This is a genomic window from Rhizorhabdus wittichii (assembly GCF_017607425.1).
Taxonomy (GTDB): domain Bacteria; phylum Pseudomonadota; class Alphaproteobacteria; order Sphingomonadales; family Sphingomonadaceae; genus Rhizorhabdus; species Rhizorhabdus wittichii.
In genome coordinates this window covers 2758104-2814534 of sequence record NZ_CP059319.1, presented here as the reverse complement: position 1 = coordinate 2814534, position 56431 = coordinate 2758104, and the positions used below count along the sequence as shown (strand labels likewise).

56 protein-coding genes (2 of these 56 only partly in view) are annotated in these 56431 nt (G+C 65.6%); 22 read left to right on the top strand and 34 right to left on the bottom strand.

Annotation, left to right across the window (positions count from 1 at the left end; translation table 11 throughout):
* From HRJ34_RS13215 to HRJ34_RS13180, 8 genes are all read right to left on the bottom strand, one after another.
* Window positions 1–720, bottom strand: partial view of a TolC family protein gene (locus HRJ34_RS13215; RefSeq protein ID WP_016747683.1) — the 5' portion only. 516 nt of this gene lie to the left of the window's left edge; only the first 720 of its 1236 coding nucleotides appear in the window; the start codon lies at window positions 718–720; its stop codon lies beyond the left edge, outside the window.
* Complete coding sequence (locus tag HRJ34_RS13210) at window positions 720–1019, bottom strand: DUF3240 family protein (protein WP_016747684.1); 300 nt, start codon at window positions 1017–1019, stop codon at window positions 720–722. The genes HRJ34_RS13215 and HRJ34_RS13210 overlap by 1 nt, the downstream gene beginning before the upstream one ends.
* Complete coding sequence (locus HRJ34_RS13205) at window positions 1012–4083, bottom strand: efflux RND transporter permease subunit (RefSeq protein WP_016747685.1); 3072 nt, start codon at window positions 4081–4083, stop codon at window positions 1012–1014. Before HRJ34_RS13205 ends, HRJ34_RS13210 begins: the two co-directional genes overlap by 8 nt.
* 7 nt (window positions 4084–4090) lie before the next feature.
* Entirely contained in the window at window positions 4091–5203 is a 1113-nt protein-coding gene (locus tag HRJ34_RS13200) for an efflux RND transporter periplasmic adaptor subunit (protein ID WP_016747686.1), read from the bottom strand.
* A gap of 57 nt (window positions 5204–5260) precedes the next feature.
* A complete protein-coding gene (locus HRJ34_RS13195; RefSeq protein ID WP_012049899.1) occupies window positions 5261–6277 on the bottom strand; it encodes a sensor histidine kinase in 1017 nt (338 codons plus the stop codon).
* Window positions 6274–6951 (bottom strand): winged helix-turn-helix domain-containing protein, encoded by a 678-nt coding sequence (locus tag HRJ34_RS13190; RefSeq protein ID WP_029549116.1) that lies wholly within the window; start codon window positions 6949–6951, stop codon window positions 6274–6276. The genes HRJ34_RS13195 and HRJ34_RS13190 overlap by 4 nt, the downstream gene beginning before the upstream one ends.
* Window positions 6952–7026: 75 nt before the next feature.
* The gene (locus HRJ34_RS13185) at window positions 7027–7716 is read right to left on the bottom strand and encodes a cytochrome b/b6 domain-containing protein (RefSeq protein WP_012049901.1); all 690 of its coding nucleotides are present in this window, start codon (window positions 7714–7716) and stop codon (window positions 7027–7029) included.
* A gap of 71 nt (window positions 7717–7787) precedes the next feature.
* Window positions 7788–8489 carry a VIT1/CCC1 transporter family protein gene (locus HRJ34_RS13180; protein ID WP_012049902.1) on the bottom strand — a complete coding sequence of 234 codons (702 nt, stop codon included), beginning with the start codon at window positions 8487–8489 and terminating at the stop codon, window positions 7788–7790.
* A gap of 167 nt (window positions 8490–8656) precedes the next feature.
* Here HRJ34_RS13180 and HRJ34_RS13175 point away from each other — a divergent pair, with 167 nt between their 5' ends.
* The gene (locus tag HRJ34_RS13175) at window positions 8657–9046 is read left to right on the top strand and encodes a hypothetical protein (RefSeq protein ID WP_146001582.1); all 390 of its coding nucleotides are present in this window, start codon (window positions 8657–8659) and stop codon (window positions 9044–9046) included.
* Between the two features lie 306 nt (window positions 9047–9352).
* Here the strand turns inward: HRJ34_RS13175 and HRJ34_RS13165 are convergent, their stop codons facing one another.
* Genes HRJ34_RS13165 through HRJ34_RS13155 form a run of 3 tightly spaced genes read right to left on the bottom strand, consistent with a single transcriptional unit; the run spans window position 9353 to window position 12122 of the window.
* On the bottom strand, window positions 9353–10618 hold the full coding sequence (locus HRJ34_RS13165; protein WP_012049904.1) for a TolC family outer membrane protein: 1266 nt from the start codon (window positions 10616–10618) through the stop codon (window positions 9353–9355).
* Window positions 10615–10818 (bottom strand): YgaP family membrane protein, encoded by a 204-nt coding sequence (locus HRJ34_RS13160; protein WP_012049905.1) that lies wholly within the window; start codon window positions 10816–10818, stop codon window positions 10615–10617. The genes HRJ34_RS13165 and HRJ34_RS13160 overlap by 4 nt, the downstream gene beginning before the upstream one ends.
* A gap of 26 nt (window positions 10819–10844) precedes the next feature.
* Window positions 10845–12122 (bottom strand): NAD(P)/FAD-dependent oxidoreductase, encoded by a 1278-nt coding sequence (locus HRJ34_RS13155; RefSeq protein WP_029549117.1) that lies wholly within the window; start codon window positions 12120–12122, stop codon window positions 10845–10847.
* Between the two features lie 82 nt (window positions 12123–12204).
* Here HRJ34_RS13155 and HRJ34_RS13150 point away from each other — a divergent pair, with 82 nt between their 5' ends.
* From HRJ34_RS13150 to HRJ34_RS13125, 6 genes are all read left to right on the top strand, one after another.
* The gene (locus HRJ34_RS13150) at window positions 12205–12543 is read left to right on the top strand and encodes a rhodanese-like domain-containing protein (RefSeq protein WP_012049907.1); all 339 of its coding nucleotides are present in this window, start codon (window positions 12205–12207) and stop codon (window positions 12541–12543) included.
* A gap of 24 nt (window positions 12544–12567) precedes the next feature.
* Window positions 12568–13644, top strand: a complete 1077-nt coding sequence (locus tag HRJ34_RS13145) for an efflux RND transporter periplasmic adaptor subunit (RefSeq protein WP_029549118.1) — start codon at window positions 12568–12570, stop codon at window positions 13642–13644.
* Window positions 13641–16859 carry an efflux RND transporter permease subunit gene (locus tag HRJ34_RS13140; protein WP_208634289.1) on the top strand — a complete coding sequence of 1073 codons (3219 nt, stop codon included), beginning with the start codon at window positions 13641–13643 and terminating at the stop codon, window positions 16857–16859. Before HRJ34_RS13145 ends, HRJ34_RS13140 begins: the two co-directional genes overlap by 4 nt.
* Window positions 16856–17179: an ArsR/SmtB family transcription factor gene (locus HRJ34_RS13135; protein WP_012049910.1), complete on the top strand. Its 324-nt coding sequence runs from the start codon at window positions 16856–16858 to the stop codon at window positions 17177–17179. The genes HRJ34_RS13140 and HRJ34_RS13135 overlap by 4 nt, the downstream gene beginning before the upstream one ends.
* Window positions 17180–17272: 93 nt before the next feature.
* Window positions 17273–17800 (top strand): Tll0287-like domain-containing protein, encoded by a 528-nt coding sequence (locus HRJ34_RS13130; RefSeq protein ID WP_226948755.1) that lies wholly within the window; start codon window positions 17273–17275, stop codon window positions 17798–17800.
* Window positions 17801–17850: 50 nt separating this feature from the next.
* Complete coding sequence (locus HRJ34_RS13125; protein WP_226948756.1) at window positions 17851–18561, top strand: hypothetical protein; 711 nt, start codon at window positions 17851–17853, stop codon at window positions 18559–18561.
* Window positions 18562–18597: 36 nt separating this feature from the next.
* On the opposite strand, the gene HRJ34_RS13120 is transcribed toward HRJ34_RS13125, so the two are convergent.
* Together HRJ34_RS13120 and HRJ34_RS13115 are read right to left on the bottom strand one after the other, a co-directional pair.
* On the bottom strand, window positions 18598–18918 hold the full coding sequence (locus HRJ34_RS13120) for a hypothetical protein (protein WP_016747690.1): 321 nt from the start codon (window positions 18916–18918) through the stop codon (window positions 18598–18600).
* A 51-nt stretch (window positions 18919–18969) separates the two neighbouring features.
* Window positions 18970–19389: a ferritin-like domain-containing protein gene (locus HRJ34_RS13115; protein WP_012049913.1), complete on the bottom strand. Its 420-nt coding sequence runs from the start codon at window positions 19387–19389 to the stop codon at window positions 18970–18972.
* A 155-nt stretch (window positions 19390–19544) separates the two neighbouring features.
* Here HRJ34_RS13115 and HRJ34_RS13110 point away from each other — a divergent pair, with 155 nt between their 5' ends.
* Complete coding sequence (locus tag HRJ34_RS13110; RefSeq protein WP_012049914.1) at window positions 19545–21065, top strand: catalase; 1521 nt, start codon at window positions 19545–19547, stop codon at window positions 21063–21065.
* A gap of 71 nt (window positions 21066–21136) precedes the next feature.
* Here HRJ34_RS13110 and HRJ34_RS13105 read toward each other — a convergent pair whose 3' ends face one another.
* The 6 genes from HRJ34_RS13105 to HRJ34_RS13080 form a co-directional block, all read right to left on the bottom strand.
* Window positions 21137–21325 (bottom strand): YgaP family membrane protein, encoded by a 189-nt coding sequence (locus HRJ34_RS13105; RefSeq protein WP_012049915.1) that lies wholly within the window; start codon window positions 21323–21325, stop codon window positions 21137–21139.
* A gap of 80 nt (window positions 21326–21405) precedes the next feature.
* Entirely contained in the window at window positions 21406–21885 is a 480-nt protein-coding gene (locus tag HRJ34_RS13100) for a Dps family protein (protein WP_012049916.1), read from the bottom strand.
* Window positions 21886–21905: 20 nt separating this feature from the next.
* On the bottom strand, window positions 21906–22694 hold the full coding sequence (locus HRJ34_RS13095; protein ID WP_012049917.1) for a TlpA disulfide reductase family protein: 789 nt from the start codon (window positions 22692–22694) through the stop codon (window positions 21906–21908).
* An 11-nt stretch (window positions 22695–22705) separates the two neighbouring features.
* Complete coding sequence (cydX, locus tag HRJ34_RS13090; protein WP_012049918.1) at window positions 22706–22816, bottom strand: cytochrome bd-I oxidase subunit CydX; 111 nt, start codon at window positions 22814–22816, stop codon at window positions 22706–22708.
* A gap of 14 nt (window positions 22817–22830) precedes the next feature.
* Window positions 22831–23979: a cytochrome d ubiquinol oxidase subunit II gene (gene cydB / locus HRJ34_RS13085; RefSeq protein WP_012049919.1), complete on the bottom strand. Its 1149-nt coding sequence runs from the start codon at window positions 23977–23979 to the stop codon at window positions 22831–22833.
* Between the two features lie 12 nt (window positions 23980–23991).
* A complete protein-coding gene (locus HRJ34_RS13080; RefSeq protein WP_012049920.1) occupies window positions 23992–25578 on the bottom strand; it encodes a cytochrome ubiquinol oxidase subunit I in 1587 nt (528 codons plus the stop codon).
* 90 nt (window positions 25579–25668) lie between these two features.
* Between HRJ34_RS13080 and cydD the strand changes: the two genes are divergently transcribed.
* Both cydD and HRJ34_RS13070 read left to right on the top strand, forming a co-directional pair.
* Complete coding sequence (gene cydD, locus HRJ34_RS13075) at window positions 25669–27249, top strand: thiol reductant ABC exporter subunit CydD (protein WP_012049921.1); 1581 nt, start codon at window positions 25669–25671, stop codon at window positions 27247–27249.
* On the top strand, window positions 27246–28880 hold the full coding sequence (locus HRJ34_RS13070; protein ID WP_012049922.1) for an amino acid ABC transporter ATP-binding/permease protein: 1635 nt from the start codon (window positions 27246–27248) through the stop codon (window positions 28878–28880). The genes cydD and HRJ34_RS13070 overlap by 4 nt, the downstream gene beginning before the upstream one ends.
* Here HRJ34_RS13070 and HRJ34_RS13065 read toward each other — a convergent pair.
* The 4 genes from HRJ34_RS13065 to HRJ34_RS13050 all read right to left on the bottom strand — a co-directional run bounded on the left by HRJ34_RS13065 (window position 28865) and on the right by HRJ34_RS13050 (window position 31925).
* On the bottom strand, window positions 28865–30613 hold the full coding sequence (locus HRJ34_RS13065) for a chloride channel protein (protein ID WP_012049923.1): 1749 nt from the start codon (window positions 30611–30613) through the stop codon (window positions 28865–28867). The genes HRJ34_RS13070 and HRJ34_RS13065 overlap by 16 nt on opposite strands.
* Window positions 30614–30616: 3 nt before the next feature.
* On the bottom strand, window positions 30617–30811 hold the full coding sequence (locus tag HRJ34_RS13060; protein ID WP_053555252.1) for a hypothetical protein: 195 nt from the start codon (window positions 30809–30811) through the stop codon (window positions 30617–30619).
* A gap of 77 nt (window positions 30812–30888) precedes the next feature.
* Window positions 30889–31263 carry an ArsR/SmtB family transcription factor gene (locus tag HRJ34_RS13055; protein ID WP_012049924.1) on the bottom strand — a complete coding sequence of 125 codons (375 nt, stop codon included), beginning with the start codon at window positions 31261–31263 and terminating at the stop codon, window positions 30889–30891.
* The gene (locus HRJ34_RS13050) at window positions 31260–31925 is read right to left on the bottom strand and encodes a peroxiredoxin (protein ID WP_012049925.1); all 666 of its coding nucleotides are present in this window, start codon (window positions 31923–31925) and stop codon (window positions 31260–31262) included. The genes HRJ34_RS13055 and HRJ34_RS13050 overlap by 4 nt, the downstream gene beginning before the upstream one ends.
* A 106-nt stretch (window positions 31926–32031) precedes the next feature.
* Here HRJ34_RS13050 and trxC point away from each other — a divergent pair, with 106 nt between their 5' ends.
* The 6 genes from trxC to HRJ34_RS13020 all read left to right on the top strand — a co-directional run bounded on the left by trxC (window position 32032) and on the right by HRJ34_RS13020 (window position 36289).
* The gene (trxC, locus tag HRJ34_RS13045; protein WP_012049926.1) at window positions 32032–32475 is read left to right on the top strand and encodes a thioredoxin TrxC; all 444 of its coding nucleotides are present in this window, start codon (window positions 32032–32034) and stop codon (window positions 32473–32475) included.
* 209 nt (window positions 32476–32684) lie between these two features.
* Window positions 32685–33329, top strand: coding sequence for a peroxiredoxin (locus HRJ34_RS13040; RefSeq protein ID WP_012049927.1), 645 nt, complete (start codon window positions 32685–32687; stop codon window positions 33327–33329).
* A gap of 80 nt (window positions 33330–33409) precedes the next feature.
* Window positions 33410–34330 (top strand): MBL fold metallo-hydrolase, encoded by a 921-nt coding sequence (locus HRJ34_RS13035; protein WP_012049928.1) that lies wholly within the window; start codon window positions 33410–33412, stop codon window positions 34328–34330.
* A 4-nt stretch (window positions 34331–34334) separates the two neighbouring features.
* Window positions 34335–35123, top strand: coding sequence for a sulfite exporter TauE/SafE family protein (locus tag HRJ34_RS13030; protein ID WP_012049929.1), 789 nt, complete (start codon window positions 34335–34337; stop codon window positions 35121–35123).
* A 29-nt stretch (window positions 35124–35152) separates the two neighbouring features.
* A complete protein-coding gene (locus tag HRJ34_RS13025; protein ID WP_012049930.1) occupies window positions 35153–36013 on the top strand; it encodes a class I SAM-dependent methyltransferase in 861 nt (286 codons plus the stop codon).
* Window positions 36014–36040: 27 nt separating this feature from the next.
* A complete protein-coding gene (locus HRJ34_RS13020; RefSeq protein ID WP_012049931.1) occupies window positions 36041–36289 on the top strand; it encodes a hypothetical protein in 249 nt (82 codons plus the stop codon).
* On the opposite strand, the gene HRJ34_RS13015 is transcribed toward HRJ34_RS13020, so the two are convergent.
* From HRJ34_RS13015 to HRJ34_RS12990, 6 genes are all read right to left on the bottom strand, one after another.
* Complete coding sequence (locus HRJ34_RS13015; RefSeq protein WP_161628993.1) at window positions 36283–36627, bottom strand: energy transducer TonB family protein; 345 nt, start codon at window positions 36625–36627, stop codon at window positions 36283–36285. The genes HRJ34_RS13020 and HRJ34_RS13015 overlap by 7 nt on opposite strands.
* A 377-nt stretch (window positions 36628–37004) precedes the next feature.
* Window positions 37005–39230: a TonB-dependent receptor gene (locus tag HRJ34_RS13010; RefSeq protein WP_208634288.1), complete on the bottom strand. Its 2226-nt coding sequence runs from the start codon at window positions 39228–39230 to the stop codon at window positions 37005–37007.
* Between the two features lie 65 nt (window positions 39231–39295).
* Entirely contained in the window at window positions 39296–39694 is a 399-nt protein-coding gene (locus tag HRJ34_RS13005) for a hypothetical protein (protein ID WP_226948734.1), read from the bottom strand.
* A 145-nt stretch (window positions 39695–39839) separates the two neighbouring features.
* A complete protein-coding gene (locus HRJ34_RS13000) occupies window positions 39840–41108 on the bottom strand; it encodes a tyrosine-type recombinase/integrase (protein ID WP_012049936.1) in 1269 nt (422 codons plus the stop codon).
* A 508-nt stretch (window positions 41109–41616) separates the two neighbouring features.
* On the bottom strand, window positions 41617–43125 hold the full coding sequence (locus tag HRJ34_RS12995) for an aldehyde dehydrogenase family protein (protein WP_208634287.1): 1509 nt from the start codon (window positions 43123–43125) through the stop codon (window positions 41617–41619).
* A gap of 27 nt (window positions 43126–43152) precedes the next feature.
* Window positions 43153–44610: an APC family permease gene (locus HRJ34_RS12990; protein ID WP_208634286.1), complete on the bottom strand. Its 1458-nt coding sequence runs from the start codon at window positions 44608–44610 to the stop codon at window positions 43153–43155.
* A 203-nt stretch (window positions 44611–44813) separates the two neighbouring features.
* On the opposite strand from HRJ34_RS12990, the gene HRJ34_RS12985 reads away from it, so the two are divergent.
* From HRJ34_RS12985 to HRJ34_RS12960, 6 genes are all read left to right on the top strand, one after another.
* The gene (locus tag HRJ34_RS12985) at window positions 44814–45227 is read left to right on the top strand and encodes a nuclear transport factor 2 family protein (protein WP_012049939.1); all 414 of its coding nucleotides are present in this window, start codon (window positions 44814–44816) and stop codon (window positions 45225–45227) included.
* Window positions 45228–45230: 3 nt separating this feature from the next.
* Entirely contained in the window at window positions 45231–45710 is a 480-nt protein-coding gene (locus HRJ34_RS12980) for a Cif family virulence factor (protein WP_029994081.1), read from the top strand.
* Between the two features lie 8 nt (window positions 45711–45718).
* Window positions 45719–46684 carry a LysR family transcriptional regulator gene (locus HRJ34_RS12975; RefSeq protein ID WP_016747329.1) on the top strand — a complete coding sequence of 322 codons (966 nt, stop codon included), beginning with the start codon at window positions 45719–45721 and terminating at the stop codon, window positions 46682–46684.
* Window positions 46685–46843: 159 nt separating this feature from the next.
* Window positions 46844–49147 carry a TonB-dependent receptor gene (locus tag HRJ34_RS12970; protein WP_016747330.1) on the top strand — a complete coding sequence of 768 codons (2304 nt, stop codon included), beginning with the start codon at window positions 46844–46846 and terminating at the stop codon, window positions 49145–49147.
* A gap of 24 nt (window positions 49148–49171) precedes the next feature.
* Window positions 49172–50761: an amidohydrolase gene (locus HRJ34_RS12965; protein WP_208634285.1), complete on the top strand. Its 1590-nt coding sequence runs from the start codon at window positions 49172–49174 to the stop codon at window positions 50759–50761.
* Window positions 50751–51731 carry a CobW family GTP-binding protein gene (locus HRJ34_RS12960; protein ID WP_208634284.1) on the top strand — a complete coding sequence of 327 codons (981 nt, stop codon included), beginning with the start codon at window positions 50751–50753 and terminating at the stop codon, window positions 51729–51731. Before HRJ34_RS12965 ends, HRJ34_RS12960 begins: the two co-directional genes overlap by 11 nt.
* Here HRJ34_RS12960 and HRJ34_RS12955 read toward each other — a convergent pair.
* The 5 genes from HRJ34_RS12955 to HRJ34_RS12935 all read right to left on the bottom strand — a co-directional run.
* Complete coding sequence (locus HRJ34_RS12955) at window positions 51724–53016, bottom strand: NAD(P)/FAD-dependent oxidoreductase (protein ID WP_208634283.1); 1293 nt, start codon at window positions 53014–53016, stop codon at window positions 51724–51726. The two genes, HRJ34_RS12960 and HRJ34_RS12955, sit on opposite strands and share 8 nt — an antisense overlap.
* 33 nt (window positions 53017–53049) lie before the next feature.
* Window positions 53050–53472 carry a Rid family hydrolase gene (locus tag HRJ34_RS12950; RefSeq protein ID WP_208634282.1) on the bottom strand — a complete coding sequence of 141 codons (423 nt, stop codon included), beginning with the start codon at window positions 53470–53472 and terminating at the stop codon, window positions 53050–53052.
* Between the two features lie 40 nt (window positions 53473–53512).
* On the bottom strand, window positions 53513–54664 hold the full coding sequence (locus tag HRJ34_RS12945) for a tyramine oxidase subunit B (protein ID WP_208634281.1): 1152 nt from the start codon (window positions 54662–54664) through the stop codon (window positions 53513–53515).
* A gap of 104 nt (window positions 54665–54768) precedes the next feature.
* The gene (locus HRJ34_RS12940; protein WP_208634280.1) at window positions 54769–55848 is read right to left on the bottom strand and encodes a nuclear transport factor 2 family protein; all 1080 of its coding nucleotides are present in this window, start codon (window positions 55846–55848) and stop codon (window positions 54769–54771) included.
* A gap of 49 nt (window positions 55849–55897) precedes the next feature.
* Window positions 55898–56431 carry the 3' end of an FAD-binding oxidoreductase gene (locus HRJ34_RS12935; RefSeq protein WP_226949182.1) on the bottom strand. The gene runs 954 nt beyond the window's last position, so 534 of the gene's 1488 nt are visible here — the last part of the coding sequence; its start codon lies beyond the right edge, outside the window — the gene reads right to left on this strand; its stop codon occupies window positions 55898–55900.

The window sequence follows — 56431 nt, the reverse complement described above, 5'->3', positions numbered from 1 at the left end:
GATTTCGTGGCTGCGTTCGATCACCAGATCGCGCATGGCTTCCAGCCCATCGGCAGGCAGCACGGGTATCGCCAGCTCCGGCGGCTCGGGCGGAAGTGGAATGTCCGGAAAGGTCGCCACAAGCGTAACGCGCGCCTGTTCGCGTGAGGCGAGCGACGAGGCCGCCTGCGCGCGTGCCTGTGCCAGCGCGGCGGCAGCCTGATCGAGGTCAAGCTGCGCGGCATCCCGCAGCGCCACGCGCCGCGCTACGGCCGCCATCGATGCCTCCAGCCCCCGGACGGTGTCGAGATCGTTGCGATAATGGCTCCCGGCGGCCAGCCAGTCATGCCACAGGCCGGAGAAGACGAGCGCCGTCTGGTGCCGGACATCTTCCATCTGGTTCCGGGCAACCTCAACGCCCAGCGCCCCCGCCTCGCGATCAAGCGCTGCCTTGCCGGGCAGGCGGAAGGGACGGCTGATCGTCGTGTCGAACTCATTGAATCCGCCTTCGCGATCGACGGTGCGGCGTATATAGCTGCCGCTGACGGTCACCTCATGCGGACCTTTTCGCAGCATATCGCCCCGTGCCCGCGCCGCCTCGACGCGGGCAGCGGCTGCGGCAACGCTGGGATGATTGTCCAACGCCTCATTCACCCTGTCGGCGGGCGGCAAATCGGTGCGCTGTGCCAGGGCTGGCGATGCGGCCAGCAGCAGGCCGCAGGCGAGGAGCATGGCCCGCATCAGGCGATCCTTCCATGATCGAGCAGGCAGGTGGTTCGCCAGCGGACCGGCAGGTCGCGCCGAGCCTCCTCCACGGCATGAAGCAGGTCGGGCATCCTGTCCGCGCCGACGATCAGTTCGAGCGTGGCCCGCTTGAGCTCGCCGGACACTTTCTCCGCCGTTCCGGCATCGTCATAATCCTGGCCGCGGACGGATTCCGCGCAGATGTGGATAGGTGCCGGGGACACGGTGCGGATTGCGACCAGCAACGCTTCGGTGTCGCGGACGGCGCAATGGAGGGTGAACAGAAGGTCAGACATTTGCGATTTCCTCAGCGCTTTCGCCGAAGCGCTCGAACAGGATCGGCAGCAGGATCAGCGTCAACAAAGTGGAGGTGATGAGGCCGCCGATCACCACGATCGCCAGCGGCCGCTGAATTTCGGACCCGGGCCCGCTGGCGAACAGCAAGGGCACGAGGCCGAAAGCCGTGATGCTCGCGGTCATCAGCACGGGACGCAGCCGCCGCTGCGCGCCCAGCCGTACCGTCTCGGCCATGCTCAGCCCCTCGGCGCGGAGCTGGCGAAAATGGGCGACTAGAACCAGTCCGTTGAGCACGGCGATGCCGAGCAGCGCGATGAACCCCACCGATGCGGGAACGGAGAGATATTCACCCGACAGCCAGAGCGAGAGCAGCCCGCCGACCATCGCGAACGGGATATTCGCGAGGATGAGCAACGATGCCCTGAGTGAGCGGAGCGTTGCCAGCTGGACGAGAAAGATCAGCGCCAATGCGATCGGGATCACCAGCATCAGCCGCGCCGACGCGCGCTGCTGGTTTTCGAACTGGCCGCCCCAGACGATGCTGTAACCCGCAGGCAGCCTGACCCTGGCAGCGACGGCCGCCTTGGCCTCATCGACATAGCCGACCAGGTCGCGTCCCGAGACGAACGCCTGCACAAGTGCGAAGCGCGAGCCGTTCTCATGGTCGAGTTTCACCGGACCCTGCGTCCGCTCCACCCGCGCCATGTCGCTGACGCGCGCCAGCGTGCCATCGGGTGTGCGCAGTTGCAGATCGGCGAAGCGGGCCGGATCATTGCGGATGCTGTCATCGCCGCGGATCACGATAGGCACGCGCTTCTGCCCATCGGCGACGATCCCTGCGTGGACGCCCTCGACCTGCGCGCGCAGGGCATCCTGCATCTGGTCGATCGGCATTCCGAACCGTCCCGCCGCCGCGCGATCGATATCGAGCTGGAGATAATCCACGCTGTCATTGGCGACCGTCAGCACTTCCGAGGCGCCGTCAATGCCGGACAGCATGTGCTGGACCTGGCCCGCCAGATCGGCGAGCATCTGCGAATCGGGACCGAATATCTTCACCGCGAGATCGCCGCGCGCGCCGGTCAGCATTTCCGAGACACGCATTTCGATCGGTTGGGTGAAGCTGGCTTCGATGCCGGGCAATCCCTCTAGCGCCTTGCGGATTTCCTCGACCACGAAGTCCTTGTCACCCCGCCACTCAGATCGCGGCTTCAACTGGACGAAGCTGTCGGTTTCATTGAGGCCCATGGGGTCGAGGCCGATCTCGTCGGAACCAACGCGGGCGATCACATCCTCGACCTCCGGCACGGTGAGGAGTGCGCGCTGCACGGCCATGTCGCCGGCGACCGACTGGCTGAGGTTGATCGACGGCATCTTGGTGAGCTGGACGATCACCGAGCCCTCGTCCATCGTCGGCATGAAGGTCTTGCCGACGGCGCCATAAGCCAGACCCGCCAGCACCAGCCCGGCGGCGGACAGGCCATAGACCAGACGCTTGCGCGCGAACGCGCCGTCCAGCAGCGCGCGATAGCGCGGGCCAAGCTGGCGCATGATCCACGGATCGCCATGATGGCCGCTCTTGAGACCGAAGGAGGCGAGTACCGGCACAAGCGTCAGTGCGAGCAGCAAGGAGCCGAGCAGTGCAAAGACGATAGTGAGCGCGACCGGCGCGAACAGCTTGCCCTCCAGCCCCTGCAACGACAGCAGCGGAAGGAACACCAGCGCGATGATGACGATCCCCGCCGACACCGGCACGATCACCTCGCTGGTCGCGCGGAACACAAGGTTCAGCCGGGGCGTATCCTCGCCATGCGCGTGCCCCAGCCGCTCGACGACATTTTCGACCACGACCACCGCGCCATCGACCAGCAGCCCGATCGCGATGGCGAGGCCGCCCAGGCTCATCAGATTGGCGGACAGCCCCATGCCGCGCATGAACAGGAAGGTGATGAGCGCCGCCATCGGCAGGGTCACCGCGACGATCGCGGCGGCGCGCCAGTCGCCGAGAAACAGAATCAGCAGCACGACGACCAGCACGGTCGCCTCCAGCAACGCCTTCTCGACCGTGCCGACCGCGCGCTCGATCAGATCGGAGCGGTCGTAGAAGACATGGATTTGCGTGCCTTCGGGCAGGCCACTCTGCATCTCGGCGAGCCGTGTCCGCACGCCATCGACCACCTGGCGGGCGTCCGCGCCGCGCAGCGCGATGACGAGACCCTGCACGGCTTCGGCTTTGCCGCCGCGCGCGACCGCGCCATAACGAGTGAGACTGCCAATGCCGACGGTGGCGACATCGCCGAGCCGGACGATCCGTCCGTCGCGGCTGGCGATGACGAGCGACCCCAGATCCTCGACGGTGCGGATCGCGCCCACCGCGCGGACGATCAGTGCTTCCTCGCCGCTCGCGAGGCGGCCCGCGCCGTCATTGCGGTTGCCGCTTTCGATTGCGGTGCGCAGGTCGGCCACGGAGAGTTTCGCGCTCGCCAGCGCGACGGGATCGGGCCTGACCTCGAACGTGCGGACATAACCGCCCAGCGCGTTGACATCGGCGACGCCGGGCACCGTGCGCAGCGCGGGCCGGATCGTCCAGTCGAGCAGTTCGCGCTTCTGCTGGAGCGACAGCGGCCCTTCGATGGTGAACATGTAGACGTCGGAGAGCGGAGTCGAGATCGGGGCGAGGCCGCCGCTCACCGATGCCGGCAGATCGCCCATGACGCCCGAGAGGCGTTCGGTGACCTGCTGGCGCGCCCAATAGATGTCGGTGCCGTCGGTGAAGTCGATCGTGATGTCGGCAATGGCATATTTGGCGGTCGAGCGCAGGATTGCCTGATGGGGGATGCCGAGCATCTCCGTCTCGATCGGTGTGATGACGCGGCTTTCGACCTCCTCCGGCGTCATGCCGGGGGCCTTGAGGATCAGCTTCACCTGCGTCTGCGCGATGTTCGGGTAAGCATCGACGGGCAAGGTGGTGAAGGCCCAGACGCCAAGCCCCGCTGTGATTGTGGCGAGCACAAGAACAAGCAGGCGGTAAGAAAGCGCCGTGGCGACGAGCGAACGCAGCATGGTGGACCTACTGCGCCGAGGCGAGCGCCTTCAGCGCGCTCGTACCAGAGATCACCACCGGCTCACCTGGGCTGACTCCGGAGAGCAGCACGGTGCGGCCGTTACTGCTCCCCCCGCTTGTGACGGACCGGGCCACGAAGCCGCCGCGCACGGCGACGAACACCGCCGCTTTGCCGCCAATCATGGTGACGGCGGCATCGGGCACGCTCGCCGCGTCCGCTGGCGCGGGGCCAGCGATCACGATGCTGGTGGCCCGGCCCGCGACCATGCCGGGGCCACCGGGGATCTCCGCCTTGAGGCTCGCCGAGCGGGTGGTCGGATCGATCGTCGATCCCACCGCAATGATCCGGCCCACAAGATCGGGAAGCAGCCGCACGCTCATGCCGGGGCGGACTTGTCCAATCAGCCGCTCCGGCAATTGCCCGACCACCTCATAGCGATCCGCCGCGTCGATCACATAGGGCGCGGTGGTGCCGTCGACCGGATTGCCCGCCTGGATCGCGGCACTGGTAACGCGCCCCGCGATGGGGGCGGTGAGCGTATAAGAACCGTTGCCGCCATGGCCATTCACCAGCGCCAGGATGCGCGATTTCTCCGAAACGTCGGCGCGTGCCTCGGCAGCGACGGCATTGGCTTCATCCGCGCGAGCGCCGGCGATGATGCCTTCGCGGCTGAGCTGCGACAATCGCGCCGCATTGGCCTGTGCCACGCCGCTGCGCGCATGGGCCCGGCTGAGATCAGCGCCGATCGTCAGCACGTCGCGGCTCGCGATGATGGCGAGCGGCTGCCCGCGTTTCACGCTGTCACCTTCGACCACGAGGGTTCGCACCACCGTACCAGGAAAGGTTGCCGCCACCGCCACACGGGCATTGGCGGGGGGCTGAATCATCGCGGGTATGGTAGCGAGCGGCGCTTCCTCGGCCGCTGTCGCTGGAGCAATGCGGATTCCCATTTGCGTCGCGCGACGGGCATCCACGGCCAGAACCCCGCTTTCAGACCGGGCAGCGCTCTCCGTCGCCGGGAGGTTCGATCCGTTGGGTCGTGCGGCAAGCCACCACAAGCCAGTCAGGATCAAGGCAAGCGTGGCGCCGCCGGAAAGCAGGATCGTTCGTCTGGACATGACGCCCGGCTAAGGAACGTCCCTGACCGAATCCTGACACGATGCTGACGGGAATGGTCAGGGTTCGGGAAAGCGCAGAGCCAATTCGTGCAAGGTAGGATCGGTCGTGAGCGTACCGCCGTGGGCAGCCATGATCCGCTCGACAATGGCAAGGCCGAGGCCTGCGCCGGTCTTGCTCGCATGATCGGCGCGGCGGTGGCGTTGCACGAGGTCGCTGAGCCGATCCGGCGTCAGTCCCGGCCCCTCATCGCGTACCGCCAATATGGCGCCAGGGCCAACCCGGACCTGGATCGTCCCGCCGACAGGGGTAACGCGCGCGGCATTTTCGATCAGGTTGCGTAGGGCCGCGGCGACCGCCTCGCGGCGGATATTCACGATCGGCGGATGATCGCCGGTATCCAGCTCAATTGTCTTGGCGTCGGCGATGATGCCAGGGGCAACGGCTCCAACGACCTGAGTCGCGATCTCGGTGAGAGGCACCGGCTCCAGCGGCGTCTGGGCCGCCGCAGCAGCATCGATCTGCGCCAGCAGCATGAGCTGGTCGATCAGCCGGCGCATCGAGGCGACATCGTTCTTGAGGCGTGCGGCGTCCTCATGATCGAGCCGGTCGAGTTCGAGCGACAAGAGCGCCAGCGGTGTGCGCAGTTCGTGTGCGACATCGGCCGCGAACGCCTCCTGCCGCATTACGGCGTCATCGAGGCGCACGAGCAGATCATTGACGGCATCGGTGAAGGGCAAGGCCTCGGCAGGCATATGCGAGGCGTCAATCCGAAAACCCCGTTCATGCCCGCGCGCCGCTTCGATCTCGGCGGCGGCTTCCTCCAGAGGCAGGAATGCCTGGCGGATCACTCGTTGCACCATGATGGTGACCGGCACCAGCAGCACGACCAGCGGCAGCGCGACATGCTCCAGCATCTCCTTGATCGCGCGTAGTATCGCTGCTTGCGGATCGAGATGGGTGAAGGTGAAGCTGTAAAAGAACGCGACCGCTGCCAGCAGCAGCACGGTGCCGATTAGACCGATCAGACCCAGTCCGCGCCGCAAACGCCGGGAAACCGATCGGCGCCGCGTCATGCCGGGCCGTCCTTCAGCATATAGCCAACACCCCGAACGGTATGGAGCGTGCCCGGCATCGCCGCCTCGTCCAGCTTGCGGCGCAGACGCGAGACAGCGGCTTCCACTGCATTGGGAGTTACCGGATCGTTGAAGCTGTAGAGGGCGTTTTCAATGACATCGCGATGCACCACTGTTCCCGCCCGGCGCATCAGCAGTTCCAGCAAATCGGCCTCGCGGCGGGAGAGATCGACATTGCGATCCGCGATGCTTGCTGAGCGGCTTGCAGTGTCGAAGCAAAGCGTGCCGACTTCAATGACGGGTTGCGTCCTAACGCCAGGGCGGCGCAGGAGGGCGCGGATGCGCGCGGCGAGTTCATCGACCTCGACCGGCTTGACGACATAGTCGTCCGCACCTGCATCGAGGCCGGTGACGCGATCCTCGAGCGCGCCGCGAGCGGTCTGGATGATCGCGGGCGGCATCTGCTGATATTTGCGACGACCGGCGAGCCAGTCGATGCCGTCGCCATCGGGGAGGCCAAGATCGAGCACGATCGCGTCATATTGCGCGCCGGCCATTGCGTCGTCGGCTTGGGCAAGATCCAGCGCGATGTCGCACACGAAGCCTCGGCGTCGGAGGCCGTCGGCGATCAGTGCCGCCATCCGGTCATTATCTTCGACGACGAGCAGGCGCATGTCTTTTGAGGGCTTTCCCATGTGGGTGATGAAGGTGGGCCATAGCGTCTTCTATCAGGTCATCCCCGCAAGTCGTTAGTCGCGTTCGCCAGGGACGCCATGATGCGCCTCGCGGTGCTGAGGCGAGAAGGCCATCGGCTCCATCTTGAGAATCGCGATACTTGTCAGGACGATCGCCACGACTCCCAGCAGCATCGCAAAGATGCCCGGTGCCCGCGCGTCCTGCGCTCCGGGATGGAGGGCGCGTTTCTTGCGGCCGCCGATCATGGCGCGAACCAGATTCTCGCGGGTAACCGCCGACATCAGCAACACAGCACCGACATGGATGCCGATGAGGGCGAGCAGGCCATAGGCAAGGGCTTCGTGGAGATCCTCGTCCATACCACCTGCCGCGACGGCAATCCCGCTCCATAGAACGACCCCTGTGAGGCCGATAAGAGCGATCACTGCGATCGCGCCCAAGGGATTGTGCCCGATGGCGCGCTCGGGTCGGCCCGCCAGTAGTTCGCGGATGTGCCCGGCGATCGCTGAGGGTCTGATGAAATCCACAAAGCGGGCGTGCTCGCCGCCGACCAAGCCCCAGATCAGTCGGAAAGCGATCAACACCGCCGCGCTCCATCCTGCCACCATGTGCCAGGCCGCGATCGGGCTATCGCTTTCGGACGACAGGAAGGCGATCGTGATTGCCGCAACCAGCAGCCAGTGGAACAGCCGCAGCGGGGCATCCCAAACCTTGAATGTCTCTGCGCGATCAGAATGTGCCATGATGATCACCTTTCCAGGCGATGAGCTAGGAGCATAGGCTGACCGAATCCTGACGACATTTGGCGGGATATCTACACGACCGTTCCGAACAGCCGTCCGATACCGGCGGTCGCCGCCAGCGCCAGCGCCCCCCAGAAGGTGACCCGCAGCACCGATCGCGTGGGCGGCGCGCCTCCGGTCCAGGCCCCAAGCGCACCGAGAATGGCCAGAAACAACAGAGTTGCGACCACCTCGATCGGCACAAGGTTGGCTTGCGGCGCGATGGAGACGAGAAGCAGCGGCATGAGCGCGCCAGCGCTGAAGGTCAGCGCCGAAGTCAAAGCGGCCTGGAGCGGGCGCGCGCTCACCACCTCGGAAATCCCCAGCTCATCGCGCGCGTGGGCGCTTAGCGCATCGTGGGCCATAAGCTGATCAGCGACCTGCAGGGCCAGATTCTCGTCTAACCCGCGCGCGACATAGATGTCTGTCAACTCCTGGCGTTCGAAATCAGGCTGATCGACAAGTTCACCCGTCTCGCGTGCGAGATCGGCCTTCTCCGTATCAGCCTGAGAGCTGACAGAAACATATTCGCCGGCGGCCATCGACATGGCGCCCGCCACCAGCGCGGCGGTGCCCGCCACATAAATGCTGGTCTTGTCGGCTCCAGAAGCCGCGACGCCGACGATCAGGCTCGCGGTAGAGACGATGCCGTCATTGGCGCCCAGCACTGCCGCGCGCAGCCAGCCGATGCGGGACACCGCATGGCGCTCAGGATGGGCTCTCAATCGGCTCATATGCCCCTCATGGAAAGCAGCAACCTCGTCAACCTTTGCTGACAAAACCCTGACGACGAGTATATTGCATCTCTCTCACCCATCTTGGCTTATCGCTCATCTATTTGTTATTTCAGGATGATTATGACGTCCTGCCTCACCCTTTTTCTGGCTGTCTTGGGGGGTGGTTGCCGCAGAAACAGAAGCGCAATCTTGCCGCTGCGGGTGAGGCTCCGGTGGCGCGGCAGAGCAACATAATTCTTGGTCTGGGGCTGTTTGCTCTTTCGTCGCTGCCTTTCGCGCAATTGTTTGCCGCGGCGGGGCTGGCGCGTGTGCGCCTGCTGAATTTTACCGCAGCGTTCTTTGCGGGAGGTCTCGTTTCCTATTCCCTCTACGCAGCAAGCGCCAAGGAGGGGTTGCGCGGAACGAGCCTCGGCGACGCTTTTGCGAGCACGTTGAAAAGCTCATGTGGTATCGCTCTGCAAATCGGGATGATTCTCCTTCTGATACGGTTCATGCAAATTGATTGGAGCCGGTTCCTGCCCAGGACTGCTGATCAGGCTACGTCGAAAACATAGAATTGAACAATGCTCGCCGTTCGTTGCACGAGGACGTAGGTTCTGCCCACGAAACTCAGATTCGATCTTTCTCAAATTGATCGAAGGCTTCGGCGGCCTGTGCGGCATACATGAGGCTGGGACCGGCGCCCATGTAGAGTGCCATCCCCATCGTCTCCATTACCTCGTCGCGAGTGGCGCCCTATTTGACTGCCGTCTTGGCATGGAAAAGCTACACAGCCATTGCAGCGTATTGCCACGGAGATTGCGAGGGCGATGAGCTCCTTTTGGACCAATCCTTGTGCAAAGTGTCTCCCGTGCGAAAATTCAGCGCCCGAGGAGGGCGAGCAGCCGGTAGGCTGCAACGATGCGATCGCCTTGCGCCCGGGCCTCGCTCACGGCGGCCGCGATGGCTTCGCGTTCGGCATCAAGCAGATCGAGCTGCGGCTTCATGCCGACGCGGACCTCATGGCGAACGCTGTCCCGTGCCTGCGCAGCGGCAAGGGCTTGTTGACCAGCGGCGGTTTCGACCAGCACGGCGGATCGAACGCCCTGAAAGGCGCTGATCGTCTGTTCATCGACGGCGGACCGCGCCGCACGCTCGCGCGCATCGGCAGCTCTAACCGCGCTGTCGGTTTCGGTGATCTTCGCCGAGACGCGCCCACCGGAGAATAATTGCCAGCGCGCCCGCACGCCGACCGTGGCGCCGTCGGCACGATAGTCGGGGAAGAACTGGTCGCGGATCGTGGAGCCTTCCGCGAATGCCCCGACCGTGGGCAAGCGTTCCGCTCGCGCGCCTCTCGCGCCAGCGCGCGCGGCCTCCAATGCGGCTTCGGCCTGGGCGAGAGCAGGGTTGTTCGCCCGCGCAATGTCGAGCGCTTCATCGAGCGATCCCGGCATGGCCGGGTTTGCCGGAAGGGGCTGCAAATCCTGCGGCGCCAGGCCGGTCAGATTGGTGAACCGCGCATCGGCCGAGACGGCAACGCCGCGCGCAGCTTCAAGCGCGGCCTGGGCTTCGGCAAGACGGGCCGCGGCCTGGGCGACATCGGTGCTGGGGCTTTCCCCGGCCTTGAAGCGAAGTCGAGCCTGGCGCTGGATCTCCTCCATCTGGCCGACCATCTGTTCGTAGAGCACGACCATGCGGTGCGTGGTCAGCACGTCCCCATAGGCCTGGACCGTCGCGACGACGATTTGGCTTCGCGTCATGCTTTCGCCCGCGTGCGCGGCCTCGCTCCCGGCTTTCGCCTGCGCGATCCCGGCGCTGACCCTGCCGCCCATGAACAACGGTTGCTCGATGGTGAGCTGCGCAGCGCGGGGGGTGACGTTCGCAGCCGGAAGCCCGAAATAGCCCTGCGGATCGAGGCGGCCATAGCCGATCGTCCCGCTCAGCGTCGCGCTGGGAAGGCCCTGGCCTCTGGCTTCCTTGATCCGGGCATCGGCGGCATCCGCGTCAGCACGGGCCGCTTCTATTTCGGGCGCATGGTTCATGGCGGCCGCGATCGCCTCTTCCAGCGTCGTCGCCTGGGCCGGCATGGCGACGCTCGCGAGCAGGCAGGCCAAGAGGGGGCGGGGGAGCGCCCTCTTGCGGATCATTTGAAGGCGGTCCCCGGACGGACGCCCAGCGCCTTGAATACCATCGCGGCGGGGCAGAAGCCGGTGAAGCTGGCCTGTATCATGTTGAGGCCGGCGAAAGCGGTGAGCGCGATCCACCACGGATGCACGGTCAGCGACAGGACGACACCCAGCAACACGACACATCCGGCGAACGCCATCACGGCACGATCGAGAGTCATCTTTGCACTCCTTCGCTAAATGACGATCAGAAACGCAGCTTGCGGATGCCCATGACGTGCATCGCCAGCTTTTCGTAGAAAGGCTCGCTCTCGCCCTTGCGGACTTTGCGCAGGAAATATTTCTCGAAGCCGATCTTGGCCAAATGGACCCACTTGCCGCTGGATGCCCAATTGACGTTGCGCGGCGGAATCTGGGGCTGGGCGACGAAAGCCACGCCGCCATCGCCGAAGTCGGCAAGGCAGACGGCGTTCCATGTCGCTTCGGCGGTCGGCTCCCTGCCCTCGAGGATCAAAGCGAGGTTGGCGGCGATCGCCGTCACCATGGATTCGATCATGAAGCCGGTCTTGGGCACGCCCACCGGCACCGGGGTCGGTCCGGTCGGCGGAATGGCGACGCAAACACCGAGCGCGAATATTTCCGGAAACGCCGGATTGCGCTGGTGCTTGTCGATGATGATGAAGCCGCGGGGATTAGTCAGCCCCTCGATATTGCTGACCGCGGGAACGCCGCGGAAGGCCGGGAGCATCATCGAATAGCCGAAGGGCAGATCATGCGCCTTCTTGACCGAGCCATCATCGTTCACTTCCTCGACGTGCATGAGGCCGGCGTCGACCTTGGCGACGCGCGCATTGGTGATCCATTTGATATGACGGTCGCGCAGCTCGCTTTCGAGCAGGCTCTTGGTGTCGCCGACGCCATCGAGGCCGAGATGTCCGATATAGGGTTCGGCGGTGACGAAGGTCATCGGCACCTTGTCACGGATCTTGCGCCGGCGCAGCTCGGTGTCGAGGATCAGCGCAAATTCATAGGCCGGGCCGTAGCAGGACGCGCCCTGGACCGCGCCGACGACGATCGGGCCGGGATTTTCCACGAAGGCGTCGAAGGCATCGGCCGCGTCGGCGGCATGTGCGGTCTGACAGACGGAGACGGTATGGCCTTGCGGCCCCAGCCCTTCGATCTCGTTAAAGGCCAGATCGGGGCCGGTCGCGATTACAAGATAATCGTAAGTGATTGATGTTCCGTCATTGAGTTCGAGTCGCTTTTCGCTCGCATGGAGTCGCTTGGCGCCGACCGAGGTAAAGCCGATCTTCTTTTTCGCGAACACCGGGGGGAGATGGACCTGAATCGCCTCCGGCTCGCGCCAGCGCACGGCGACCCACGGATTGGAGGGGATGAAGCTATAGGTATCCGTGTCGGATACGGTCATCACGTCGGCGCGGCCTTTGACGGCGGCCTTGATCTCATAGGAGGCGATCGTGCCTCCCAGACCTGCGCCCAATACCACGATCAACGGCTTGCCCATCTGCGATCCTTCCTCATTCAATGACATTGACTAATATAATCATTACACGTTATATGCAATCCACAAATTGAAAGAGGCAACCATGTTCGGATTCAAGAAACGTGATGCTCACCGCGAGATCGGCCCCGCCGAGCTGGACGCCATGCTGAAGGACGGCAAAGCGCTGCTGATCGACGTGCGCGAGGCCGGCGAGTTTGCGACCGGCCACATCGCAGGCGCAGTAAACATGCCGCTGTCGGGCTTTTCACCTCGTAACATCCCTGATCCCGAAGGACGGACGGTCGTGCTGCAATGCGCGGGCGGGCGGCGTTCCGGGCAGGCGCTCGACCAGTGCGCGCAGGCCCAGAGCGCGATCGACACGCATCTCGCCGGCGGCATCGGCGCATGGAAAGACGCCGGTTTGCCGGTGCTCGGCGGCTAAGGGCGAAAGAGGGGAATGAGCGGCATGATGAGCGGCAGGGGCAAGTGGCTCTGGTTGGCAAGCGCCGCGTTGGCGTTATCGGCGTGCGGCAGTCAGCCGGAGCAGGACGAGGCGTCGGCGACATTGCCCGCAGGCGACATGGTGCGACTCGTCCCCAAGGAGATCGCGGATATGAAGGCAGTTGGTGCGGAGATCGCCACCCGCGACCAGGCCGAAGTCCTCGCCCGCATCCCCGGCATATTGACCTCCCTTTCGGTGCGCGCCGGGGATACGGTGCAGAAGGGCCAGCGCATCGGCATGATCGTCGACTCGCGGCTTGGCTACGAGACGAGCGCCTACGGTGCGCAGGCGGCCGCCGCTCAGGCGGAAGCGGCGCGTGCCAATGCGGACCTCGCGCGCATCCGCGACCTCTACAACAACGGCGTCTATGCGAAGGCGCGTCTGGATCAGGCCGTCGCCGCCGCCCGCGCGGCCGACGCGCAGGTTGCCGCAGCGCGGGCGCAGCAGGGCGCCAGTGCCAGCGTCGCGGGGCAGGGGGCGGTGATCGCCCCGGCAAGCGGGCGTGTGCTGCGCGCCGATATTCCCGCAGGCGCGCCGGTCGCGCCGGGCATGTCGATCGCGACCGTCACCGCAGGCCCGCCCGTCCTACGCTTGATGCTGCCAGAATCCGTTGCCGGACAGATCCGACCCGGCGCGCGCGTGATCGTTGACGATCCAGCATTGAATGATGGCGGACAAAATAATGCAGGGGTGCCTTCTGGGTCGCGCCAGGGCAGCGTGACGCAGGTCTATCCTGCGATCACCGGAGGCCAGGTTCGTGTCGATGCGACGCTGCCTGGCCTCTCAACGCAATTCGTCGGCCGCCGCGTGAGCGCATCGGTCGAGATCGGCACGCGCAAGGCACTGGTGGTGCCGCGCACATTCGTCACCACGCGCTACGGGATAGATCAGGTTCAGGTTGTGAGCGAAGGCAAGCGGCTTAGCATGGTGCCGGTCCAGATCGCGCCGACGGCCGACCCCGCCATGGTCGAGATCTTGAGCGGTGTGTCTGCCGGCGACACGTTGTTCTCCCCCGGCAAGCCCAAGGCTACGCGCCCATGAATCTCGGCATTTCCGGTCGCCTCACCAGGGCCACCATTGCCTCGCCCTTGACGCCGCTGTTTCTCCTCGCGGCGATCGCCGTTGGTCTGCTGGCTCTTCTTTCCATCCCCCGGGAGGAGGAGCCGCAGATCAGCGTGCCGATGGTGGACATTCAGGTGATGGCCCCAGGCCTCTCCGCCGCCGACGCGACCGAACTGGTCGGCATCCCATTGGAGACGATCGTCAAGAGCGTAGATGGCGTGGAGCATGTCTATACGCAGGCGCAAGACGACGGGGTGATGGTGACGGCCCGCTTCCTCGTCGGATCGAACCCCGAGGACGCGGCGATCCGGATCGAGGAAAAGCTGCGCGCCAATTGGGACAGGAAGCCCGTCGGCATCCCCGATCCCAAGGTGACGGTGCGCGGCATCAATGATGTGCCGGCTGTCGTCCTGACCCTTACACCCAAGCCCGGAGCCGCAGGCCAGTGGAACGACGCGAGCCTCTACGAGCTGGCCTTCAAGCTGCGCACCGAGATCGCCAAGGTCGATAATGTCGGCATCAGCTTCCTTGTCGGCGGACGCCCCGAGGAAATCCGCATCGCGCCCGATCCGACGAAGCTGCGCCAATATGGCGTGCCGCTGGGCAGCGTGATCGAGGCCGCGAGCCAGGCCAATCGCAGCTTCCCGCTGGGCAATATCCGCGAGGATGGCAAGGCGGTCGGCGTGACCGCGGGCCGCACGCTGTCGTCGGCGCAGGAAGTGGGATTGCTTACCGTGCGGTCCGGCGCTGGCGCCCCTGTCTATCTGCGCGACGTTGCCAGCGTCACGCAGGGGCCGCGCGAGGATCAGGCCCGCGCGTGGCGCTGGTCGAAGTCGGACAATGGGGCCGAGAACGGCAAATGGCATTCCGCGCCTGCCGTCAGCATCGCTTTCGCCAAGCGGGCCGGGGCCAATGCCGTTGTCGTTTCCGACGCCATCCTTGAGCGCGTCGACAGCCTGAAAGGCAAGCTGATCCCCGATGACGTCACGGTCGCGGTCACGCGCAACTATGGCGAGACGGCGAACGAGAAGGCAAACGAGCTGCTGTTCCATCTGGCGCTGGCGACCGTTTCGATCGTGGTGCTGATCGGCTTCGCGATCGGGTGGCGCGAGGCCGGTGTGACCGCCGTGGTCATCCCGACGACGATCCTGCTCACCATGTTCGCGTCGAACTTGATGGGCTACACGATCAACCGCGTCAGCCTGTTCGCGCTCATCTTCTCCATCGGCATCCTCGTGGACGACGCGATCGTCATGATCGAGAATATCGCCCGCCATTGGGCGATGGACGATGACCGCAGCCGCGCCCAGGCGGCGATCGAGGCGGTGGCCGAAGTCGGCAATCCGACCGTGGTCGCCACCTTGACCGTGGTCGCGGCGCTGCTTCCGATGCTGTTCGTGTCGGGATTGATGGGGCCGTATATGGCGCCGATCCCGGTCAACGCTTCGGCCGCGATGATCTTCTCGTTCTTCGTCGCGGTCGTGATCGCGCCGTGGCTGATGATCCGCTTTGCCCGCAAGACGCTGGCAGCGGGCCACGGCCACGATGAAAGCGGCGGCAAGCTGGGGCAGCTCTATGCCCGCGTCGCGCATCGCGTGATCGACACACGCACGTCCGCGCGCAACTTCCTGATCGGCGTCGGTGTGGCGACGCTGGTCGCCTGTTCGATGTTCTACTTCAAGGCTGTGACCGTGAAGCTACTTCCCTTCGACAACAAGTCGGAGGTTCAGGTGGTGGTCGACATGCCGGAAGGCACCGCGCTCGAAAATACGGGCCGCGTGCTGGAAGACGTTGCCGGCATCGTGCGCGGCCTGCCCGAAGCAACGTCTATGGAGGCCTATGTCGGCACATCGGCGCCGTTCAACTTCAACGGCCTTGTCCGGCACTATTTCCTGCGTTCGCAGCCCGAACAGGGCGACGTCATGGTGACGCTGCTGCCCAAGGGCGAGCGCAGCCGGTCGAGCCACCAGATCGCGCTTGACCTGCGCCAGCGGTTGAAGGCGCTGAAGCTCCCTGAAACCGCGTCGATCAAGGTGGTCGAGACGCCTCCGGGGCCGCCCGTGCTCGCGACCTTGCTCGCCGAGGTCTATGGCCCCGATGCGGCCACGCGCGAAAAAACGGCGACGGAGGTTGAGAAAATTTTCAAATCCGTCCCCTTCATCGTCGACGTCGACAACAGTTTTGGAACGCCGCGGCCCAAGTTGCGTCTCGACATCCAGCGCGACCGCATCGACTATTATGGCCTCTCGCAGCGCCAGATCGCCGACAGCATCGGAATGCTCATGGGGAGCCAGACGGTCGGCTATGCGCCGCGCGGCGATGGCCGCACGCCGCTTCCGATCACCATCGCGCTCGAACAGAAGGACCGGAGCTGGACGCAGGCCTTGTCGAGCACACCCGTCGCGCAAACGCCGGGCGGCCAGCTCATCGACCTGGGCGCGGTCGTCGATGCTCGCACCGAGACGGGAAGCCCCGCCATCTTCCGCCGCGATGGTCGCTATGCCGACATGGTGACGGCCGAGCTTGCCGGGGCCTATGAAGCGCCGATCTACGGCATGTTGGCCGTCGATCGCGCCGTGGACGACCATGATTGGGCGGCCCAGGGGCTGGTGAAGCCGCAAATCCGCCTCAATGGGCAACCCGAGGATGAAAGCGTGCCGTCGATGCTCTGGGACGGCGAATGGGAGATCACCTGGGTCACATTCCGCGACATGGGCGGGGCCTTCATGGTCGCCTTGCTGGGGATCTACATACTCGTCGTCGCGCAGTTCAGGAGCTTCCGCCTGCCGCTGGTCATCTTGACTCCGGTGCCGCTGACCCTTGTCGGCATCGTCATCGGGCATATGCTGTTCCGCGCGCCGTTCACCGCGACGTCGATGATCGGCTTCATCGCGCTCGCCGGCATCATCGTGCGAAACTCTATCCTGCTGGTCGACTTCATCAGGCATTCGGCAACGCCCGACAAATCCCTGCGCGATGTCCTGCTCGAAGCGGGAACGATCCGGTTCAAGCCGATCGTCCTCACCGCCGCCGCGGCAATGATCGGCGCGGCCGTCATCCTGACCGACCCGATCTTTCAGGGGCTCGCTATTTCGCTGCTGTTCGGCCTTGCGTCCTCGACGCTGCTGACCGTGCTGGTTATTCCGGCCATTTACATTGTGCTCCGAGATGATGGGAAGCCTGCAACCAGATGATGCCGCTCGATACGCCCTTCGCGCTCCTCGCTCAGCACGCCGCCCAAGCGGCGAGCGTGCTGAAGCTGCTCGCCAATGAACAGCGCTTGCTGATTCTGTGCCGGTTGACGCAGGGTGAATTTGCCGTTGGGCAGATGGTGGAGCTGTGCGAGCAATCGCAGTCCAGCGTTTCGCAGCACCTTGGAAAGCTGCGTGAAGGTGGCCTAGTCAAGACCCGCCGAGACGGCACGACCATCTACTACAGCCTTGCCGACGAGGACGTTCGCAAGCTGATCGACATGCTGTGCGACCGCTTCGGGCCGGCTGCTGGGCAGTCCTGAGAAATCCCGATGCGCCGCGTGGTCCTTCCGTTGCTCTCTGGTCTGGCGTTATCGGCCTGTGCGCCGCACGAGCTGGGTGACGATCGGGCAAGGATGGCCGAGGAAGCGCAAGCACGATCCGAGATCCTGGCCGATCGTTTCCAGAAGGAATTGCTGAGCGCGCTTACGGCCGCGATGGCGGCCGAGGGGCCGCAAGGTGCTATCGGCGTCTGTTCGAGCATCGCCCCGGCACTTGCGGCGCAGCTCTCGGAGGAAAGTGGAGCGAGTGTGCGACGCACCGCGCTCAAGACCCGCAACCCCGCCGCCAAGGCCGATGCGGCGGAGCAGCGCGTCATGGCGAGCTGGGCCGCCGCGCCGATCGACGATGAAGGTCGACCCAAGCGCTGGACGGCACGGGAGGGCGGCGAATATCGTTATATGCGCGCCATACCCACCATGCCGATGTGCCTTGCCTGTCATGGCGAAAACATCGCGCCCGAAGTGACGGCGGCGATCCGCGCGCATTATCCCGAAGATCAGGCAACGGGCTTTGCACCGGGCCAGCTTCGCGGAGCCTTTTCGATTCGGTGGGAGGATGCCGCCCTGGCGCGCGCGATCAGGAACGGGGGTGGAGGCCAATGAGGTCAGGCGCTCTTGTCCGTCTGTCGGCGCTTATCCTTGCCGGCCTTCCCGTGACGGCCGCGGCCGAACCGACCGATCTTGTCATTCGCGTCATCAGCGAAGGCGGCAAATTCGTCGGCACGTCGATGGGCGGGGCCGAGATCATCCTCCGCGACGTGCGAAGCGGCGAAGTGCTCGCACACGGCCGCACGGCGGGATCGACCGGCGACACGGCCCGGATCATGACGGGAGGCCCGCGCGGCACGCCGCTTGCCGACGAGGCATCGGCCGCCTTCAGGACGCGGATCGACATCGACGAACCGAGGTTGGTCGAAGTCGTGGCTTATGGCCCGCTCGCACAGCCACAGGCAGCGGTGCGCGTCACCGCCCAGCGCTGGATCGTGCCGGGACGACCCGCGACGCAGGGCGATGGTTGGGTTCTCGAACTGCCCGGCCTCGTGGTCGATCTTGTCGAACCGGCTGCGCACCAGCGCGGCGGCGTAGGCGCGAGCGTGCGGCTCGCGGCCAACGTCGCCTTGATGTGCGGTTGTCCGATCGAGCCTGGCGGTATCTGGGATGCGGCGCGCTATGACGTGCGGGCCACTATCCGGCACGACGGTCGGCCCGCCGGCGAGGTCCGCCTGTCCTATGGCGGCCGAACCGGCTATTTCACCGGCGCATTCCCTGCTGACATGGCTGGCGCCTATGCCGTTACCGTGACGGCCATCGACACCAAGACCGGCGCGACCGGCGTCGACGCGAGCAGTATCCTCGTTCCCTGATCCCGCCGATCCGACGCCACCACCGGCCAGCGAGGCTCACTTCCAGTCGGTAAGTGCTTCGAGCCTGTCAAAGTCGATCCCGCCATGCCAGTCCCCTCGGGTCTGACGCCAGCAGCAGTATCCAAGGAAAAACTCTTCGCGCGTCTCGAATAGAAAATGTGCCCAACTGATACTCAGAACGTCTTCTGACATTTCGCCAAACGCACCGCCAAGGGCCAGGTCGCCCCAATGCGCCAGTTCCGGATATAGGACACGGAGCTTCGCGATTTCGGCGCGGGTTTCGTCGGAATACTCGCCGGGGTCTGTTTCATGCCCGGGCCGCACAAAGATCGACGCATCAAAAACAAACTTGGTCACACTTCATTCCTTCAGGCCCTCGCTCTCGACGCTACGAGGAGCTTCCTTGTATCACACGCGGCCTCGATCTTGTTCGCGTTCCAGGCATCGCTTGAACGCCGGAAGGTGGCGCTCGCGCGAGGCGGCTTGCAGATTTTCCATGACCTGTCGCGCGGCAGGATCGTCGATCATTGGAATCAGCCGATCGTAGAGCGCTATATTTTCGATCTCGCCTTCGACGGCGCTTTCGCAAGCCTCTTTCAACGTCGCCGGCGCCGATACCTTTCCGGTCCACGGATTTGGCGGAACGGTCAGCCCAAGGCGCCGGAGCTGGCGTTCGAGCGCCGAAGCGTGGCGTTGTTCGGCCTCAATGATGTTGGAGAAGGGCCGCACCGGGCCGAACTTGTCGATTACGGCCGCATAGCTCGCCTCTGCCTTCCGCTCATCATCGAGCGCATCGAGCAGGATCTTCGCCAGCTCTATCGAAGCCATCGCCTTGTCCTTTCTGCCGTTGGAGATTCGGGCGTCAGTCTATCATGCTTACACAATTATTCTATATTTGTATTGAGGCTTGGCCGATTCAGCGTATGATTGATTGTTCGCAGGGAGTCGGCGGACGGCGGCCCTGCCGGAGAGGGAGAGCAGCCATGCCAGATACCAAGAATGCTACCGGATCGACGATGAGCACCGGCGCGCCGGCGCCAAGCGACCGCAATTCCCTGACCATCGGGGCCGATGGCCCGATCCTCTTGCACGACGTCCATTTCCTTGAGCAGATGGCGCACTTCAACCGCGAGAAGGTTCCTGAGCGCCAGCCCCACGCCAAGGGATCGGGCGCCTTCGGTGTGCTCGAGACGACCGAGGACGTATCCGCCTATACGCACGCGGCTCTGTTCCAGAAGGGCGCTTCGACTGAAATGCTCGCGCGCTTCTCGACCGTCGCGGGCGAGGCGGGCAGTCCCGACACCTGGCGCGACGTGCGCGGTTTCAGCCTTAAATTCTACACCAGCGAGGGCAATTACGATCTCGTCGGCAATAACACGCCGGTCTTCTTCATCCGCGACACTATGAAGTTTCCGCACTTCATCCGCAGCCAGAAGCGCCTTCCCGATTGTGGGCTGCGCGACAACCATATGCAATGGGACTTCTGGACGCTGAACCCGGAATCGGCCCACCAAGTCACCTATCTCATGGGCGACCGCGGTCTGCCGCGCACCTGGCGCAACATGAACGGATACGGCTCGCATACCTATATGTGGATCAACGCCCAGGGCGAGAAATTCTGGGTCAAGTATCACTTCATCAGCAATCAGGGCACGGCCGAGTTCACCAATGCCGAAGCCGCGACGATGGCCGGCGCCGATGCCGACTATCACCGCCGCGATCTATTCGAGGCGATCGCGCGCGGCGATCATCCGAGCTGGACGCTGTTCGTGCAGGCGATGCCCTATGCCGAAGCAAAGACCTACCGGATCAACCCGTTCGATCTCACCAAAACCTGGTCGCACAAGGATTATCCGCTCATCAAGGTCGGCACGATGACCTTGAATCGGAATCCCGATAATTTCTTCGCGCAGATCGAGCAGGCGGCCTTCTCGCCGGGGAACACGGTGCCGGGCATCGGCCTTTCGCCGGACAAGATGCTGCTGGGCCGCGCGTTCGCTTACAATGACGCGCAGCGTAACCGGATCGGGACGAACTTCCACCAGCTCCCCGTCAACCAGCCCAAGGTGCCGGTGAATACCTATATGTTCGATGGGCAGATGGCCTATCAGCACAGCGGCAATGCCCCTGTCTATGCGCCCAACAGCGGCGGACGGAGCTGGGCCGACGAAACCGGCCCTGCTGCCGATGGCTGGGAAACCGATGGCGACATGGTGCGGCAGGCCTACACGCTTCGGCCCGACGATGACGATTTCACGCAGCCCGGCATCTTGGTGCGTGAAGTCTTCAATGACGCGCAACGCGATCGGCTCGTGGAGACGGTCGCCGGCAGCTTGCTGGGCGGTGTCCGCTCGCCGGTGCTCGAACGCGCCATCGACTATTGGAAAAGCGTCGATGCCGATGTGGGCCGCCGCATCGAGGAATGCGTGCGCGCTGGCGCAGCTCCTGCGCCCGCGCAAGGAATGGGCGAGGGCTCCGAGCAACACGCCGCCCCGGTGTCCTGATCCAGCGAAAGCCCTGGCCGCTCGTATCGTGGCGGCCAGGGTTTCATTTCATGCGATGAGGACCGTTTTTGTCAGCGTCTCGGGCAAGTGTTGATGCCGAGCAACGAATAGATCGGGCACATGCCCACAAGCCCGGTCAGCAACGGAACGACGCCGATCCACCCCCACGCAGAGCGTGGCCCGACGAATACCAGCGCGATCAGAACAAGGCCGACGATCACCCTCAACAGTCGGTCTATGGTGCCTTCATTTCGGGACATTCCAATTCCTCCTTCTCATTGCGGGAGATCGGGTGCGGCCGCGATCGTGCGCGCGGTCACGCCCTGTCGCCCATTCCGCCTCAGTCTTCGAGCAGGGCGCGGAGCATCCAGGCGGTTTGCTCATGCTGCGCGATTCTCTGGGTAAGCAGATCCGCGGTCGGCTCGTCGCTCGCCTTTTCGACCAGCGGGAACAGGGCGCGCGCCGTGCGGGCCGCCGCTTCGTGGCCCTTGGCGAGAATATCCACCATGTCGAGCGCCTTGGGCGGAGATTCCGGCGCGTCAGGCAGGGAGCTGAGCTTGGCGAACTGCGCATAGGAACCCGGTGCGGGCTGACCCAGCGAGCGGATACGTTCGGCGATCGGGTCGATCGCGTTCCACAGCTCGGTATATTGCGTCATGAACATGGTATGGAGGCTGTTGAACATCGTCCCCGTCACGTTCCAGTGGAAGTTGTGGGACGTCAGATAGAGGGTGTAGGTGTCCGCCAGCAGGCGGCTCAGGCCTTCGGAGATCGCAATCCGATCTTCCTCGCCGATCCCGATATTCACTTGTCTGGTCATGGGTTTCTCCTTGGTCAAAATTAATCCAGTTCCCGCAATCCCGCGAGCAGGGCGGCGCGGGAGATTTCGCCAACATGCAGCTCACGAATGACGCCCTTGCTGTCGACGAACAGCGTCGCGGGAAGACCCGCGGACCCGATCGCGGCGGCGGCGCTTTGATCGCTATCCAAGAGGATATGCGCCGAGGTCAGGCGTTGGCCGTCCAGCCAGGTCCGCACCTTCGTCGCGTCCTCGCCCTGGTTGGCGAGCAGGATCGGCACAGGCGAGCGCGCGGCCTCTTCGATCAGCATAGGCATCTCGCGCCGGCAGGGCGGGCACCAGCTCGCCCAGAGATTGATGACGAACGGCTTGCCCTTCCGATCGTCGAGCGCGCTTGCTTCGCCTGCAAGCGAGTGGAGGACCAAGCCTTGCGGCAATGGCCTCTGCGAAGAGGCGAGGAACAGCGACGTGGCGATGAGCGCGGCCGCGGCGCTGCCAACGAAGGCCATGCCCGTAGGGAACAGCGCGGGCGATCGGCGCAGCGACAGCACCAGCGAAATCGCGGCGGCCGCCAGACCCGCGAGAGGGAAGAAACCGCCTTGCCAGACATAGAATATGCTCAGAGGCTCGACCGCAAAGGCGGACCAGTTCTGGCCCACAAACCCCGCGCGGGCGGCGACGAGGCCGACGAGCAGGGCGCGCCATGCGGCCTTATCGCTGTCCTTGCCATGGCGACGGCCGATCCAGCTCGCCGCCGCCATGAAGGCAACAATTCCGAGGACCGCGAACAGCCGCTCCAACGCCAGCGCGAGAGGGCCGACGCTAATCATCAGATCGACCTTCAGGCGGCCGCGTCGTCATCGGGGTCGGAATGAAATTCGTGCCACATGCCGTTGAGGATGCCGAAGCCGACGGCGAGGCCGACACCCAATACCCAACTGAAATACCACATCGGAGTCATCCCTATCAGTAGAAGTCGGGGTTGGTGTCGACGTCGCGCAGCGTGATGCGGCCGAACAGCACCTTATAGACCCAAGCCGTATAGATGAGCACGATCGGCAGGAACACGACCGTCACCGCCAGCATGATGAACAGCGTCACATGGCTGGACGAGGCGTTCCACACCGTTAGGCTCGAGGCCGGGTCGATCGAGCTGGGCAGGATGAACGGAAACATCGACAGGCCCACCGTCGCGATGATGCCCACGGCACCGAGCGACGAGCCGCCGAACGCCAGCGCCTCGCGGCCCTTGCGGATGCCGATCCATGCCAGCAGCGGCCCCACGAAACCGAGGATCGGTGCGATCAGCATCCACGGATATGCCCGGTAATTATCGAGCCACGCCCCCGGCGCCGCAACCGTTCCCGACAGCAGCGGGTTGGAGGGACCGAGCGGATTGGCCCCATGCGTCAGGCGGAAGCCATAGCCCATGGTGGCGATCATCACTCCGCCGAGCGCGAACAGCAGGATCGAGGCACCCGCCGCGACCTGTCCAAAGGTGCGGGCGCGATCGTGGACTGCGCCGCGTTCGATCTTGATCGCGAGCCAGCTCGCGCCGTGCAGCACGATCATCGCTACCGAGAGCAGCCCGGCGACCAGCGAGAACGGATGGAACAGGCCGAGCAGGCTCCCCTCATAGAAAGAGCGCAGATCGGTATCGAGGCGGAAGGGGATGCCGGTCAGCACGTTGCCGACCGCGACCCCGAACACCAGCGCGGGAACGAACCCGCCCACGAACAGCGCCCAATCCCAGCGCGAGCGCCAGGCCGCATCGGGTTTCTTCGAGCGATATTTGAACCCCACGGGCCGCAGGATGAGCGCGGCGAGGACGAGGAACATGGCGAGGTAGAAGCCGGAGAAGCTGACCGCATAGACGAATGGCCAGGCCGCGAAGATCGCACCGCCGCCGAGGATGAACCACACCTGGTTCCCCTCCCACGTCGCGCCGATCGAGTTGATGACCATGCGGCGTTCGGCATCGGTCTTGGCGACGAACGGCAGGAGGGCGGCGGTGCCGAGATCGAAGCCGTCCGTCAGGGTGAAGCCGATCAGGAGGACACCCATCAGGAGCCACCAGATCACTCGGAGCGTTTCATAGTCGATGGGAGGTGCCATGACCTGTTCTCCTTATTCGGCAGGAATGGGCGCGTAGCCGTTCGGCGACGCTGGTGCCGGCGCAGGCGCGCGATGCTCGTCAGGCCCCTTGCGGATCGCCGCGATCATCAGGCGGACTTCGATCACGGCGAGGGCGCCATAGAGCAGCGTGAAGCCGACGATCGTCGTCCAGAGCTGCGCGACGGTCAGGCTCGAGGCGGCGAGGAAGGTCGGCAGCACGCCGTCGATCGCCCAGGGCTGGCGGCCGATTTCGGCCAAAATCCAGCCAAATTCGATCGCGATCCACGGCAAGGGCATGATCCAGACCGCCGCGCGCATGAAGGTGCGGCAGAACCCGTTGTCGCAGCCGAAGCGCCGCACCGACGCCATCCAGAAGGCGGCAGCGAAGAAGGCGATGAAGAAGAAGCCGATGCCAGCCATCACGCGGAAGACCCAGAACATGACCGGGACATTGGGCACGGTCGACCATGCGGCCTTCTCGATTTGCTCAGGCGTCGCCTGTCGCGGATCGGCAACGAAGCGCTTGAGCAGCAGGGCATAGCCGAGATCGGCCTTGGCTTCCTCGAACTGCGCTCGCGCGGCCATGTCGTTCTGATTGACCTTCAGCCGCTCCACCGCGTCATAGGCCTTGATGCCATGTTCGATGCGACCTTGCGCCTTGGCGACCAGCTCGAAAATGCCGGAGACTTCGCCCGTCAGGCTGCGCGTGGAGATCAGGCCCAATACATAGGGGATCTTCACTTCATAGCGGGTTTCGCGCCCTTCCAGGCTTGGGATGCCGAAGATCGCGATACCCGCAGGAGCCGGCTCAGTGTGCCACATGGCTTCGAGCGAAGCGAGTTTCATCTTCTGGTTGTCGGTGAGGGCATAGCCGCTCTCGTCACCCAGCACGACGACCGACAGCGAGGAGGCAAGGCCGAAGGCGGCCGCCACGGTGAAGCTGCGCTTTGCGACGGCGACCCACTTGCCCTTGAGCAGATACCAGGCCGAAATGCCGAGCACGAAGATCGAGGCGCAGACGTAGCCGGCGCTGACCGTATGCACGAATTTGGCCTGTGCGACGGGGTTGAACAGCACCGCCATGAAGTCGGAGACTTCCATCCGCATCGTCGCGGGATTGAAGCGGGCGCCGGTCGGATGTTGCATCCAGCCATTGGCGATCAGAATCCACAGCGCCGAGAGGTTCGATCCCAGGGCGACCATGAAGGTGGTGAAGAGGTGGGCCTGTTTGGACAATTTGTCCCACCCGAAGAACATGAGGCCGACGAAGGTCGCTTCGAGGAAGAAGGCCATCAGCCCTTCGATAGCGAGCGGCGCGCCGAAGATGTCGCCGACATAGTGGGAATAATAGGACCAGTTGGTGCCGAACTGGAATTCCATCGTGATGCCGGTGGCGACGCCGAGCACGAAATTGATGCCGAACAGCTTGCCCCAGAAGCGCGTGACGGTGCGCCAGATCTCCCGGCCCGTCATCACATAGATGCTCTCCATGATGACCAGCATGAAGGAGAGGCCAAGGGTCAACGGGACGAATAGAAAGTGGTAGAGTGCCGTCAGCGCGAATTGCAGCCGGGAGAGTTCGATCACGGCCATGTCCATGGCAAGACTCCTTGCATTCCGGCCCGGCTTCCATGGTTGCCTTGAGTCGGTTGAAAAGATTATGATTAGCCATTACTCGTAACTGAGTATATGAGCAACCAATTTGATCGACAGGGCGCGGCCCTTTTCTGGACCGCCGATAGCGGCGCGGCAATCCTTATGGCGGGCGCGCTTGCTGCCGGTGTGGCGGCGGCCGCGCGCGGCGATCATGGCAATGTGCTGGTCGCCGTCGCCGGATTGATCGCAGCCAGCTTGCTTCGCGCCGCGATACAGATCGGTGCAACCGACGCCGGCGAGATCGGGGCAGTCTGCGCCAAGACGAGCTGGAGGAACCGGGTCTATCCCCGAATCCTTGTCGCGGCGCCGGGAGATCGCCGGATGCTGGGCGAGGCGGTAGCCGATGCTGTCGACCGGATCGAAGACCTGGGCGGCTTCCATGCCCGCTTCCAGCCTCTCCGCCGCGCGGCGGTCCTGTCGCCCCTCGTCATTGCGGTTGCCGCCGCGTTCGGAAGCTGGGTAGCCGGTGCGATCATGCTTGCGACGCTCATGCCGTTCGCGCTTGGCATGGCGCTCGCCGGTAGCGCGGCCGCCCGCGCCGCTGCCCGCCAGCTCGACGCATTGAGCCGCCTGTCCGGTCTGTTCGTCGACCGCGTGCGTGCGCTCCCGGTGATCGTCGGGTTCGGCGCGCAGGACCGCATCGGCCGCCATCTTGCCGACGCCACCCGCGAGGTGGCGACCCGCACGGTCGACGTGCTGAAGATCGCTTTCGTCTCGAGCGCCATCATCGAATTCTTTGCCGCGCTGTCGGTGGCGCTGGTCGCGCTCTATTGCGGCTTCAACCTGCTGGGCATCCTGCCTTTCCCCGCACCTGAGACGCTGACCCTTGGACAAGCCCTGTTCGTCCTCGTCCTCGCGCCCGAATTCTACCTCCCCATGCGCCGCCTCGCAGCCGCCTATCATGACAAGCAGGTCGGAGAGGCCGCGGTCGAACGCCTGGAAAAGATCGCTCCCCCGTCCCCGGCTTCCTCCCCTCGCGCGATCGAGGCTCCGCCCGCGCTGCGCTTCGACGGCGTGGTCATCGACTATGGCGAGACGGCTATCGGTCCGTTCACGCTGGACGTCGCGGCAGGCACCACTTTCGCGCTGCGCGGAGCTACCGGCATCGGCAAGTCCAGCCTGCTGCACGCGCTGCTAGGGCTTGCGCCCATCGGCAGGGGACGGATTCTCATCGACGGCCGAGACGCGGCAACCGTCGCGCTTCCCGGCCATATAGGCTGGGCGGGACAATCGGTCGCGTTCATCCCCGGAACGCTCGCCGACAACATCCGCCTTGCGCGCCCGGAGGCCGACGACTCCGAAGTTGAAGCTGCTGCCCGTTCTGCCGGGCTTGGACCGATGATCGAGGCGCGCGGGCAAGGCATGTCCCTGCCGCTCGACCACCGTGGATCGGGTCTGTCGGGAGGCGAGCGCCGCCGCGTCGGCGTCGCAAGAGTGCTTCTGAAAGACGCGCCGCTCTGGCTGCTCGACGAACCGACGGCGGATCTCGATGCGAGGTCGGCGGCTGACATTGCCGGGATATTGGCTTCGGCCGCCACGGGCCGCACGGTCCTCATGGTGACGCACAGCGCCGAGCTGGCCGCGATCGCCGATAGCGAAATGGTGCTGGCATGAGCCGCGCGGATATGGACCGGCTACTGGCCGAAGCCATCGCCCCCGAGCGCCGCGCTTTCCGCATCGCCGGCGCGCTCGCCGCCGCCGCGACGATCGCCGCGGTCCTGCTGCTGGGCCTGTCGGGATGGTTCATCACCGGCGCCGCGCTTGCCGGCCTTGGCGGGGTGCTGGCTGCGCAGGGCTTCAACTATCTCGTGCCGAGCGCGATGATCCGGCTGCTCGCGATCGTCCGGACGACGGCGCGCTATGGCGAACGCCTTTATGGCCATCGCGCAGCCTTGATGGCGCTCGCCACGGTCCGCGCGCGCCTGTTCGACCGCATCCTGTCGGTGCGCGACGTGCGGGCCGTATCAGCGGGCGATACCGTGACCCGGCTCGTGCAGGACATCGGCGCGCTCGAAGACAGCCTTGTCCGCAGGCCCGCGCTTCCCGCCGCCCTTGCCGGCGCGGTGATCGGCCTCGTCCTCGCATGGCTTGCCAGTCCCTGGGCCAGCCTTGCCTTGCTGGCGCTGATCGCCGGCCTCGCCTTGTGGGCGAATCTGGCGACGCCCCGTTTGCTCACGATCGCCGCCACTGACATTGCGGCGGCGCTGGCGCGATTGAAGGTTGGCATGGTCGATTATGCGTCGGCCTCGCCCGAAATCCTGGCCTATGACCTGGCCCCGGCGATCGAGCGGAGCCTTGCCGTCGAGACGGCCGAACTGGACCGGGCACGGCGCCGTTTCGCGCGCGGCGAAGCGGTCATCGACGCCGGGCTGACCCTTGGCGGGGGTATCGCGATGGGCGCGGTCCTCGCGATCTCCAACGCCCCTTTGCCCATGACGGTGCTCGCCGTGCTGGCATCGGCGGGCGCGATCGAGACCTTGTCAGGCTATATTCGGGGTGTGTCGCGGGGCGCGCTGGTGACGGCCGCCCTCGCGCGATTGGAGGACATGGCGGGGCCGCATAGTGCTCCCATCCCGGCGAAGAGTGCATCCGGGCCGATCGGGCGGAGCATCGCCCTGGATCGAGGTGGTGTGCATGTGCGGCTCGAATCTGGCGAGCGCCTGGGGATTGCTGGACAATCCGGCAGCGGCAAGACCAGCCTGCTCGAAACGCTGGCAGGCATTCGTCCGCCGGATCGGAATTCAGGCATTTGCCTTGATGGTCAGCCTATCGAGGCGCTGCCGCCTGAGACGGTGCGAGCGGCCTTCGCGCTCTCGCCGCAGGATGCGCAGCTCCTGTCGGGAACAGTGCGTGACAATCTGCGTGTCGCCCGCTCTGGCCTCAGCGATAAACAGCTTTGGGCAGCGCTGGAAGTGGCCTGCCTCGCGGTTGACGTCCGCACCATGCCGCACGGGCTTGACCAATGGGTCGGAGATGGCGGCGCGCGCCTGTCGGGCGGGCAACTCAAACGATTGTCGATCGCGCGCGCGGTCCTCGCGGCGAAGCCGTGGCTGTTGCTCGACGAGCCGAGCGAAGGCCTCGACATGGTGACGGAAGCGCGGCTTGCACGCCGGCTCGACACCTGGCTTCGCGATACCGGAACCGGCCTTGTCGTCGTGAGCCACAGGGGAGCGTTGCTGGCGCTTGCCGGCAAGGATGACGGGTCGATCCTTGAGATCGGCGGCTCAAGTCAATCCTCGCCGTAGAGTTCGCGCTGCGCCCGATCCAGCTCGTCGGCATAGCGTTTGCGGACATAGCGTTCAGTCAGCATTCCCACGATCCGGCCCTGAGCATCGACCACGGCAAGATCGTCGGCCGCGCTGCTGTCGAACAGCTCCATGATCGGCACGATCGACATATCCGGCGAAAGCGTGACATCCTTGAGGATTGCGAAGTCGGACACCGGCCTTTCGGTCTGCGCCGGATCGGCGAAGGCCGCCGCCGTGGGAACGAGGCCCGCATAGTGACCCTGTTCGTCCTGAAGCAGCACGCGGCTTGTCGAACCGAGCGGGAAATGCTCGCGAAATGCCTTGACCGGCATCGCCGGCGACGCGGTGGCGGGCGCGGTCCGCATCATGCGCCGCGCGGTGAGCGTTCGCATCCAGCCAATATCGCGCGCGCTGCGAACCACCTCGCCACGCAGATGCAGGCGCCAGGTGGAGAAGGAATAGCCGAACCGCTCGCGGACTAGCGTGCTCGAACAGAGCGCGGCCGTCAGCACGACCGCCGTGATCTCGAAATCATGCGTGGCTTCGAGAACGAGGAAGGACATGGTCATCGGGCCACCGACGACCGCGGCCGCCAGCGCGGCCATGCCGACCAGCGAAGCATCCATCGGCGACAGGGGAATGCCATCGGGGACGAACGCCCACAGGCGCGCGAATATCTGTCCCAGCACCGCGCCGAGAAATAGCGAGGCGAAGAACAGACCGCCCCTAAAGCCGAAGCCGAGGGAGACGATCGACGCGAGCGACTTGAGCGCGAAGATCAGGATCAAGGCGCCCAGCGCGATATTGCCGGCGATGGTCAGGTGCAACGCGCCGTGACCTGCCGACAAGACATGCGGTGTCGTGAGCGCGAGCGGGATCAGGATAGCGCCGCCCAGAGCGGGCCGCAGCCATTCGGGAATCGCGGTGCGCCGAACCCCCGCTTCCGCGAGCGAGACGAGCCGCATGATGGCGATGCCGAGCAGGGCCGCGATCAGCCCCAGCCCTGCGTAGAGGATATAGTTCGCGGCCGAGAGATGCTGGCTGCTTTGCGCCGCGATCAGATAGGGGGTTGCGCCCAGCGTCCTGGCGGTGATGACCGCGGAAATCGTCGCAGCCACGACAGGGGCGATGCTTGCCGGGGTATAGGCGCCGATAACGATCTCGAAAGCATAGAAGGCGCCGGTCAGCGGCGCGCCGAAGGCGGCCCCGATCGCTGCGCCCGATCCGGCGCCGACCAGCACACGCAGATCGCCGCGCCTCAGATTGAGCCATTGTCCGATCAGCGAGGCGATGCCGCCCCCGGCCTGCGCATAGGCGGCTTCGAGGCCGACCGATGCACCAAAGCTGTTCGAGATCAGCGTTTGTCCGCAGACCATCGTGGTATCGCGCAGGGGAATCCGCCCGCCATGAAGCGCGTTGGCTTCCACGACGTCGATCGAGGTGCGTTTCTTGCGGCGTGTGAACAGCACCAGCGCACCCAGCACCAGGCCGCCGATCGGCAGCGCCAGCAAGCGAGCGGGCGAAATCGAGACGAGGCCGCTCAACCGGAGGTCCGTGCCGAGGCCGTAGAGCAGCGATTGCATGATCCAGGCGGCTTTGCCCAGAAGCGAGGCCAACAAGCCGGCAAGGATACCGACGCCGACCGAAAGCAGGATCAGGCTGGCTTCGCTGGACCGGAACAGCCGCCGCGCCGCCGATACGAGGGCGGTCGCCCGTATCAGACCAGCCACGGATCAGGGCGTCCAGCTTGGAGCGTCGCTCGCCGGGAAAGACTCTATGCCCGCTTCCTCGACCGGATCGAGCGGTGCGGCTTCCTTGGGCTTGCCGCTCTTCCCGGTGTTGCCCGCACCGGGCTTCTTGCGGCCCGCTTTGGGCGGTTTCTCTTTTGGATCGTCAGGCTTTGCGCCCTTGCCGGAATCCTGCGTCATCCTGCGTCTCCTATGATGGCCGGTGTCCGGGGACGAAGCGGCCGATCCGATGTCCCCAGCCTATCAATGACGCGCGATCACAAGATCCGGGCGAAGGTTGCAGCCGATCCCCGTGCGCGCGACCCCGCGCCTTTCACGCCGGGCTGCACGTCCTTCGCGGAAATGCCCGACAAGGCGCAGAGCAGCTTTGCCGTGCTTTCCAGCGCATCCGGCGCGAGGCTGTAGAAGACCAGCTTAGCATCGCGGCGCGTCTGCACCAGCTCCGCTTTGCGCAGGATGGCAAGCTGTTGCGACAGGCCCGGTTGGCCGATGCCGGTCATGGTTTCGAGTTCACCGACTGACTTCTCGCCATTCTCGAGCAGCGTCCGCATGAGCTTTAGCCGCACGTCATGCCCGAGCGCCTTCAGAATGTCGGTGATCGCATCGAGTTCGCTATCGGTGAATGTCGTCACTTGCCTGCCTTTTTGTGCTTGTCGGGCCGCGTCCGGTGGAACCAGCAGGCATCGCCTGCCGCATCGAGCGCGGAATCCTGATCCTGATAGGGCGGGAGCAGCACGTCATCGCCAGGGCGCCAGCCTTCGGGCGTGACCACATTGTCGCTGTCGACCATTTGTAGCGCGGCGACGACGCGCAGCAGCTCCTCTACCGAGCGGCCAATAGTGGCGGGATAGCAGAGCTTGGCGCGAACGATGCCGTCGGGGTCGATGAAGAAGGTCGCACGGAGCGTCGCCGCGTCGGGCGCATCGTCGGCGATCATTCCGTAAGCACGGCCGATGACCATCGAGGGATCTTCGACTATCGGAAAACCAACCGTGACACCGAAATGCTCATGGATCGCCCGTATCCATCCGAGGTGCGAATAGAGGCTGTCGACCGAGATCGCGACAAGCGCGCAGTTGAGCGCTTTGAACCGCTCCCCGGCGCGCGAGAGCGCGACGAATTCACTGGTGCAGACGGGCGTGAAGTCCGCAGGGTGGGAGAACAGCAACACCCAGCGGCCGCGATAGTCGGACAGGCTCATTTCGCCCAGGGTCGTGCGCGCCTGAAAATTGGGCGCGGCATCGCCGATCTGGACCGGCGAACAGACGCCACTCTCATTTGCGCTGGGATTCAAATTTCCTACTCCTGAAGGGAGGCAAGTCTTGAACCCCCTTTCTTACACGGTTACATCATGCGGGTAAATGATTAAGCAGCGATAGCGTTCCATAGGAGATGTCCGCATGTCCGAGTCCCAGCTTGTGGTTTGCCCGGTCTGTGCGAGCATCAACCGGGTTCCGGCTGCGAAGATCGGCGCTGCGCCCAATTGCGGGCGATGCTCGATGCCGCTGTTCCAGGGCCAGCCTGTCGATGTCGATGCCACCGCCTTCGACCGCCATGTGGGGCGCGGAAGTCTGCCTGTTCTCGTGGATTTCTGGGCGAGCTGGTGCGGGCCGTGCCGCGCGATGGCCCCGGCGTTCAAGGCGGCCGCCGCCGAACTGGAACCGCATGTCCGTCTGCTGAAGGTCGATACCGAGGCCGAGCAGGGCATATCGGGGCGCTACCGCATCCAGTCGATCCCGACGCTGATACTCTTCAAGGGCGGCCGCGAGATCGCACGTCAGGCCGGGGCGATGGACCGCGCCCGACTCGTCGCATGGGTAAGACAGGCTCTCGCCGCCGCCTGATTCGGGCCGCGATCACCCTATAAATTAGATTAAATGATGCTTTGAAGCGTTTGCGCGCCCGCTTTTGCGCGCCGCGAATCCGGCCTTTGCCGCCGCTTTCGGAAAAGATTGAAAAATCCGATCAGAGGAATTAGGTTTATCGTGTTCTCACGATTAATAGAAATGTGTATCTAATGTCTGTCGCCCACTCACTCACAGGAGACGATAAAATGACAGACGTGGCCGCCCCCTCCATGCCCCGGATCAACGAACCGGCGCCGGCCTTCAAGGCAAAGACCACCCACGGCGAACGCTCGCTCGACGATTACAAGGGCAAGTGGCTGGTCCTCTTCTCCCACCCCGCGGACTTCACCCCGGTCTGCACGACCGAGTTCATGGGCTTCGCGAAGGCGGCCGATCGCTTCAAGGCGCTCAATTGCGAGCTGCTGGGCCTCTCCATCGACTCCGTGCATTCGCACATCGCCTGGATGCGCAGCATCGAGGAGAAGTTCGGCGTCGAGATCACCTTCCCGATCATCGACGACCTGTCGATGAACGTCGCCAGGGCCTTCGGCATGATCCATCCCGGCGCGTCGGACACCTCCGCCGTGCGGGCGACCTTCCTGATCGACCCCGAAGGCGTCATCCGGGCAATGGTCTATTACCCGATGTCGAACGGCCGCTCGGTCGACGAGTTCGTCCGCCTGCTGACCGCGCTTCAGACGTCCGACGCGAACAAGGTCGCGACGCCCGAAAACTGGCAGCCCGGTGAACCCGTGATCGTGCCGCCGCCCGCGACCGCCGAGGCCGCCAAGGCGCGCAAGGACGAGGGCTACGACTACACCGACTGGTATTTCAGCAAGAAGACACTCTGAGCCGGTCGGGCCGGCTTCGCGCGCCCCTCCCCCTTAGCGCGAAGCCGGCACACCCGCTTATCGAATGAAAGGACAAGGCCATGACCGATCCGCAAATCCGTGAAGCCGCCCGCATTGTCGAGGCCGCGAGCAATGCGCGGCCCGCGGTCATCCGCAGCTTCTTCGACGAGGACACGTTCACCGTGACCCACGTCATCTCCGATCCCGCGACCGCCAAGGCTGCGATCATCGACAGCGTGCTCGATTTCGAGCCGGCTTCGGGGCGCACGTCCTTCGCGTCGGCTGACAAGGTGATCGACTATATCCATAGCGAAGGTCTTGAGGTCGAATGGCTGCTCGAGACGCACGCTCATGCCGACCATCTCTCAGCCGCGCCCTATCTTCAGGAGAAGTTGGGAGGCACGCTCGCGATCGGCCGTCATATCCTCACGGTGCAGGAGGTGTTCGGCAAGATCTTCAACGAGGGCACGCGTTTCGCCCGCGACGGCTCGCAGTTCGACCGCCTGTTCGATGACGGCGACCGCTTCAAGGTCGGGTCGATCGAGGCGATCGCGTTGCATGTTCCCGGCCACACCCCCGCCGACATGACCTATGTGATCGGCGATGCGGCGTTCATCGGCGACACGCTGTTCATGCCCGACTATGGCACGGCCCGCGCGGACTTCCCCGGTGGAGACGCCCGCACGCTTTTCCGGTCCATCCGGCGCCTGCTCTCGCTGCCCGATCAGACGGGCTTGCATCTCTGCCACGACTACAAGGCCCCTGGGCGCGACACCTATGCCTGGGAGACGTCGGTGGGAGAGGAGCGCGAACATAATGTCCATGTCCGCGATGGAGTGAGCGAGGACCAGTTCGTGGCCATGCGCGAGACGCGGGACGCGACGCTCGGAATGCCCCGGCTGATCCTGCCGTCCATTCAGGTCAACATGCGCGGCGGTCACATGCCGGAGCCGGAAGACAACGGCACCAGCTATCTGAAGCTCCCGGTCAACACGCTGTAAGGCCATGACGCTCGAACCTGTCCAATATCTGCTCGGAGCCGGATCGGGTTCGCTCGTCGGCTTCACGCTCGGCCTCGTGGGGGGCGGCGGGTCGATCCTCGCCGTCCCCCTCATGGTCTATCTCGTCGGCGTCGCCTCGCCCCATGTCGCGATCGGCACCAGCGCGCTCGCGGTTGCCGCCAATGCCGGCGCCAATCTCGTTCCCCATGCCCGTCAGCGCACGATCAAGTGGCGCTGCGCGGGCATGTTCGCCGCCGCCGGCGTCGCGGGGGCCTATGCCGGATCGACGCTCGGCAAGGCCTTCGACGGCCAGAAGCTGCTGTTCCTGTTCGCGCTGTTGATGATCCTGGTCGGCGCACTCATGCTGAAGAAGCGCGGCGATCCCGGCAATCCCGATGTCCAGTGCCGCCGTGAGAACGCGCCCAAGGTGATTGGCTATGGCAGCGCCACCGGCCTGTTCTCCGGTTTCTTCGGCATCGGCGGGGGCTTCCTGATCGTTCCGGGGCTGATGGCTTCGACGGGGATGCCGATGCGCAATGCCGTCGGATCGTCGTTGGTCGCGGTAACGGCCTTCGGTCTTACGGCCGCGCTCAACTATGCCTTTTCCGGGCTGGTCGATTGGGGACTTGCCGCGGTGTTCATCGGCGGCGGCATCGTCGGCGGTATCGCCGGCGCAGCACTTTCGCACCGGCTGTCGGGTCACAAGGGCGCGCTCAATACGATCTTCGCCCTGCTGATCTTCGTGGTCGCCGCCTACATGCTGTGGCGCAGCGCGGCCGCAATCTGGAACTGATTTTTCGCAACTATGATGGGAGGACTTTGATGGACGATGCTGGCGAGAATCTGGACAGCCTTGCCGCGCATGATTGGGCAGGCCAGGCAGGCACGCGCTGGCTCGCCCAGCTCGACCGTTTCGAGGGCATGATCGAGCCGATCGGCAAGGCGCTGCTCGCCCAGGCCGCCTATACCGCCAGCGAAACGGTGGTCGACGTTGGGTGCGGCGGAGGCTGGACGACCCGGCAGATCGCCGCGGCCGTCGGGAATACCGGATTTGCGCTGGGCCTCGACATATCGGCCGATCTCGTGGCGGCCGCGAGCGAACGGGCAACGCGCGCAGGCCTCGCCAATATCCGCTTCGAGCAAGGCGATGCGGCGATAGCCATGCCGGAGGAAGCGCCGTTCGATCGGCTGTTCTCGCGCTTCGGCTCGATGTTCTTCGCCCAGCCATACCCTGCCTTCGCCAATCTGCGCCGGATGCTCCGCGAAGGCGGGCGGCTCGACATTGCGGTCTGGGCGCCGGTCGCCGAGAATCCCTGGCAGCGCAGCATCATGGGAGTCATCAGCGAGCAAATCGACTTGCCGACGCCTCAGCCGCGTGCGCCGGGGCCATTCGCGCTGGCCGAACAGGACTATGTGATCGACCTTCTGCAAAGCGCGGGATTCTCCGACATCAAGTTCGATGTCTGGACCGGCGATCAGCGCATTGGCGGACCCGGCAGCGATGCCGAGAGCGCCGCGCGTTTCGTGCTGGACGGAATGCACATCGGCGATCTCGTTCGGCCGAGCGGCGCAGAGGTGCGTGAGGCCATTCAGCGGGATCTTGCCGCGCTGTTCGAGCGCAACCGCGACGATGACGGCGTTCGCATGGGCGCCAAGGCCTGGCTGGTAAGCGCCAGCGCGTGATCGGCATATCTGGGGGAGGACGACATAATGGATAGAAAGAAACTGTCGCTGCGACTGAAAGCGGGCGACGCGGGCAATGAGGCAATCCTGACCGATGAAATCATGACCGCGCAGGCGCTTCTCGAAGAACATGGGCCGCGAGCCGGACAAGTGCTTGTCGACGAAGCACAGGCCGCCATCAAGGCCGGGGACGACAGCCGCGTATCCTATCTGGAAAGGGTGCGTGTCGCCATGTTGACGATCGAGGACGTGCCGCCCGCTCAGCGCCCTCAATGAAAGCTGAAGGGGATCGTGAAGACGAGCTGGTCCCCTTCCACCGTCGCGGGAGGCGGTGGAAAGGGACCAGCATTGCGGACCGTCCGGAGCGCTAAACGATCCAGCGCCGCGTTTCCGCTGGATGCCGCAAGCTCGACGGAAATCAGTTCGCCGGCACGACCGACGGCAAAGCGCACCATGGCGACGCCGGACAGGTTTAGCCCCCTGGGCTTGCGCGCTGAAATTCGTGCCCAGAGCTGACCCTGATAGGACGCGAGCACGCTTTCGGCTTTGCTGTCAGGGGCCGGCGCAGGATCGACGGCAAAATTGGTCCGCGAAGGCCCGTCGATTGAAGGCATCAAGGGCGTCGGTGGCGACGTCGATGACAGCGGGGCACCCACCGGCGAAGGCGCTGGGGCGGCCGCCTGCTTCCTCGTTTGCGCTGAAGCGATTGCCATTCCAGATTGCGGATCGGGCGGCCGCTTGATCTCACGCGGCCGAGAAGGCGGCACAGTGGGAGGCGGCGGCGTTGGCGTGAACAGTGTGAAGCTGCTCACTTCCCGGCGCGACACCGACGACACCAAGCCTGAAAGATTGGCGTCCAGAGCTACCAGCAAAGCCAGGCAGCACGTTGCAGCAGCCAGACCCGCGCCCAAACGCTGCGACAAGGCGGGGGACAGGCCATCGCCTGTCCCCCGCCCCTGCATCAAGGATTTTCGTTCCGAACGCATTGTCGTCAGAACGAGATCGTGACGCCTGCGTTGACCGACCGCCCCCGGCCCGGGACCGGGCGAAGAACGCCGGTCGCCTTCAGATCCCCGAGCGACATCCCGCCGAGCGGAGCATTATAGGCCGCGTCGAACAGATTGTCCGCGCCGAGCGTCAATCGCACATTGTCGATGCGATAGGCCAACTGGACGTCAAGCAGCGCATAGCTTCCCGTTCGCGGCTCATTGCGGGTCGGATCGACACGATCCTTCTCGCCGACGACGGTCAGGTCAATCCGGGTTTCCAGTCCGCCGATCCTATGTTCCAGCCCCAGCGCCGCGTTGAACGGCATCTGGTGATAGAGCGGTCCATGGTCCGCCAGGTTCTCGCCATGCAACCAACTCGCGCGCGCGGTCAGTCGTGCGCTCCCTGCCGATGAGGACGACCAGAGCGGGACGGCGGCCGACAGGTCGATGCCATAAATCTCCGCCTTCTGGTTGGCGAATTGCAATTGATCGAAAGCGGTCGGTCTGCCCGCCGTGTCGGTAAAGTCCGCCAGCTTCACGGCGTCGATATAGTCGTCAACATGAGTGAAATAAGGCGCGATCTTCAGCGACCAGCCATCCTTGCCGCCGCCATGAACCGACAGAGCGGCGCTCAGCGTATCCGCCTTTTCCGGGCGAAGCGCGAGGTTGCCGACATAGCCATTCCCGTCCCCGAACCACCCGATCATCCGGCTCGCCATGCCGCCGCGGCCCCAGCTATACCGTTCGTAGATATTCGGCGAACGCACCTTCCGGGCATAGCCGAACTCGATTTCCGCATGAGGCGACAGCGCATATCGAGCAAGCAACGTGCCGCTCCAATTGCTATCGTGCCGCTTGCGGTCGGCTGCATTGAACGCGGCGGCCGCCATCACGTCGGCCATCTGCATCATTCCGGTGCCGTAGGGCGCGACCGTCCCCGTATTCATCCAGACCTGATCGTTGCGGATGCCGGCGACCAGCGTGAACCCGCGATCCCAGCTCTTTTCCCATTCGAGGAATGTGCCGAGACGATCGCGCTTCCCCCCGTTGACGTTGATGAAAGCATTCGGCCCCATCATCATGTTTCCCGCGACGGGCGGCCAGAAATCGTTGAGCCACTGGTGTTGGAATTCATTGCCGAGACGCAGCGTTCCGGCACCGCCCAGCAGGATTTCGGCCTGGACCGCGTATCCGGCGCTATGGACTTCGGTGTTCATCGGCATTCCGCCAGTAGCCGTCCCACCCTTATCGGCGAGAAAGTTCATGGCATGGTCGGTGTCGCGCCAACTCGCCCGCACATCGAGATTGCCCCAATCGAAGACGCCTGCATAGTGCCCGTTCAGGAACCAGGACTTGTTGGACGTCATGTCCATATATTGGTTGGGAAACCCCTCGTAGGGCGCGAAATGATAGCCGCCCTTCAGCTCGACCAAGCCGCTGCCGACCTGCGCGGCCAGGCTCAGGCTGTGATCGGTCTTTGCATATTCGCTCGATCGCACGATGCCCAGCGATCCACCGCCCTTGAAATTGTCGGCCTGGGTATAGGAGCCGTTATAGGTCAGGCTGATCTTGTCGCTCGCGGCCGTCATTGAAAGCGAACCGCCGAAGCCATCGCCATTGCTGCGATAGAAGGCCGAGATTTCACCTGTCAGCAGCGTATCGCCCTGTTTCGCGAAGCGGGGCGGAGCGCTCTCGACGCGGATGATCCCGCCGATGCTGTCGCCGCCATAGCTGACCGGCGAGACGCCCGTAATGACGTCGATCGCACCCACGGTCTGCGGATCGGTATAGGACAGGGGCGGATTCATATCGTTCGGGCAGGCCGAGGCGATCGCCACGCCGTCGACGAGCACGGTCAGGCGCTGCGCCTCCAAGCCGCGGATCACCGGCAGGGTCGAAAAGCCCCCGGCGCCGAAGCCGCTGACACCTGGCACGCTTTGAAGAATGGCGGCAGTATCACTCGAGCCGGCCTGAAGGTTGCGGAGGCGAGATGAGGAGATCCTTTCGCCCGATCCCGTCGACGGCGCTTCGCTGGCCGAGTCCACATCGACCTCCGGCAGCACAATGCCATCCTGTGCAAAGGCCGGCGAGAGCGGGCAGCAGGCCAGCGCTGCGACGAAGGCGGGGGCAGCAATATCGCGTGCCAGGCGGGTCTTGAAAGCGGTAGCGCCGGCAGAAGCACGCGCCACAGGTGCCGCGCGCCGCGCGGCAAAATGCAAATTCGTCATGTCGGAATCCTGATTCACATGGGACGCCCGATTGGGCGCCGTTCAACGCGGAAATGTTGAGTGAATCAGGCGGAGGGTGGCCCAATCGCGGGCGGGCGAAGATAGATACCGCGCCAGAGGACTATACGCGGCGGAAGGCGGAAACCCGTCGCGATGATGAAAGCGATCGCGATCGCCAGCAGAAGCGCGTCGGTCGCCGCGAGTGTGGGCGAGGACAGTCCGGAGAAGGCGCAGGGCGCTTCCGCCTTTTTGTGCTCCCCATGGTCATGTTCGCCGGTCTTGCCCGGCAGCTCCAAGACGATCGTCTGCGGCCCTTGACCCGAGCAGAGCTGGACGAGGATCACACCATTCGAGGCGACCGGCATGAAACCCGCGGGCACCAGGGCTTTTACGATCAGCGTGGCGCCCAGAAGCAACGCGCACAGCCAATGATGCCGGCCAAGGAATTTGCGGGTCTCAGTCACGTCGCGTCGTCTATGCTGATATTGCCACTATGTCGAGAATACGACACGCTGAAAAGTTTAACGGCCATGTTCGTCGGATTGCAGCGGCTGTCATTTGATGGCATCGACACATGCCCTTTGCCCGGGTCGAGCGGCTCACCGAAGTTCATGCCGCAAGCTGGAGTTGTGTCGATTTAGCCGCGCCCTCCGCAAGCAGCCGTTCGATCTCGTCGGACGTTCGCCGCACGGCGAGCTTGAGCGCCTCGTCGATGTGGATGTAGTCTTGGGTGACGTTCTGCGAGGCATGGCCAAGCATGGCGCGGATCGTCAGCTCCGAGAAACCGAGATCGCCCGCCACGCTGCCGAAGGTGTGGCGCAGCGTGTGCGGCGTAATGCCCTCTATCCCCGCCAGCTTGGCAACGCGCTGGAGGCAGGCGCTGACTGCGGTGAATGGCCCCCGCCCGACTTCCGAGGGGAAAGCGTGCGGATTGCCCACGATCACCGGCTGGCTCTCGACGGCCTTGACGGCCGCAGGGCCGATCGCACGAATCTGCGCGCCGCCCTTGGTGTCGGGGAATGCCACATAGCCGCCGGCTCCATTGACCCAGGCTCGGTGCATCGCTTGGCCTTCCTCACGGCGGTATCCGGTCAGCAAGAGCGTGCGCAGCACGCCGAGGGCGACAGGGTTCTCGCCATTGCGCTCCGCATAGGCCATCGCCTTGCCCATCAACACTATCTCGGCGACGTTCAGGCGCCGGGTCTTCTTCTTACCGGCCAGCTTCTTCGCTCCCTGCGTCGGGTGAGCGTCCAGCAGGCCCTTATGCTTCGCATGCCCGATGATGGCCTGGAGCGTGCCGACGCAGCGCGCCGCCACACCGGCGCCGCCGGTCGCCATGCCGCCCCGGCCGCCGCTGCGCGGCTTCGCCGTCTTCCCGTCCTTCACATCGGTCTGCATCTGCTCGACATCAGCGATCGTCAGATGCTTGACGATCCGCTTGCCCAGGAGCGGCTTGATATGCGTCTTGATGCGGCTCTCATCCATGTCGAGCGACGATTTCTTGATCGGCAGGTTCTTGCGGCCGAGGATATTGCCCGCCCGAGCCTCGGTCAGATACCAGTCGCACATCTCCTCGACCGTCATTCCCTTGCGCGCCTGGCGAACCTCATCGGCGGGGTCTTCGCCGCCGATCACGGCCGCCAGCTTGAGCTTGGCCTGGTCGCGTGCCTGATCGACCGTCAGCACGCCATAGCGCGCGATATTGATGCGGCGCTTGATGCCCTCGGCGTTGCGATACTGGACGATGAACGTCTTGAGGCCGGACGGCAGCACGCGCACGCCGAAGCCTTTCAGCTCGGTATCCCAAAGCACGGTCTGCTTTTTCGACGGCGGCACGAGCGCATCGACCGCGCGCTTGGTCAGCTTGCTGGTTGGCATCGTGATCCTCCAGTTGGAGACAAAGCCCGACGGAAGGGGTATTGTCTCCAAATTGTCTCCATGCGGCGCCCAATTGCGTCCAGCAGCAGGATACGATAGGAGAGGTTAAGTATCAAGAACTGTTGAAGAAATCGTAGTATGGCGTAGCCTTGGAAAGCATGGAAAAGCCGCTTATCGAAGTTGCCAAGGTTGGGGTCGAGGGTTCGAATCCCTTCGCCCGCTCCAGTTTTCCGGGGTTTTTGACAAACCCCCTTCCTGAAAACCGATGATGTTTCCTGTTCGGATGGCGATCGTCGTCATGCTCGCATGGCATGGCGATGCGGGCCGCACGGCATGCGCCGCCATTCGTCTGGAACCCGCCATGCGGCCCAGGCCGTTTCGGGCCCGGGCCGACCGAGGGCGATCCTAGAGCGGTTCACGATCCGATTGCATCGGATCGGCCGCCCTAGGCTATTGTTTTACCGCGATTTCCGAGTCGGCAGATGTTTCCATCTGCCTAGAAATCGCTCTAACCCTCGTCGAGCATCACGCCCGCGCGGATCACCGTGTGCGACAATATCCCCTCATGGCCCAGCTCGAAGCCGACGCCGGACTGCTTGGCGCCGCCGAAGGGCAGCGAGAGGTCGAGGATGTTGTGGGTGTTGATCCACACCGTGCCCGCCTTCAGCCGCTCGAAATAGCGGTTGGCGGTCCGCAGCCCCTCGGTCCAGATGCTGGCGCCCAGGCCGAAGGCGGTGTCGTTGGCGATGCGCAGGGCCTCCTCGTCGTCCTTGAACGGGAAGGCGCACAGCACCGGGCCGAAGATCTCCTGCTGCACGGTGGGGTGGCCATGGTCGAGGCCGGTGATCACCGCCGGGGTGAAGTAGCTTCCGGCGCTCTCGACGATCTCGCCGCCTATGACGCGGGCGCCGGCCTCGCGGGCGCGGTCGACATGGCCGGCGACGCGGGCGCGATGGTCGGCGCTGACCAGCGGGCCCATCATCGACGCCGGGTCGAGCCCCGGCCCGAGCCGGATCGACGCCGCGATCTCGGCGACGCCGGCGACCACCCGGTCGAAATGCTTCTCGTGGATCAGCGCGCGCGATCCGGCGCAGCAATTCTGCCCCGAATTGCCGTAGATCGCCCAGGCCGCGCCGTGGATCGCCTTTTCCAGGTCGGCGTCCTCGGCGATGATCAGCGGCGATTTGCCGCCGAGTTCGAGATTATAATGCTTGAAGCTGCGGGCGGCCTGTTCGGCGATGAGCTGGCCGACCCGGGTCGAGCCGGTGAAGTTGATCTTGTCGACGCCGGGATGCTCGATCAGCGCCCGACCGGTGACCTCCCCGGTGCCGGTGACGACGTTGACGACTCCCGGCGGAACCCCCGCCGCGTCGCACAGCTCGGCCAGCCGCAGCGCGGTGAGCGAGGTCAGCTCGGACGGCTTGAGTATGATCGTGCAGCCCGTCGCCAGCACCGGCGCCAGCTTCCACACCGCCTGGCAGAGCGGCACGTTCCACGGCGTGATCGCGGCGACGACGCCGACCGGGAAGCGCCGGGTGAACCCGTTGAAGCGCAGGTTCGGCAGATAGGGGACCGACAGGTCCATCGTCTCGCCGTGGAGCTTGGTCGCCCAGCCCGCCATGTAGCGCAGCGTGTGGACCGACAGGTCGGCGTCGAACAGGCGGGTGTTGGCGATCAGCTTGCCGCTGTTGACGGTCTCGATCTCGGCCAGCGACCCCGCCTCGTCGCGGATCAGATCGGCGAGGCGGAGCATGATCTCCTCGCGCTGGTGCGGACGCATCCGTGCCCAGGCCGGGTCCTCCAGCGCGCGCCGCGCCGCCTGCACCGCGGCATCGACGTCGGCGGGGCTGGCCTGCGCGATGCGGCCCACTTCATCTCCGCTGCTCGGATCGGTCACCGGCAGCGTCTCGCCGCGCTCGGCGGCGCGCCATTCGCCGCCGATGAACAGCCCCTTGGTGCCGCCGATGAAGTCGCGCGCCTTCGCGCTCAGCCGCGAAAGGTCGTTGGCCGTCGTCATGGGATCGTCTCCTGATTGGCTGCGCGTTTACCCGGCCACCTGGCTCAGCCCGATGCGGGCGAAGACCTCGGGGCGGCGGCGACGCAGAAGAAGGGCCTGCGCCACGCCGATCCCCGCGATCACGAGGAGCAGCGCCGGCAGCCGGTTGATGAAGGTCGAATCGGTGCCGGTCAGCAGCGGATAATTGGCGACCGAGAGGATCGTGCCGGTCGCCAGCATCGCGCCGCCGGCGAAGGGGAAGAACGAGACCAGGCCGAGCCGTCCGGTCCGTTTCCGGAGGAAGACGGGGATGGCGAAGGCGGTGATCGTCAGCAGCGCCATCAGCCCGACCGAGCCGAAGCCGGTCAGCGCGGTGGTGAGCGACAGCAGCGGGTCGAGCCCGGCCAGCGCGAACAGCGAGATCACGACCGACAATATCAGGATGACCGGCAGGCCGGCGTTGAACGGCGCGCCGTTGGCGCTGCGCGTCCGGGCGAGGCGGGCGGGCAGCGCCCCGTCGCGGGCCAGGGCGAAGACGTAGCGCGCGCTGTTGTTGAACAGGCCGAGCACCGCGGCGAAGGCGCTGCTGATCACCAGCAGCGACAGGATCGCCTCGCCCTGCCGGCCGAGATAGTGGCGCGCCAGGCCGAACACGAACTGTCCGGGGTCCTTGCCGGCGGCGGCGCCGATGCCGGGCCCGCTCGCAACGATGAAGGCATAGGCGGTGAACACGTAGAACAGGCAGATCACGCCGATCGCGGCATAGGTCGCGCGGGGAATGGAGACCTCCGGATTGCGGGCTTCCTCCTGATAGATCGCCGTCGCCTCGAAGCCGATCACCGAGTTGAAGGCATAGATGGCGCTGACGCCGAGCCCCGGCGCGAGCACGACCGACGGCGCGAAGATGCGGCCGGGCGCCCCGAAGCCTTCGGCCAGCAGGATCGCGACGTCGAGCGCGAGGATGGCGATCACCTCGGCCCCCAGCGCGATCGCGAGCAGCTTGGCGGTGAAGTCGATGCGGAAATAGGAGAGCAGCGCGAGGATCGCGATCACCGCCAGCGCGCTGACGCCCCAATGGACGAAATCGAGCCCCAGCGTGTGGAGCAGGCTGGTGACGAAATAGGACAGCGCCCCCAGCGTCGCGCAGCACAGCGCGACATAGGAGACCAGCGCGACATAGGAGCCGGCGAGCCCCGCCGTCCGGCCGAAGGTCTGCGCGATGATCGCGTAGAAGGCGCCCGCGTTGCGGATATGGGGCAGCAGGCGGACATAGCCGATCGCGAACAGCGCGATCGCCAGGCCCGACAGCGCATAGGTGCCCGCCACCCCCATGCCGTTGCCCAGCGCGAAGGAGATCGGCATGGTCGCGACGACGATCGCCATCGGCGCGGCGACGGCCAGCACCATGAAGGTGATGTCGACGCTGCCGAGCACGCTTTCCGCCAATATGCCGGTCGCGGGCTGGTCGTCGGCGGGGCCGGACGGGGAACGGGTCCGTTCGTGCAAGGGGGCGGTCTCCGGATGGCAGGGATGAACGCCATGCTTCGGGGCAATGCGCGCGCAGTTCAACCGCGATCAGCAGTGAAAATGTTGCCGGGGACGCAACAACAGCCGGGCTCGCGGATATTGACCGCCGTCGCGCCCGGCCATCATATCGCCGGACATGGCCGGCGACCTCGGCGCGTCGCCGCCCGAATTGAGGATGAGCAATGAGCAGTGCCCAGGACAGCGCCGACATCGTCAAGCGCTTCTTCGATGCGTTCAACGCCGGGGACATCGCGGCCGCCTTCGCGACCCTGTCACCGGACATCGAATGGACCTATCATGGTCCGCGCGACCGGATTCCCTTTGCCGGGACCTTCGTCGGCCATGCGGGCGTGCAGGACTTCTTCGCCCGGGTCGGCCAGGTGATCGAGGTCAAGGAGATGACCCCGATCGCGCTGGTGGGCGTGGGCGACCAGGTGTTCGGACGCGGGATCGAGCACAGCATGTCGCTGGCGACCGGCAGGGAGTATCGGGTGCAATGGTCGCACGTCTATGAGGTGAAGGACGGCCTGATGACGCGCTTCGACGAGTTCATCGATACCGCGGCCGTCGCGGACTGCCTGACGGCGGAGCCATGACCCATGACTGATCAGGGGGCGGTGGCCCAGCGCGTGGCCGCGAAATGCCGCGAGTTCGAGACCCGCTTCCGGGCGGGCCAGCTCGCCGTGATGGTCCGGGACTTCTACCTTCCGGATGCGATCATGGAAGGGCGCGAGCTGCCCGCCCAGATCGGCCATGAGGCGATCACCCGGCTGTTCATCGAGGTCCGCGACGTGTGCCGTTCGATCGAGATCGAGATCGACCCGATCACGGTGATCGGCTCGGTCGCGTTCGGCAACATCACCAACCGCAACACGCTGATGACCGGCGACGTCGAGATCCATCGCGTGCTGATGATCTGGCAGGAGAAGGACGGCGACTGGTTCGTCTCGCGCGACTTCTTCTTCGCCGAGCAGGGCCTGCTGCTGAGCGAGCTCGACCTCGTCCCGCTGGTCGAGCGGCAACCCGCCCGCAATCGCAAGGCGCGCGGACAGGCCGCGTCGAAGGCGCAGGCACGGTAAGCCGCTAGATGCCAGGTATCAGCCGCCGCACCTACGAGATCAGCGTCCAGGATCACCGGCTGCAATATCTGTCCCTGTCGGCGCGCCACGGCTCGATGCGCGCCGCTGCCGATTATCTGGGGGTCGCGGCCTCGTCGATCAGCCGGCAGATCAAGCTGCTCGAACGGGCGCTGAGCATCGACCTGGTCGAGAAGGGCTCCTACAAGGTCCAGCTCACCGAGGCCGGGCAGCTGCTGATCGAATATTATGAGCGGCGGGTCGTCGAGCATCAGGAGCTGCTGGCGCGCCTCGCCGAGTTGCGCAGCACGCGGACCTCGACGATCCGCATCGTCGTCGCGCAGGGTCTGCTGGCGGCGCGCTTCCTCAAGGCCTTCGCCACCGTCTCGACCAAATATCCCGACATCAACATCGAGATGAAGGCGGCCGACGGCGACGAGGCCGAGCGGCTGGTGCTCAACGACGGGGCGCAGCTCGGCCTGCTGTTCGACACCGCGCAGGACGTGCGGCTGAAGCTGCTCGCGACCAGCCGGCAACCCTTCTCGCTGTTCATGTCGGAGAAGCATCCGCTGGCGCGCGAGGAGGCGATCTGGCCGGTGCAGATATCGGGCGAGCGGCTGGTGCTGCCCGATGCCGGCTCCCGCCTGCTCGAGATCATCCATTCGGTGTTCACCGAACGCGGCCTGCCGCTCAACATCGTCATGAAGTCGCCGTCGATCCAGGTCATCCTCGACAGCGTCGCGCAGGGCATGGGCGTTACCATGCTGCCGCGCATCCTGGGGCATCCCGCCGCGGCGATCGGCGGCATCGTCGAGCGGCCGATCCTGAGCGACGAACTGTCCGACATCCGGCTCCATCTGGTCAGCCGCGCCGGCCGCCGCATGACCCCGGCGGCGCTCGCCCTGCAGAACGCGCTGGTGCGCGAGATGCACCGGCTCGACGAGGAGCAATCCGCGCAGCCGCCGGCGCGCGGCTGACGCCCGGCCTCGGGGCCGAACCGCCCGGATCATCGAAAAGCAACGTTGCGGATCGCGCAACAACTGCGGGTCCCGGGGCCGTTGTGATCGCCCCGGGCTTCGACGACCTTCCGCCAAAATCGAGCGCAGCGTGGGATTATCCACGCGGAAAGGGAAAGAATGTCGAAGTCCAACCGGGTCAGGATCATGCTTCTCGGCGGCGCGGCGCTATGGCTGGGCGCCAGCATGGCCCAGGCCCAGGTCGCCGCGGATTCGGCCGACGATGCGGCCGGCGGCCTGCAGGAGATCGTGGTCACCGCGCAGAAGCGCGCCCAGAACATCCAGCGGGTGGGCATCGCCATCACCGCGGTGACGCCCGAGCAGATCGCCAACCGCAACATCGCCAGCAGCGCCGATCTCGCCGGCAAGGTGGTCGGGCTGGAAAGCTATTCGCCCTATGGCCCCGGCACCTCGTCCAACGTCGTGATCCGCGGCATCGGCCTCAACGACTTCGGCGAAGGCCATGAGGCGCCGGTCACCTCCTATGTCGACGAATTCTACATCGTCGCGGTCCCGGCGGTCGACTTCGCGCTGTTCGACCTCGACCGGGTCGAGGTGCTGCGCGGCCCGCAGGGGACGCTGTTCGGGCGCAACTCGACCGGCGGCCTGATCAACTATATCACCAAACGCCCGAGCCAGACCGCCGAGGGCTATCTCTCGGCCAGCTACGGTCGCTTCAACGACCTCAAGCTCGAAGGCGCCGCGACCGCGCCGCTGAGCGACACGCTGTCGATGCGCTTGTCGGGCACGTCGCGCCACAGCGACGGTTTCCAGAGGAACATCAACCCAGCGCTGGAGCGCGGCGGCCAGGCCGGATCGGACGCCGCCCGCCTCCAGCTCCGCTACCAGGGCGACGACGGCTGGGACATCCTGCTCAAGGGCGAATATGGCCGCACCAAGACGACCCATGCCTATTATGAGAGCAAGACCGGCTTCGTCGACGCCAACGGCCTGGTGGTCGCCGATCCGACGATCGTCGACGCGGTCGGCTATGCCGAGCGCAACACCCCGGCGGCGAAGAAGAACGTCGTCAACACCAACGACGCGGCCTTCCTCCGTTCGTCCGGCTATTCGGGTCTGCTGCGGATCGAGAAGAAGTTCGGCGACACGACCTTCACCAGCCTGACCGGCTACCAGTCGTACAAGCGGCGGATGCAGGAGGACAGCGACGGCACCCCCAACCCGCTGGTCTTCGCGAGCTTCCCCTATCAGGGCAAGCAGCTGACCCAGGAACTGCGCCTCTATCATGACGGGCAGTCGACCCGCTGGACGGTCGGCCTCTACGGCATGCGCGCGCTCGGCAAGGACCAGCCGACGGCGGTGTTCAACTTCCCGCTCGACGGGCCGACCGCGGTCGATCCGGCGACGGGGCTCTACAACGGCACCTATTTCCCGATCAGCCTCAACGCCGACTGGCGGCTGCGGACAAACTCGGGCGCCGTGTTCGGCCAGATCGAGCAGGACTTCGGCAAGTTCACCGCGATCGGCGGCATCCGCGTGACCCGCGACCGCAAGACCTTCACCGATCGCGACAACGCCGCGCTGCGCGATTGCGGCGGCGGCGCGGTGGGCGACTGCTTCCTGGTCGGCGACGGCGGCACCGGCACTCCGGTCCCGTTCCGGCTGAAGTACAGGGCCACCCTGTGGTCGGGGAAGATCGAGCTCGACTACAAGCCCGACAGCAACAACCTGCTCTACGCGAGCATCTCGCGCGGGACCAAGGCGGGCGGCTTCAACAACGGCTTCTATCCGACCGGAGTCTCGCTCGCGCGGATTCCCTATGGCGATGAAACGCTGATCTCATACGAGGTCGGGCAGAAGTCGACGCTGTTCGATCGCAAGCTGCGCATCAACACCTCGGCCTTCTATTACGACTATAAGGACTATCAGGCGTTCAACTATGTCGGCCTGGCGGGCCTGATCACCAACCAGGACGCGACCGCCTACGGCATCGAGACCGACATCGAGGCGGCGGTGACGCCGGAGCTCCGCCTCTATGCGGCGGGCGCCTATCTGCACACCGACATCGAGGACGTGGCGAAGGTCACCCCGGTGGGCACCACCGTCGTCGCCGATCGCCCGATGGCCTTCGCGCCGAAGTGGAGCGCGAGCGGCGGCGCGACCTACACGATCGCGCTGCCGAACGACCAGAGCCTCGCGCTCGACTGGAATTTCGAGGCGCGGTCGGCCCGCTATTCGGGCAATTTCGGCGATCCGGGCACGCAGCTCGAAGGCTATTTCAAGCATAATGCCTCGATCACCTACGAGGCGGCCGAGCATTGGCAGCTGCGGGCGTTCGTCGACAATATCAGCAACCGGCTCAACACCACCTATGGCGGCCCGTCCTTCGCGTCGCTCGGCATCATCCAGGTGCGCTACGCGATGCCGCGCACCTATGGTGCGGCCGTGCGCTATCGCTGGTAGGATCGCGACGGAAGGACAGGACCCATGGACCAGCCGGCCCGGCCGACCGCCTATGTCAACGGCCGCATCTACACCGTCGATGCGGCCCGATCCTGGGCGGAAGCGATCCTCGTGGAGGATGGAAGGATCGCGGGGGTCGGCCGTTCGGCCGACATCCTGGCCGCGGCGGGTGATGGCTGCGCCATCGTGGATCTGGGCGGCCGCATGGTCATGCCCGGCATCCACGATGCGCATGGCCATATCCTGCTCGCCGGGCTGAAGCACCGCTACGAATGCCGGCTGCCCGCCGATGCGTTGGGCCGCGACTATGGCGAAAGGCTGTGCGACTGCATCGCCTGCTCGCGCGGCAAGCTCAGCGGCTGGGTGATCGGCGGCGATTTCAACCCGACCCTGTCCGAGGCGGGCGAGGTCGACCGGAAATATCTCGACGAGAAATTCCCCGACACCCCCGTCTATCTCCACGACTATTCGCTCCACCACGGTCTCGCCAATTCCAAGGCGCTCGAACTGGCCGGGATCACCGCCGACACGCCCGATCCGTTCGGCGGCCGGATCGTGCGGCGGGCGGGATCGAACGAGCCGACCGGCGAGCTGGTCGAGCGCGCGACGTGGCAATTGTTCAACGCCCTGCCGAGCCCGGAGCCCGACGTGCATCGCGGCGCGCTGCGCTGGGCGCTGGAGACGGCGAGCCGGTTCGGCGTGACCGGCATCCAGGAGGCGTCGGCGACCCGGCCCGAGCTGGAGATGCTCCAGCAGATCGACCGGGACGAGGGGCTCGCGCTGCGCGTCTATGCGCATATCCCGTGGCGCGAGGAGCATTTCGGCCATGCCACCAGCGAGGCGCTCGACCGGCTGATCGAGGAGCGCCGCCGCTTCGCCAGCGAGCGGGTGAAGACCGATTTCGTCAAGGTGTTCATGGACGGCTCGCCGCTCGGCCCCCATTTCACCGACGCCCAGATCGATCCCGCGACGGGGCAGCCGCAGCCCGGCAAGCTGCTCCACAGCCGCGAGGAGATGGCGGCGGCGCTCGTCGCGTGGGACAAGGCGGGGATCACCGCCAAGATCCACTGCACCGGCGACGCGGCGGTGCAGCTCGTCCTCCAGGCGATGCGCGACATGCGGGCGGCGAGCGACGGCGGGACGATCCAGGAGATCAGCCATTGCTGCTTCGTCCGGCCGGACGACCTCGCCTGCTTCGCCGAGCTGAACGTCACCGCCGAGATGTCGCCGCCGATCTGGTTCGGCGACATGCCCGAGCTGGCCGCCTTCCGCGACCGCGGCTATCCGTTCGGGACGCTGGCCCGGATGGGGACCCGCGTGACCGTCGGCACCGACTGGACCTTCCTGCCCGAACCGAACCTGTTCCCCGCGCTGCAGGGGCTGCTCCAGCATGGCGCTGAATCGGTCGACCTCGCCACCGGCATCGAGATGCTGACGCTGGCGGGCGCGCGGGCGGTGGGGGCCGAGGCGCTGACCGGCTCGATCGAGGTCGGCAAGTCGGCCGACTTCATCCTGCTCGACCGCAATCTGTTCGACGGCCCCGTCGACGATATCGGCGAGGCGCGGGTGGTGGCGACGGTCTTCGAAGGGCGCATCGTCCACGATGCCCGATGAGGCCGCGCCGATCCCGGTGCTGCTCGTCACCGGCTTCCTGGGGGCGGGCAAGACGACGCTGATCGGGCGGATGCTCGACGACCCCGCCTTCGCCGGCAGCGCGTTGCTGGTCAACGAGGTGGGCGAGATCGGGATCGACCAGGAGCTGCTGGTCCGTAGCGGATCGCCGCCGCCGCAACTGCTCGCCAATGGCTGCGTCTGCTGCGTCATGAACGACGATCTCGGCCTGGCGCTGCGCGACCTCGACCTGCGGCGGCGCGATGGTTCGATCCCGCCCTTCGCGCGGGTGATCGTCGAGACGACCGGCGTCGCCGATCCGGCGCCGATCCTGGCGCGCTTCATCGCCGACGGCTGGATCCAGCGGCACTTCGTGCTGAGCGCGGTGATCACCCTGGTCGACGGCGTGCTGGGGGCGGCGACGCTGCGCAGCCAGCCCGAGGCGGCGAGCCAGGCGGCGCATGCCGACGCCATCCTGATCAGCAAGGTCGATCTGGCGGATAGTGGCGCGGTCGACGGCTTGCGCGGCCTGCTGGCGGCGACCGCGCCGCACGCGACGATCCTGGTCGCGGGCTCGGAGGCGGCGGCGGTCGGTCGGCTGCTGGAGCCGTTCCGCCTGCTCGGGCTGCGGGCGCCGCCGGACCATGACCACCACCACCACGACCATGCGCTCGTCACCACGGCCTCGTGGCGCTTCGACGACGTGCTGCCCTGGCCGGTGATCGCCGGTGCGCTCGACGATGTCGTCACCGCGCATCGCGGGCGGCTGATGCGGATCAAGGGGCTGTTGCGGGTCAGCGATACCGACCGGCCGGTGGTGATCGACGGGGTGCAGGACCTGTTCCACCCGCCGCGCCTGCTCGACCGCTGGCCGAGCGACGACCGGTCGAGCCGGATCGTGATGATCAGCCGCGATACGAGCAGCGAGGACGCGATGCGCGCCCTCCAGCGCGCGCTGGTCCCCGTCAGCTGAGCCGTTCGAGCCGGTAGAAGGCGGGGTCGACGATCGGCGTCGCGCCGGTGGCGAGATCGGCGGCGAGCTGGCCCGCGGCGGGCGAGGTGCCGAAGCCATGGCCCGAGAAGCCCGAGGCGAGCGTCAGGCCGGGCAGCTTCGCGACCGGCGAGATGACCGGCAGCGAATCCGGGGTGACGTCGATCGCGCCGGCCCAGCTTTCCTCGATCACGGCGTTGCCGAACACCGGCCAGGCGGCGATCAGGTTGCGCATCGCCTCGGCATTGAGGCCCTCGTTCACCGGCGGGTCCATCGTCCGGACCCGCTCGAACGGCGATGCCGCCGCTGCGTTCCAGCGGCGCCCGAGCGCGAGGTCGTCGACGAAGGCACGGCCGAGCGAGAGCCGCACGTTCCGCCACTGCGCGCGCAGCATCGGCAGATAGCGATGGCCGATCAGCAGGCTGTCGGGGACCAGCGGCGCGACGAAGCCGCCGCGCTGGGTGATCGTGTAGCCGCCGTCGGCGCGCTTGCGGAACGAGAAGTCGGGCGCGCCGACCGCGATCTCGGTCGGGCCCTCCATCGGCGCGGTGCGCAGGACCGAGGCGATCAGCGGCAGGGTGGGCAGCGACACGCCGAGATTGCCGAGGAAGCGCCGCGACCACAGGCCGCCGGCGAGGATGACCTGGTCGCAGCCGATCTCGCCGCGCTCGGTGACGACGCCGGACACCCGGCCGGCCGCCATCGACAGGGTGCGGACCGCGCAATCCTCGACGATGACCGCGCCCTTCGCCAGCGCGGCGCGGGCCATCGCGCTCGCCGCGAGGCTGGGCTCGGCGCGCCCGTCGGTCGGCGAGTGGATGCCGCCCGCCCAGCCGCCGGTGCCGCCGGGCACGAGCTGGTCGATCTGGCCGGGGGTCAGCAGGCGCGCGTCGAGCGCGTTCCCGACCGCGTCCAGCCAGGCGCGGTGCCCGGCCATCTCCGCCTCGGTCCGGGCGACGTACATGATCCCGGCGCGGCGATAGCCGACGTCGGCGCCGACCCGATCGGCCATCGCCGTCCACAGCCGTTCGGACGCCAGCGAGAGCGGCAGGTCATGCTCCTCGCGCCCGATCTTGCGGATCCAGCCGAGGTTGCGCGACGACTGCTCGCCCGCGATCCGACCCTTTTCGAGGACGGTCACGGGGATGCCGCGCTCGGCCAGCGTCAGCGCGGCCATCAGGCCGACGATGCCGCCGCCGATCACCGCCACCGTCGTCGATCGCGGCATCTCCTGCGAGGTCTGGACCGGAGTGATGCTTGGCGCCACGGCGTTGATCCCTGGGTTCGATGGACGGGGGCGTCAGAGCGAGATGCTGATCTCTTGGACGTTGGCCTTCGCCGCGCCGCGATAGGCGGTGACCTCGATCTCGACCTTGTACTCGCTCGATCCGAGCGGCGGGCTGGTCAGGGTGAGGGTCGGGTTGATGCCGCGCATCTTGTCGGCATAGGCGGTCATGACGGCATCGATGTCCTCAGGGAACTGGACGAAGACGCGGGCCGCGACGACATCCTCCAGCGTCGAGCCGACCGAGGCCAGCGCCGCGTCGATATTGGCGAGGACCTGGAGGGTCTGCTCGGCCAGGTCCGTGGGGATCAGCTTGGTGCGCGGATTGCGGCCGGCGGTGTTGGAGACGAAGATCAGGTTGTCGACGGCGACGAGCCGCGAATAGCTGCCCCGCTCCTCGGCGGGGGAGCCGGTCTTCACTTTGACGATATCGGTCATGGTCCGGGTCCTTCGGGACGGAAAGGGGATCGGCGGCGGATCAGCGCAGGACGGGCTGGTCCCACAGGTTGAGCGGGACGCCGATCCCCTTCTCGACGGCGTTGTGGTAGACGACCGTGCCCCAGGCGACGTCCTCGACCGGCATGCCGCCGACCGACATGATGATGATCTCGTCGTCGTCGCGGCGGCCGGGGGCCTCGCCGGCGACGATCTTGCCGAGGTCCTCGATCTGGTCGCGCGACATGCGGCCCTCGTCGATCAGGTCGAGGAAGCGGATGCCGACGACGGGCACGTTGTTGTGGACCGGCTTCGGATTCTCCTCGTGCCAGGCGTCGTAGAGGCCGGGATTGTCGAGCACCTTGCGAATCTCGGGCGATTCCATGCCTTCGTCGATATTGGTCAGCGACGGCATCGACAGGAAGGTGCCGGGGCTGACCCATTCGCGCTTCACGACCGGATAGATCGACGGATCGCCGATCGCGCCCGACTGGCAATAGGTCACGATGTCGGAATGGCGGACGACCTCCTCGATCGTGTCGACGACCTGGACGGTGGTGATCTGCGGATAGGTCTCGGCCACCCAGGCGAGGAAGGCGTCGAGGCTCTTCCGGCCGCGACCCTTGACCTTGACCGTGTCGATCAGCGGGCAGACCGCCATGAAGGCGGAGAGCGAGGTCTTCGCCATCACCCCCGGGCCGAGGATGCCGACCACCTTCGAATCCTTGCGGGCGAGGTGGCGGGCGCCGACGCCGGGCACCGCGCCGGTGCGATAGGCCGACAGCAGGTTGGCCGACATGAAGGCGAGCGGCGCGCCGGTGTCGGCGTCGTTGAGCACGAACATCAGGATCGAGCGGGGCAGCCCCTTCTCGCGATTGGCGATGTTGGAGCCGTACCATTTCATGCCGGCGGTGCGGAACCGCCCGCCCAGATAGGCCGGCATCGCCATGAAGCGGCGATCGGGGGTCGGCTTGGGCATGTCCGGGAAGGGCGAATCCTCGGGGAACACCACCACCGAGCCGTGCGAGTTGTTGCTCGGCCCCGCCATCCGATAGTCGCCATGGTAAAGGAGGGCGAACATCTCCTCCATCGTATCGACGCAGGCCGCCATGTCGGTGACGCCCGCCCGGATCATGTCCTGCTCGGACAGGTAGATGAAGTCGATCCGGGTCGAGGTCGTCATGTCGTCAGCCATTGCAATGTTCCAGTTTCGGGGCCGCGCCGTCGCGGCCGGTTGTTTCGCTGTGGTGGGCGCGCCGGACCGTCGGGCGCGCGGGGATCGGTCCCGACCGCGACCGGTCAGTCGCGACCATAATGGTCGGCGAGGGCGGCGATCGCCGCCTGGTCCGGGATCTCCTTCGCCGAGGCCGCCATCATCGCGCCGGCCGTGTCGTCGGCATGATAGCCGCGCTTGCCGTCGCGGAAATTGACGAGCTGCTGGGCGAGGTAGCGCTTGTCCAGCCGGTTCAGCGCGGGCGCCTGCATCGCCGGATTGCCCTCGCCCTGGGCGCCGTGGCAGGTCGCGCAGGTCTGGACGAGATCGCCGATCGCAGCCGGCACGGCGCGCTGCGCGACCGGGGCGGCCGGCAGCTTGGGCAGCGCGGCGATGTAGGAGACCACTGCCTTGACGCCTTCGGGCCCCGGAACCGCCGTCGCCCGCCCGACCATCTGGAAGCCGTGCGCGTCGTCGGTCTTGCCGCGCTTGCCCTCGCGGAAATTGGTGAGCTGGCGGACGAGATAGTCCGGGTCCTGGCCGGTCAGGTTGGGCGCGTACATATAGGCGCGGCCCTCCCCGGCATTGCCGTGGCATCCCGCGCAGGTGGTGAAGACCGCCTTGCCCGCGTCGCTGCCGAGCGACGGCCGCGCGGCGGCGATCCCGGCGCTCTTGTCGCCCTGGAAGGCGAGCAGGACCTTGCCGCTGTCGATGAACTCCTCGAAGCTGACGATCTTGCCGTCGCGAACCTTGAAGACATGGACGAGGTCGGCCTTGTAGCGGATGCCGGTGCTGCGGACCGTGCTCTCTTCGGTGCCCGGCACCGCGACCGTGTCGCCCGTGACGATATAGCCGAACTGGGTCGCGACCGGATTCTCCAGCGTCTCGTCGACCTTGGCGAAGAAGTCGGCGACGCCGGCGGGGCCGTGCCGCGTGCCGCCGAACGGCAGCTTGTCGGCCGGGCCATAATAGGTCCAGGTCGCGTCGGGAGCGATCAGCCGCTCCAGCGCGGCCATGTCGCCGCGCTCGAACGCCTCGTAGAGTTCGTGGACGACGGTGGCCGCGTCCTGCGCGGGCTTCGGCGCGGTCAGGGCCTTTCCGGCCGCGACGCCCGAGAAGAGCAGCAGCGCCGCGACGAGGCCGGCTTTGGGCGATAGCGATTTCATGGCACGATTCCCGAGGCGATGATGGAAGGACGGCGGGCGAGGGCGCCGGTCATGACTGGCCGTAAAATCCGTGGAACACCCCCTTGGGGTCCCATTGCCGGCGCAGCCTGGCGAGCCGGGCCCAGGCCTCGGGGGAGTAGCAGTCGCGGATGTCCTCGGGCCGCCCCTCCTGGTCCATCTCGTTGATGTAGCTGCCGCTGGAGACGGACTTCAGTTCCTTGAACAGCTTGAGGCAATAGGCGCGGCTGGCGGCTTCCTGCGCGGGCTCGTCCCATTCCATGTAATAAGCGAGGTAGAAGCGGCCGATCCGCGAGCAGGCCGCGTCGGGCATCTTGTTGGTGCCCATGTAGAGCAGCAACGGCGTGCCGCGCGGCGCCGGGCAGTTGGGGATATGCCGCTTCAATATCTCGACCGCTTCCATCGGCCGGTCGATCCAGGCGTCGTCGCCCATCCAGTAGCCCTGCGGGAAGGACGCCTCGTTGTCGCTATAATAGCGGTCGAAATTGCCGGCGCGGTTCTCGATCCGGTCGATCGCGCGGGCGATCAGCGGATCGCCCAGCAGCGGGGCGAGCTTGCGCCGGCC

Coding starts and splice junctions, on each gene's coding strand:
- HRJ34_RS13155 (WP_029549117.1), bottom strand. CDS start 12,122: ATGGGCAAGCCGTTGATCGTGGTATTGGGCGCAGGTCTGGGAGGCACG.
- HRJ34_RS12965 (WP_208634285.1), top strand. CDS start 49,172: ATGGACCAGCCGGCCCGGCCGACCGCCTATGTCAACGGCCGCATCTAC.
- HRJ34_RS12940 (WP_208634280.1), bottom strand. CDS start 55,848: ATGAAATCGCTATCGCCCAAAGCCGGCCTCGTCGCGGCGCTGCTGCTC.
- HRJ34_RS13190 (WP_029549116.1), bottom strand. CDS start 6,951: ATGCGCCTGCTCGTCGTCGAAGATAATGACCGGATGGCGGCACTGATC.
- HRJ34_RS13015 (WP_161628993.1), bottom strand. CDS start 36,627: ATGCCTTCAATCGACGGGCCTTCGCGGACCAATTTTGCCGTCGATCCT.
- cydX (WP_012049918.1), bottom strand. CDS start 22,816: ATGTGGTATTTCAGTTGGGTATTGGGTGTCGGCCTCGCCGTCGGCTTC.
- HRJ34_RS12985 (WP_012049939.1), top strand. CDS start 44,814: ATGAGCAGTGCCCAGGACAGCGCCGACATCGTCAAGCGCTTCTTCGAT.
- HRJ34_RS13135 (WP_012049910.1), top strand. CDS start 16,856: ATGATGCCGCTCGATACGCCCTTCGCGCTCCTCGCTCAGCACGCCGCC.
- HRJ34_RS13040 (WP_012049927.1), top strand. CDS start 32,685: ATGACAGACGTGGCCGCCCCCTCCATGCCCCGGATCAACGAACCGGCG.
- HRJ34_RS13200 (WP_016747686.1), bottom strand. CDS start 5,203: ATGTCCAGACGAACGATCCTGCTTTCCGGCGGCGCCACGCTTGCCTTG.
- HRJ34_RS12950 (WP_208634282.1), bottom strand. CDS start 53,472: ATGACCGATATCGTCAAAGTGAAGACCGGCTCCCCCGCCGAGGAGCGG.
- HRJ34_RS12980 (WP_029994081.1), top strand. CDS start 45,231: ATGACTGATCAGGGGGCGGTGGCCCAGCGCGTGGCCGCGAAATGCCGC.
- HRJ34_RS12945 (WP_208634281.1), bottom strand. CDS start 54,664: ATGGCTGACGACATGACGACCTCGACCCGGATCGACTTCATCTACCTG.
- HRJ34_RS13145 (WP_029549118.1), top strand. CDS start 12,568: ATGATGAGCGGCAGGGGCAAGTGGCTCTGGTTGGCAAGCGCCGCGTTG.
- HRJ34_RS13095 (WP_012049917.1), bottom strand. CDS start 22,694: ATGATTAGCGTCGGCCCTCTCGCGCTGGCGTTGGAGCGGCTGTTCGCG.
- HRJ34_RS13110 (WP_012049914.1), top strand. CDS start 19,545: ATGCCAGATACCAAGAATGCTACCGGATCGACGATGAGCACCGGCGCG.
- HRJ34_RS13070 (WP_012049922.1), top strand. CDS start 27,246: ATGAGCCGCGCGGATATGGACCGGCTACTGGCCGAAGCCATCGCCCCC.
- HRJ34_RS13160 (WP_012049905.1), bottom strand. CDS start 10,818: ATGACTCTCGATCGTGCCGTGATGGCGTTCGCCGGATGTGTCGTGTTG.
- HRJ34_RS13000 (WP_012049936.1), bottom strand. CDS start 41,108: ATGCCAACCAGCAAGCTGACCAAGCGCGCGGTCGATGCGCTCGTGCCG.
- HRJ34_RS13025 (WP_012049930.1), top strand. CDS start 35,153: ATGGACGATGCTGGCGAGAATCTGGACAGCCTTGCCGCGCATGATTGG.
- HRJ34_RS13080 (WP_012049920.1), bottom strand. CDS start 25,578: ATGGACATGGCCGTGATCGAACTCTCCCGGCTGCAATTCGCGCTGACG.
- HRJ34_RS13165 (WP_012049904.1), bottom strand. CDS start 10,618: ATGATCCGCAAGAGGGCGCTCCCCCGCCCCCTCTTGGCCTGCCTGCTC.
- HRJ34_RS13035 (WP_012049928.1), top strand. CDS start 33,410: ATGACCGATCCGCAAATCCGTGAAGCCGCCCGCATTGTCGAGGCCGCG.
- HRJ34_RS13020 (WP_012049931.1), top strand. CDS start 36,041: ATGGATAGAAAGAAACTGTCGCTGCGACTGAAAGCGGGCGACGCGGGC.
- trxC (WP_012049926.1), top strand. CDS start 32,032: ATGTCCGAGTCCCAGCTTGTGGTTTGCCCGGTCTGTGCGAGCATCAAC.
- HRJ34_RS13185 (WP_012049901.1), bottom strand. CDS start 7,716: ATGGCACATTCTGATCGCGCAGAGACATTCAAGGTTTGGGATGCCCCG.
- HRJ34_RS13010 (WP_208634288.1), bottom strand. CDS start 39,230: ATGACGAATTTGCATTTTGCCGCGCGGCGCGCGGCACCTGTGGCGCGT.
- HRJ34_RS13180 (WP_012049902.1), bottom strand. CDS start 8,489: ATGAGCCGATTGAGAGCCCATCCTGAGCGCCATGCGGTGTCCCGCATC.
- HRJ34_RS13100 (WP_012049916.1), bottom strand. CDS start 21,885: ATGACCAGACAAGTGAATATCGGGATCGGCGAGGAAGATCGGATTGCG.
- HRJ34_RS12995 (WP_208634287.1), bottom strand. CDS start 43,125: ATGACGACGGCCAACGACCTTTCGCGGCTGAGCGCGAAGGCGCGCGAC.
- HRJ34_RS12975 (WP_016747329.1), top strand. CDS start 45,719: ATGCCAGGTATCAGCCGCCGCACCTACGAGATCAGCGTCCAGGATCAC.
- HRJ34_RS13150 (WP_012049907.1), top strand. CDS start 12,205: ATGTTCGGATTCAAGAAACGTGATGCTCACCGCGAGATCGGCCCCGCC.
- HRJ34_RS13210 (WP_016747684.1), bottom strand. CDS start 1,019: ATGTCTGACCTTCTGTTCACCCTCCATTGCGCCGTCCGCGACACCGAA.
- HRJ34_RS13195 (WP_012049899.1), bottom strand. CDS start 6,277: ATGACGCGGCGCCGATCGGTTTCCCGGCGTTTGCGGCGCGGACTGGGT.
- HRJ34_RS13130 (WP_226948755.1), top strand. CDS start 17,273: ATGGCCGAGGAAGCGCAAGCACGATCCGAGATCCTGGCCGATCGTTTC.
- cydD (WP_012049921.1), top strand. CDS start 25,669: ATGAGCAACCAATTTGATCGACAGGGCGCGGCCCTTTTCTGGACCGCC.
- HRJ34_RS12970 (WP_016747330.1), top strand. CDS start 46,844: ATGTCGAAGTCCAACCGGGTCAGGATCATGCTTCTCGGCGGCGCGGCG.
- cydB (WP_012049919.1), bottom strand. CDS start 23,979: ATGGCACCTCCCATCGACTATGAAACGCTCCGAGTGATCTGGTGGCTC.
- HRJ34_RS12960 (WP_208634284.1), top strand. CDS start 50,751: ATGCCCGATGAGGCCGCGCCGATCCCGGTGCTGCTCGTCACCGGCTTC.
- HRJ34_RS13060 (WP_053555252.1), bottom strand. CDS start 30,811: ATGACGCAGGATTCCGGCAAGGGCGCAAAGCCTGACGATCCAAAAGAG.
- HRJ34_RS13105 (WP_012049915.1), bottom strand. CDS start 21,325: ATGTCCCGAAATGAAGGCACCATAGACCGACTGTTGAGGGTGATCGTC.
- HRJ34_RS13115 (WP_012049913.1), bottom strand. CDS start 19,389: ATGGCTTCGATAGAGCTGGCGAAGATCCTGCTCGATGCGCTCGATGAT.
- HRJ34_RS13205 (WP_016747685.1), bottom strand. CDS start 4,083: ATGCTGCGTTCGCTCGTCGCCACGGCGCTTTCTTACCGCCTGCTTGTT.
- HRJ34_RS13140 (WP_208634289.1), top strand. CDS start 13,641: ATGAATCTCGGCATTTCCGGTCGCCTCACCAGGGCCACCATTGCCTCG.
- HRJ34_RS13030 (WP_012049929.1), top strand. CDS start 34,335: ATGACGCTCGAACCTGTCCAATATCTGCTCGGAGCCGGATCGGGTTCG.